The following is a 57221-nucleotide window of genomic DNA, read 5'->3' on the forward strand; positions in this document are numbered from 1 at the left end:
GGGAAGCGGGGCGTCTCCGTCTCTGCGGAGCGTGGCTACATGCGGGAGACCGGCAACCTCGTCTTCCACTCGGCCATGGTCGGCATCATCGTCGCCGTGGGCATCGGGGGCGGCTTCACCTGGTCAGGGCAGCGCGTGCTCGTCGAGGGCCAGACCTTCGTGAACGGGCTCGTCAGCTACTCCTCCTTCAACCCTGGCCGGTTCTTCACGCCGGACGTGCTCGCGCCGTTCTCCATGCGCCTCGACTCGTTCGACATCACGTACGAGGAAGAGAACCAGAACGCCATCGGGCAGGCCACCGATTACGCGGCGAACGTGACCGTCAACACGCCTGGGGGTGAGCCTCAGACGGAGACGGTCCGTGTCAACGACCCCCTCCGGTTCGCGGGCACCGACAGCTACCTCCTCGGGAACGGCTACGCCCCCGAGATCACAGTGCGCGACCCGCAGGGGAACGCCGTCTTCTCCGATTTCGTGCCGTTCCTCCCGCAGGATTCGTTCCTGACCTCGATGGGCGTCGTGAAGGTTCCGGATGGGCTCGACGAGCAGATCGGAATGCTCGGCTTCTTCTACCCGTCGGCCGTCGAACTCGAATCGGGCGCGCTCACCTCGAACCACCCCGATCTGAGAGACCCGATGCTGACGCTCAACGTCTACTCGGGCGACCTCGGCCTCGACGAGGGAGTGCCGCGGTCCGTCTACACGCTTGACACCGACACGCTCACGCCGATCGCGGCGCGCGACCTCGACTTCAAGCCGATCGAACTGCGACCAGGCGAGACCGCCGAGCTGCCCAATGGGCTCGGCACGATCGAACTCGGCGAGGTGCCCCGCTACGCGTCCTTCGACGTGCACGAAGACCCCACCCAGATCCCGGTCCTCATCTTCGCGATCCTCATCATCGGTGGGCTCTTCACGTCGCTGCTCGTGCCACGGCGACGCCTCTGGGTGAAGGCCACCACGCGCGCTGACGGCACAGTCCTCGTCGAGTACGCCGGTCTCGCCCGCGGAGACGACCCGCAGCTGGCCGCCGCCGTCAACGATCTCCTCGACGTTCACACGAGAAAAATCGTAGGCTTAGCCGAACCTGCGTCGCCGGCCCGCGACTCCGGGGTCGCCAAACGCCCAGAGCCCACCTCAGGCTCCGGATCCGGCGCCGACAGCCAAGGCGCGTCGCTCGCCTCTTCTCCCACTCAGGAAGCTCCATGATCGAAACGCTGTCCAGCTGGTCGAACCTGCTCCTCTACATCTCCATGGCGGTGTATTCGGTCGCCTTCATCGCGTTCGCTATGGACCTGGCGGGTCGCAGCGCACGGGCGGCCGAACGCTCGCAGCGCCAGTCGGCGGTCGGCGCGACCGCAGCACGCCGGGGCGCGCTTGTCGGGGCCGGTGCCGCGGCATCAGCGAGCGTCGACAACGAGGAGGCCCGCGCTCGGGAGCTCTCCGAGCCTGCGAGCTACACCGTCGAGGACCCATCGAGCTCCGTCTCGCTCGCGTCCACGCGCACCGAGTCGGGCGACGCGTGGCGCGACACCCGCGCGACGCCGTCGCTGCGCATCGCCATGTGGCTCACCATCGCCGCATTTGTCGTGCAGCTCGCCGCGACCACCCTCCGCGGCATCGCCGCCGAGCGTGTGCCGTGGTCGAACATGTTCGAGTTCTCGATGACCTCGACCCTGCTCATCGTGCTGGTCTTCCTCCTCGCCCGCTTCTGGGCTGACGTGCGCTTCCTCGGCACCTTCATCACCGGCTTCACGGTCATCACGCTCGGCATCGCAACGCTCGGCTTCTACGTCGACGTGGTGCCGCTCGCCCCCGCGCTGCAGTCGGTGTGGCTTGTCATCCACGTCTTCGTCGCGTCCCTCGCGACAGGGTGCCTTGCCATCGGAGCCGGACTGAGCGTCGCGCAGCTCCTGCAGACGCGTCGAGTTGCCCGCGTTCGCGCCGGCCTCCCGACGAAACTGAACATGCTGTCGGCGCTTCCCGACGCGGTCCGCCTCGAGAACCTCGCCTACCGCATCAACATCGTCGGCTTCATCCTGTGGACCTTCACCCTCATGGCGGGCGCCGTCTGGGCAGAGCGGGCGTGGGGTCGGTACTGGGGCTGGGACACCAAGGAAGTGTGGACCTTCATCATCTGGGTGGTCTACGCCGGCTACATCCACGCCCGCGCGACCCGCGGCTGGCGCGGCACGCCGTCCGCCTGGCTCGCCGTCGCCGGCTTCGCCACTGTCATGTTCAACTTTGGCATCGTCAACGTCTTCTTCAAGGGACTGCACGCCTACTCGGGCCTGTAGGCGGCACGCACGCACGCACGCACGCCCATGCCCTCGCCCTCAGCAGCGTGGGTGTCGGGCCGGAACGGTCGGAAGGTCCGTTCGGTTCAGAAGTCCGCGGTGAGCACTGCGTGGCAGCGCCGGATGCGGTCGCGCCACCAGTCCTGACGTTCCGCCGGTGAGGCGAGGCGCTCGAGGGCGGCTTCGTCGATGTCGACGGGGGCGAGCGGGATGCGCCCGGCGCGCGGCCGGAGGGGCTTCACGACGACGTCCTCCGCGAGGAGGGACGCAGTGCCGAGGCCGGCGTCGTGCCGAGGTTCCGGCAGAGCGGCGGCGAGCTGCGCGCCCATGGCGATGCCCACGGACGAATCGAGTGCGCTTGAGACCGTCGCGGGCAGGCCAGCGGCTCTGACGATCTCGGCCGCCCTGCGCACACCGCCGAGGGGCTGCATCTTGACGACGACCACGTCGGCCGCGCCGAGGCGGGCGACCTCCAGAGGGTCGTCGGCCTTCCGGATGGATTCGTCGGCGGCGATCTGCACCGAGACCCCGGCCCCGGCGAGTCGACCTCGCAGCTCCACGAGCTCTGCTGTGGTGGAACACGGCTGCTCCGCATACTCGAGCCCGAACTGCGACAGCTCACGCAGGGCACCGAGCGCCTCGTCCACCGACCAGCCGCCGTTCGCGTCGACCCTCAGTCGTGCATCCGCGCCGAGCCGATGGCGCACCTCCGCGACCCTGGCAACGTCGTCGGCCAGCGCCTGCCCTCGCTCGGCGACCTTGATCTTCACGGTTCGGCAGCCGTCGAAGCGTGCGAGCACACCCTCGAGCGCTGCGGCGTCGACGGCGGGCACAGTCGCGTTGACCCAGATCGCGCCCTCGGTGCGCCGGGGAAGTGTGTCGTCGAACCCGAACTCGATCGCGGCGCGCAACCAGTTCGTGGCCTCCGCGTCTCCGTACTCGAGGAACGGGGAGAACTCGCTCCAGGCCACGGTCCCGCGGATGATCGCCGCTTCGCGCGCGTCCACGCCTCGGAACCTCGTGACGAGGGGGAGCGTCACGACGTGCGTGCGGGCGAGGAGCTCGTCGATCTCGGGCAGCTGCATCCGCCCATTGTCTCGCGCCGCGACGGTCGTCTGCCGCTGCCTTCGCCGCCTGCTTCTCGTTTCTTGCCGCTCGCTTGTCGCTTCTCTCGAGATGGGTTCCTCATCTGCGGATGGGTTGCAAGCCATCCCGAGGTGAGGAATCCATCCCGAAACTGAATTGCGGTGCGCGACGAACGTCGCGCAGGGTGGGAAGGTCCTGCCCACCTGGATGTGATTCGCCCGGATCGCGCTAGGCTGAGTCATCGATCGGTCACACCGGACGTGAAACCTTATGTCTACGAATCTCTCCAGCCCCGCACCTCGCTTCAGCCCACCGCCGGCCGACGAGGACTTCGACGACGGCCTGTTGGGGGCTGCGCCCGAGGCGCGGCGTCCCGCTCGCCTTGTCTCGGCGGGCGACAGGTCAGGCTTCGACAAGCCCCAGCACCGGCATGGGACGGTCGTCCAGCGCACCTGGTACGAGATCGCGTTCAACCCGCGCCGCTGGTCCGCCGGACACTGGGCCCTTCTCGGTGTGCTCATCACGGTGCTCGCCGACGTGTTCGTGTTCTTCTACGCATCGAACCTCTTCGGCATCGACCGCAAGTTCGAGATCGAGATGTGGCTCCTCACGGCGGGCATCGCCGGGTTCCTGACGATCGCGTTGGCGCTGTGGGGCATCATCTTCAACAGCGCGAGGGGTGCGGCGATCTTCGCGCTCATCCTCGGCCTGCCGTTCGGTGCGCCCCCGGCGTGGCTCGTCGGCAACACCCTCGTCCAGCTGATGGCGAACGGCGGCACGTTGCCCGTCGCGCCGCCGCTCTGGTAGCTCGCTGCGGGTCGAACCCCAGCGTGTGATCGGCCTCGCGTCGGCTAGCGTTGAGGCATGACTGCCTTCGTCTCCGACCTCTTCGACGCCGAGCGCTGGCGCACTGTCCCTGGCTTCGAGGAGCTCACCGACCTCACCTACCACCAGGACGTCACGGGTCGCATCGCTCGCGTCGCGTTCAATCGCCCCGAAGTTCGCAACGCGTTCAGGCCGCAGACGGTCGATGAGCTCGCTCGGGCCCTCGATGACGCGCGCATGAACCCCCGCATCGGCGTGGTGCTGCTGACGGGCAACGGCCCAAGCCCGAAGGACGGCGGTTGGGCTTTCTGCTCGGGTGGCGACCAGCGCATCCGCGGCCGCGATGGCTACAAGTACGCCGACGGAGAGACGCGCGACACGATCGATTCGGCGCGCAACGGGCGCCTCCACATCCTCGAGGTGCAGCGGCTCATCCGGTTCATGCCGAAGGTCGTCATCGCGGTTGTTCCCGGTTGGGCGGCCGGTGGCGGGCATTCGCTGCACGTGGTCTGCGACCTGTCGATCGCGTCGCGTGAGCACGCGAAGTTCAAGCAGACGGATGCGGACGTCGGGTCCTTCGACGCCGGCTACGGCTCCGCGTACTTCGCGAAGCAGGTCGGGCAGAAGTTCGCTCGTGAGGTGTTCTTCCTCGCCGAGGAGTACTCGGCGGATCGGGCCATGGAGATGGGCACCGTGAACAGGGTTGTCCCGCACGCGGAGCTCGAAGCTGAGGCCGTGCGCATGGCGGAGACGATCCTGACGAAGTCGCCGACGGCGATCCGCATGCTGAAGTTCGCGTTCAACGCGGTCGACGACGGCCTTGTCGGCCAGCAGGTCTTCGCGGGCGAGGCCACGCGCCTCGCGTACGGCACGGATGAGGCCGTCGAAGGTCGCGACTCGTTCCTCGAAAAGCGCGAGCCCGACTGGTCGCCTTTCCCGTGGCAGTTCTAGGAGTTCCCGACCGGCACGCCTCGGCGGCGAGCGTCACGCAGTGAGCGCGGCAAGCCGTGAGGGTGAGGCGCTTCGTCCGCTGATTCGTGTGGATGCACGCGATCCGGCCGCGGTCACGGCTGCGCTGGTGCACGCTCTGAGCGGCGACGGGCCAGCGGTCCTGCCCACAGCGGGCGCCGTGTCCGTCGTGCGGGACAACGCCAAAGACGCCACCGCCAACTCCAAAGACGTCGCCGCCGCCGAAGACACCGACGACGCACTCACCTCCGTCCCGAACGATGTGGTGCTCGTCATCGAGACAAGCGGTTCGACGGCGGAGCCCAAGCGCGTCATGCTGAGCGCCGCCGCTCTGCGCGCGTCCGCCGCGGCGACGTACGCCAGGTTCGACGAGCTCTTCGCGAGCGAGCAGCTGGCTGAGCACACCCGCCAGTGGCTGCTGACGCTGCCGGCGTCGTACGTCGCCGGCGCGCAGGTGCTCATGCGGTCGATCCTCGCGGGCACCGACCCGGTTGTGCTGGGCGACGAGCGCTTCACCGCCGAGGGCTTCGCTCGTGCCGCCGAGGGGCTGACCGCCGAGCGGCGGTACGTCTCGCTGGTGCCGGCGCAGCTGGCGCGGCTGCTCGACGCGGCGGAAGCCGAGGGGATGGTCGGCGGCCCAGTCGCGCAGGCTGTCGCTCGTTTCGACGCCATCCTCGTCGGCGGACAGTCACTCGCACCGCCCCTGCGGTTGCGCGCAGCGGCGCTTGGCTGGAACCTCGTCACGAGCTACGGCTCGAGCGAGACGAGTGGGGGCAGCCTCTACAACGGGGAGCCGCTCGCGGGCGTGAGGGTCCGCATCCGCGATGGCGAGGTGCAGCTCGCCGGCCCGGTGCTTGCTACCGGCTACCTCGGCGACACGGCCCGCACCGCGGCGGCCTTCGTGGAGGAGGACGGCGAGCGCTGGTACCGCACAAGCGACGGCGGCCGCCTCGAACTCGACGGGACCACGGGCCGCGAGCGGCTCGTGGTGACCGGCCGCCTCGACAACGTCATCGTCTCGGGGGGCGAGAAGGTGCTGCTCGACAGGGTCGAGGGCATCGTGCGGCAGCTGCCCGGTCTCGAGAGCGCGGTTGTCGTTGCGGCCCCCTCCGACGAGTGGGGCCAGGTGCCCGCGCTTGTTGTCGAGACGCTTGCCTGGGGCGCACACCCAGGCGAATCAGGCGCGTTCCTGGTGGATGCTCACGAGCTGTCCGGCGATGATCGCTGGTCGGCCGTGCGTGGAGCGACGTCCGAGGCCGGGCGTGCCGCTCGCCCGGCGAAGCTGCTGCTCGTCGACCACCTGCCTTACCTCCCGAGTGGGAAGCCTGATCGGCGCTCGCTCGAGCGGCTCATCGAGCGCCTCTCCGGGCGTCTTTCGTAGCGGACCGAGCCCAGGCGCTGCGTCAGGCGGCCGTGACGCTGACCACGGCGTGCTTGAACTCGGGCATCGCAGAGTGGGGGTCGGTGGCGGCGATGGCTTTGCCTTCAGCTGCCCAGAAGACCGGGTCTTCCGGGTTCCCGTTGTCGATCCACCGTCCGGGGCGGTGGCCGAGCGTGGTGACCTGGGCGCTGAGCTGTGTGTTGCCGACTGTCGTTGCCATCGCGACTCCTCGGGGAGGTGAGCAGTGGTTCGACGGTAGGTGGCGCGTGTTGCCGGTGGACGCTGTCGCGGTTGCCGCGGCGTAACTCATCACGCCGTTCGAACGGGGTGGAGAGCGTCGCGTCACGAGTCGGAGACGTGGGTGCGCATCCGCGACGCGCCCCAGAGCGCTGCCAGCCGTTTGCCCCTTTCGGCGGGTGCCAAGAGGGGCAAACGACAGGCAGCGATCGGCTCAGCGCGGGGCCGAGGCGACGTGGCGCATCCCGCCACGCGGGATGCGCTCAGCGCGTCTCAGGTCAGGCTTCGGGGCTGTGCTCCTGGGACTCGCCGGCGGGAGCGGAGCGGCGGCGGCGGAGCAGCATCGTGGTGCCGAGACCTGCGCCGAGGAGGACAAGCACGCCGGCGATGATCAGCGGCGCGATGGGTTCGCCGCCAGTCGTCGCGAGGCTCCCTGGTGGGGTCTTGCCACCCGCCGCAGGGGCGGGAGTGGCGGTTGTGGTGGACGTCGCGGTCGCCGTGGCAGTCGTGGTTGCCGTCGGCTCGGCGGTGGCGGTCGTGGTGGGCGTCGGCGTGCCGGTCTCGGTTGTCGTCGGGTCAGTGGGGGTCGGCTCGGGCGTGCCGGGCTCGAGGATCGCCTGCAGCTCGGCTCCGACGGTCTCCGCGAGGTAGGCGACGCCTGCCTCGTTGGGGTGCAGCGCGCCCAGCTTGAGCGAGGTGCCCGGTGTGCTCGGGGTACCGGAACCCGGTTCGAGGGTGATGCCGTTCACGTAGGGTTCGGTCGTCGAGCACGCCGAGTTGGCCGCGGTCTCCTCGAAGGTTGACACGAAGCTCGCGCCGTTGAGTTCAGCCGCCGTCTTGATGACTGCGTCGAGGTGAGCCTCGGTCTCGTGGAGGTAGACGGTGTCGACGTCGGTGAACGGGAAGGAATTCTCGGTGTAGCCCGTCGGGGTGACCGCCGGAGTGAAGCATCCGCCAGCGGGTGTGTTCGCGGCGTCAGGCGTGACGGCGGGGTAGCCGACCACGACGACGTCGGCGTTCGGCGCCTTCTCGGCGATGAGCGCGAAGGTCGCGTCGAGCGCGGGCGCGACGATCGTGTCGATGCGGTCCTTCAGGATGTCGACTTCGAAGCCGCCAGCGTCAGCGACGTACAGCGACCGGCAGTTGGCTGCGGAGTCGTCCAGCAGGAGCGGGCCGACGGGGCTCGCCGCCACGCAAGAGGTTGCGATGTCTGCGAAGCCGAGGTCGTTCCCGCCGATCGTGAGGGTCACGACATCCGTCGATTCGGAGAGGCTGTCTGATTGCACGGGCGCGCTTGCGCCGGCCGAGGTCACCTGCTCGACGTCGCGGATGTTCGCCGTCACGGCCCCGCTGCAGGTGCGGTCGTCGAGGGTGAGGCCAAGTGATTCGGCGATGCGGTGCGGGTAGTTGGCCACCGCCTGGAAGCATCCGGCCACCGGGTCATCGCTGAACGGCACGAGCCCGAACCCGGCCGAGTACGAGTCGCCGAGGGCGACGTACTCGGGCGCGGCGGCGTCGGTTGATGGTCCGTCGCTCGGGGCGGCGAAGGCGGCGGGAGCTGCGAGCAGGGCGACACCGGCGGCCGCGAGGCAGGCAGCAGCCGCGCGTACGCGAGATCGGGAGCGAGAAGTCATGGTTCTCCTTTGAAGCGGACGTTGCTCGGATCGGGGGAATCGCTGAACTCATACTGCCTGCATCCGCACGCCAGGGGAATGGGTTGACGGCGTCACTTCCCTGCTTCGTCGGCGGATGCCGAAGGGATGCGCACTCGAGTGGCCCCTAGAATCGCTCCGTGGCGCAGAAACAGAAGCAGAGACAGCGGAAGCAGCAAGCGAACCCGACGCAGCGGCCCCGGCCGAAGGCGAGTGAGGTGCGCAAGCTGGATGCGCGCGCCTGGATCTCGGGCGCCCGCCTGCGCACGCTCCCGCTCGCGATCGCACCCGTGCTGCTTGGCACGGCGGGCGCGATCGTCGATGGGCCGCTTGGCGAGTACCACTGGGTGCGCGCGCTCGCGTGCCTCGCGGTCGCTTTGTGCCTGCAGATCGGCGTGAACTACGCCAACGACTACTCCGACGGCATCCGGGGCACCGACGCATACCGCGTGGGGCCGGCCCGTCTGACGGGCTCCGGTCTCGTCGACCCGAAGCGCGTGCGCCTCGTCGCCTTCATCTTCTTTGGGCTCGGTGCCCTCGCCGGCCTGTTCCTCGTCATCACGTCGGGCCACTGGTGGCTGCTCGCAGTTGGCGCGGCAGCGATCCTCGCCGCCTGGTTCTACACGGGTGGAAAGCGTCCGTACGGCTACGCGGGGCTCGGAGAGGTGTTCGTCTTCGTCTTCTTCGGGCTGGTCGCGACTGCCGGCACGACCTTCGTGCAGATCGGCAGCGTCTCCACGAACGTGTGGATCATGGCGGCCGCCGTCGGCCTGTTCGCCTGCGCCGTGCTCATGGTCAACAACATCCGTGACATCGAGCAGGACCGTCTCGCCGGCAAGCGCACGCTCGCCGTGCTCGTCGGGCCGGTCGTCGCGCGGTGGCTGTTCGGCGTCTTCACGCTGGCGCCGTTTGTGCTCGCCATCTTCTTCGCCATCGCGTACCGCAACGCGATCTTCACGTTCTTCGCGCTGCTCCTCGCGGCCCCTGCCGTGCTTATCGCGTCGACGGCCCGCAAGCCGAAGGAGCTCATCCTCGCGCTCATGCTGACGAGCTTCGCGACGCTCGCCTACGCCCTGCTGCTTGGGCTCGGGATCGTCTTCAGCGGCTACGTGCGCTAACGCTGCGGAGCGGAGGGCGCGGCGTCGGCGCTCGGCTCGTCCGAGGGCTTGGCGGGGGGCTCAGCTTCGGTGAGCTCTGCCTCGGAGGAGTCTGCCTCGGCGCTCGGCTCTTCGGCAGTGGTCTTCTCGCTCGAGTCCAGAGTTGCGTCCTCGCTCGAGTCCAGGGCGGCGTCTTCGTCTTTGTCGTCCGCGGTGCGCGAGTCCTTGCGCTCGCTGAGGCGCTGAAGGTCTGCGCCCATCTGCTGGCGGGTTCCGCGCAGGAAGATCACCGAGATGCAGGCGCTGATGATGGCGCCGACGGCGGCACCGGCGAGCCAGTTCCACTGCCAGGCGGGCAGCGCCAGCATGACGACGGCGAACGGCACGGCGAACGCGAGCAGTCTGATGACGGTGTAGACGAGCCAGGCGCGCTTCGAGTTCATCCCTCAAGTCTACGAGCGGGTGGATGCGCCAGGTTCGCAGTCGCTCCGCGTCCGGTTCGCGGAGAGCGCAGGCATCACCAGGTCGGGCGGAGGCAAGTCGCGTATCCTCGGGGGACCATGTCTCGCCTCCTCATTACTGCCGCAGTCATCGTCGTCGCGGTGACCATCTTCGCCGTGGTCGATTGCGCGATGACGGACACGAAGCGCACGCGCGCCCTCCCGAAACCGGTCTGGGTTGTTGTGGTGCTGCTGGTCCCCGTGGTCGGCCCGCTCCTGTGGCTCTTCTTCGGCAAGGTCCGCGGCAACGCCCCGACTGCCAAGCCTGTGCAGACCACACCGGACGACGACGAGACCTTTCTGCGCTCGATCGGAATCGAGTCAGATAGCGAGGAGCGCATCCGCAAGCTCGAGGAGGAGCTGAAGGCGCTCGACGACGTGGAGTTCCCGGCGGCAGCGCCGAAGGGCCCCGTCAGCGATGGCGGCGCAGCGACGGCCCTCGAGGATGCCGCTGACGAGCCCTTGAGCGGAGACAAGTCCGCGAAGTCGGACAAGGCCTCCAAGCCAGAGCCCCGTGGCAAGAAGCCGCGCAAGGGCGACGCGAGTGACGTCGAGCACGACGAAGAGCCCATCGAGCATAAGGACGACAGGACGCAGGGCGACGGGTCGCCTCGTGCCTGAGCGGCACGCCGACTCAGAAGCTCCCAACTCCAAGCGCCCCGCACCGGGCGCCCCGTCGCCCGCGCTGAGTCCGGTTCACCTGCCGCGCACTGCGAACCCGGCGATCGACTTCAGCCTCGACTTCCTCGGCGCCCTCGTGCGCTTCGGCGTCACGGACCTGGTGGTCTGCCCCGGGTCTCGCTCGCAGGCTCTTGCGCTCGTAGCGGCAGAGTTGGAGCGCGTCGGCGTGGTTCGGCTGCACGTGCGCGTCGACGAACGCTCCGCGGGTTTCTTCGCGCTCGGCCTCGCAGCCGAGACGGGGCGCGCCGTTCCCGTGATCACGACGTCGGGCACCGCAGTCGCGAACCTGCACCCCGCCATGCTCGAGGCCTTCCACGCGGGCGTCCCACTTGTCGCTGTCACGGCAGACCGGCCCGAGGAACTGCTCGGTATTGGCGCGAACCAGGCGACGATGCAGCCGGGCATCTTCGGCCCGAGCGTTCCGTGCGAGGCGGTGGATGCGCCGACGGGCTCACCCGCGGAGGCCTCCCTCGCGGCAGGCCTCGCGCTGCGTGCCGCATCGACTTCTGGCCCACTGCACCTGAACCTCGCGTTCCGAGACCCGTTGAGCGTTGCGGTGCCGCCGCTGGACGAGTGGGCTTCCGGGTTCGATCTGGAGGGCAGTGCCCACGCGGAACAGGCGTCGCCGCAGGCAGACGTGCTCGACATCGAGGCGGCGGCCTGGCCTCGCACGATCGTCATCGCGGGTGCCGCGGCTGGCCCGGAGGCTGAGAAGGTCGCCCACGAAGGCGGCTGGCCGCTCATCGCAGAGGCGACCAGCGGGTCCCGGTTCGGGCGAAACCTGGTGCTCGCGTACCGGCAGCTGCTCCGTGCAGACTCGCCTCGACCCGACCTCCGTGACGCGGTCGAGCGGGTCCTGGTCTTCGGACACCCGACGCTCAGCCGCGAGGTTCCGCAGCTCATCGCGCGCGAGGGCGTGCACGCGGTTGTCGTGGGCCCGACGGGCGGCGAGCCGTACAACCCTGGTCACGCGGTCGCGGCGCACGTTGATGCCGTGCGCGTGCATCCGGTTTCGGCGGCCGATGCGGATGCCCGTGTGGAGTCGCGCGCCTGGCTCCGCGAATGGGTGCTCGCGAGCCGTGAACTCGTCGAGGCGGAGGCCGAGCACGCTCCCGCGCCAGACATCGAGGCCTCCCGCTCGAGCGACAAGGTCGTTCGCAGCCGCTTCGCGAGGCAGGAGCTGGCGGTCGCCCGCACGAAGGTCGACCGGCGGATGCTCGTCGAGGCTGTGTGGAGCGCCACGTGGCCGCACGACCGGCTCGTGCTCGGCGCGTCTACGCTCATCAGGGTGCTCGACGCGCACGTCTCGGGCAAACCCATCCGTGTGCATTCGAACCGCGGCCTCGCGGGCATCGATGGCACGGTCGCGACGACGCTCGGCGTCGCCGTCGGCAGTCAGCTGGCTGGTCCCGTGTCGGCGCAGGGCGGTGTGACTCGGGCGCTCATCGGCGACCTGACGCTCCTGCACGACGCGTCATCGCTGCTGGTCGGGCAGGGTGGTGAATGGGCACCCCGCGTGCAGCTCATCGTTGGCAACGACGGCGGCGGCACGATCTTCGACGACCTCGAGGTCGCGCGCACTGCGGGCCCCGAGGCGCATTCACGTGTGCTCTACACGCCGACCGCGGTCGACCTCGAGGCGCTCGCGACCGCGTACGGCTGGGGCTACATCCGCGCCGAGACGCGTGCAGACCTCGAACGGGCCCTCGTCTCGCGCGAACACGAACGGGTGCTCATTGAGGTGCCGCTGCCCCGCGGTTGACCGCGAGTCCTGCACTGCTCGCTTACACCGGTGGCAGGTCGCCATCCATGACAACCGACTGCGTCGCCTCGTCCCACGCGTACGTCGCCACGGCTTCCCCGGTTGGTGCGGCGTTCGGCTCGCCCTCGAGCGGATACCGGTAGGTGACCGTGATCAGGATGTCGGAGGACTGGCTGATCTCGGGGAAGAAGCCGTACGCATCCGCCGTCGCCGTGCCGACGTACTCGCCGCCGTGGAAGAGCAGGATGTGGTGCGGGGTTGACGCGGTCCCACCTTCAAGCGTCACCACCGCGTAGGACAGGGGTGCGCATGAGTCCCAGGTCTCGCGGTCGGGTTCGGCGGGCACCCAGGCCAGGTCGGGGAAGGCGGGATACGCGGCGACCTGGGGGAGCGCCTCCTCGAGTGCGGCCGTCTGCGTCGAATCAGCGCACGCCGTGCCTGTCTCTGGTGCCGAGGACTGGGAAGGTTGGGCCGCGCTCGGAGCCGTCGTCTCCGTGGCGGTCACGGTGACGGTCGCCGCGGGAGGAGTGCCGGCGGCCTGCGGGGATGCGGGTGTCGAGCATCCGCTCAACCCGAGTGCCGCCAAGGCGAAGGCGGCGACGGCCGTGGATGTGCGTGCTGGTCGCGAGAATCGCATGGTGGAAGGCCCCCTCAGTCGACGTCCCCGCAGGCTAGCCAGCGAGGCTTGACGCAGCCCGAGAAGGTCAATGTCAGGACATAGACTAGTTCGGGTTGGCGACCTGACAGACGGACGAGACCTGCGGAGGAACGATGGCCCCCTCATCCACCAACCCTGAGACGCTCGCGGCGGCAGAGGGCGACATGAATTTCCACACCCGCAAATGGGTGCGGCCCGAGGACCTCAACGCGAACGGCACGCTGTTCGGCGGCAGCCTGCTGCGCTGGATCGACGAAGAGGCGGCGATCTACGCCATCATTCAGCTCGGGAACTACCGATGCGTGACGAAGTACATCTCGGAGATCAACTTCGAGGCGTCAGCCGAGCAGGGCGACCTCATCGAGATGGGCCTCGTCGCCACGCACTTCGGCCGCACCTCGATGACGATGCGAGCCGTCGTGCGCAACATGATCACTCGCCGCACGATCCTTTCGATCGAGAAGATCGTGTTCGTCAGCCTCGGCGACGACGGTGTGCCGGAACCCCACGGCTACTCGAACATCACGTACGCCAGGGACCGGATGCCCACGACGCACCCGAAGACCGGCACGATCGCCGTTCCTCGAGCTGGCGAATAGCTCGCTGCGTCGTGTCGGACGACGAGTGCGGAACGACGAGTGCGGAATGACGAGTGCGGAACGACGAAGGGCGCCCGGTCTCCCGCACGCCCTTCGTGACCCGTTGAGGTGGAGCTACTGGTTGCCAACCGCCTTGTCGGCGGCGTCGCGCGCGCCCTGAACCTGGTCGGTGAACTTGTCCCCGGTCGCCTTCTGGACCGCGTCGGCTGCGCCGTCGAGGATCTTGTCGCTGATGTCTTCCGCCTGCTCGCTCTTGAGCGCTTCGGTGACGCGCGGGTCCTTCAGGAACTCCTGCGCCTTGCCGGTGATGTCTTCGATGCCCATGGTTCTCCCTCTGTTGAGCGACGCTCCCGCTCCGTCGTGGAAGCCGTTCGCAGGGGGGAAGCCTAGCGTCAGTTGGTGGGGCTAGCCTGTTCTCATGCCTCACTTCACAACTGAAGACGCCGCAGTGCTGCGCGTTACTCCCGACTTCGATCTGAGCTCTGTAGACGCCGACTCGACACCCGGTTTCAGCGGGAAGAAGGCCGACGCGGCCGCGCTATTCACCGAGCACGACGAGGAGATCGCGGAACTCCAGGAGCGCATGTTCGCGAACTCCCGCGCGGGCCTCAAGGCGCCCGCCGTGCTGCTCCTCCTGCAGGGCATGGACACGTCGGGCAAGGGCGGAATCGTCCGTCACGTCATCGGCGGGGTCGACCCGCAGGGGGTGCAGATCGCCTCGTTCAAGGCGCCGACGGCCGAGGAGCGCGAGCAGGACTTCCTGGTGCGCATCCGCAAGCAGCTCCCGGCGGCGGGCAAAATCGGCGTCTTCGACCGCTCGCACTACGAGGACGTACTCATCCAGCGTGTCCGCTCGTTTGCGCCGGCAGAGGAGATCGAGCGCCGCTACGGGGCGATCGTCGACTTCGAGAACGAGCTGGCGGCATCCGGCACCAAGCTCATCAAAGTCATGCTGCACATCTCCAAGGAGGAGCAGGGGGCTCGTCTCGCGGAACGGCTCGACCGTCCGGACAAGTACTGGAAGTACAACCCGGGCGACATCGACGAACGGCTGCTGTGGGATCAGTACCAGGAGGCCTACCAGATCGCGTTGCAGCGCACGTCGACGGAGACATCGCCCTGGTACTGCGTGCCCGCCAACAGGAAGTGGTTCTCGCGCCTCGTCGTGAAGGGCCTGCTGTTGGATGCGCTGCGCGGCTTCGACCTGCAGTGGCCGGCCGCCGACTTCGACGTCGAAGCAGAGAAGCGGCGCCTCGCCGAGAGCGCGTAGCCGCGGGCGCGCGGTGTCAGGCTTTGCTCCTGCTTGCGGGTGATGGTCGGGGAGTTCAGTCGGCGAGCTCGGGAGGCCAGACCACGGTGAATCGCTCGAGGACGATCTCGTGCTCCGGCGTGAACTCGCGACCGGTGGCCGAGCGAGTGCGTTCCCAGTAGCGGCGGTGCTCGCGCCGCCAGCTCTCGAGGCTGCGGTCGTCTTCACCCTCGTCGTAGGCGAACGCGGCATCGACGCTGTCGAACGTGCCGATGCGCAGCTCGGTGCTGCGGATCACGATGACGGGCGCGCCGCTTCCATCGCAGGCGATCCAGTGCGAGCCGATGCGGGGGAGGGGCTCAGCCTCCTCGGCGAACTCCTCGACGAGGGCAGCGGTCGCTCGCTTTGGGCCGTGGGTGACGAGTGCGAGCAGTTCGTTGGCGAGCTCGACGCTGTCGCCGAAGAACTCGACCGTGTAGGCGGATGCCGCGGCGACTGATCCGGGGTGGGCGGCACGGTAGGCCTCCCACATCACGCTGGCCGCTGCGCGGTCGATTTCAGGGAGCTCGGAACGCCCGAGCGCTTCGTTGCTGTTGGTGGCGTCAGTCACCGCGCCATCCTCCCATTCGTCCCAGGGGGAAGGGCACCTACGCGTCGCCGCGGAGGGCCTCCACGATCGGGCGGAACTTCAGCTGCGTCTCCCGGTACTCGTCCGAGGCGTCGGAGGAGGCGACGATGCCGCCGCCAGCGAACGCCGTGACGGCACCGTTCGCATCGATCTCCGCGCCGCGGAGAGCGACAGCCCATTCCCCGTCTCCACCAGCGCCGACCCAGCCGACCGGGCCCGCGTAGCGTTGACGGTCGAACGGCTCGAGGGCCAGGATCGCGTCGAGGGCCGTCCCGGTCGGTGTGCCGCCGACGGCCGCCGTCGGGTGCAGTGCATCGACGAGGTCGAGTACCGTCACACCAGCGGGGAGGGTGCCGCGGATATCGCTCGCCAGGTGCCACAGGTTGGGCAGCTTGAGCGTGAACGGGATGCGGCTGCTCGTGAGCCCCGTGCCCGGGTCGTCGTGCGTGTCGAGGGTCTCGAGGGACGCGAGTGCGCTCTCGACCGCGTAGCGATGCTCCGCGAGGTTCTTTTCGCTGTGGCGCAGCCGCGCCTCTGCGCGCGCGTCGGCCTCGTCGTCGCCGCCGCGCGGTGCTGTGCCAGCCAGCACTCGGGCGGAGACCTGGCGCTCGAGCACGCGCACGAGGGTCTCAGGACTGGTGCCGGTGAGCCCGTCGACGGCGTAGGTCCAGCACTCCGGATACGCGGAGGCGAGTCGTGCGAGCAGCCGACGGCGGTCGGCGCCCTTCGGGAGGGTGCCGTGCTGTTCGCGTGCCAGCACGACCTTGGAGAGGTGGCCCGTGTGGATGAGGTCGAGCGCGCGGTCGATGGCGCGGCGATGCTCCTCGACGGTCATGAGGCCGTCTGTGAGAGCGGCGGTCGCATCCACCTCGCCGGTTGGCAGTACGTCGGGCAGCTGCGGCTTCGGTTCGGATCCGTCAGCGGTGATCGCCGTCACGAAGGAGACGGAGCCGCGGCGTCCGACGATAAGCTCCGGGACCTCGAGGATGCTGCGCGCGCCGGACTCGGCGGCGAAGGCGAACGCCCCGAACGCGACGAGACCAGAGCCCGTGGCGGCGACGGTGTCGTCGATCTCGGCGACAGCGATGACGTCACGCCAGGCGGCCGCGGAGTCGGGGATGCGGGTCTCACCCCTGAATTCGCCCCGCCAACAGGTGCCGGTCGCAACGATTCCGTCGCCCTGGCGAACCCACGCGAGGGGGGAGCTTGAAGACGCGAAACGGAGGAGATCGCCCGGATCCGGGACCTCGATCGTCCGTGCGCGCAAGCGGGGGGTGTTGGCAGCTGGCACGACCGCAAGCCTAAACCCGGCGAGGAAGGGTGGCCCCCCGGCGATGCGCCTGAATACGGCCAGGGCGAGCCGTGCGCCGCAACGTAGGATGATCTGGTGACAAAAGCCGACCTGAGCAAGCGACCCGAGCAAGTGTCGTCGATGTTCGACCGTGTTTCCAAGAAATACGACGAGACGAACGACATTTTGAGCATGGGCAACGCGCCGCGTTGGCGCGTGCAGACGCGCCACGCGATCGCCCCGCAGCCGGGCGAGAAGATCCTCGATGTCGCCGCGGGCACCGGCACGGTCAGCAAGGTGCTCGCCGACGCGGGAGCTAAGGTCACAGCCCTCGACTTCTCCGCGGGCATGATCGAAGAGGGGAAGCGCATCCACGGTGCGAACCCGAACATCGAGTTCGTGCAGGGAGACGCCACGAAGCTCCCCTTCGACGACAACACCTTCGACGCCTCGACTGTCAGCTTCGGACTGCGCAACGTGCAGCAGCCGAAGGTCGCGCTCCAGGAGATGCTGCGCGTCACGAAGCCGGGCGGGCGCCTCGTCATCGCGGAGTTCTCGACGCCTCCGCAGGCCCTCATCCGCACGGGATACCGCGCCTACATGCAGCTCGCGATGCCCAGCATCGTGAAGCTCGTGAGCAGCGACCCTGAGGCTTACACGTACCTGAACGAGTCGATCATCGCGTGGCCGGCTCAGCGCGAGCTCGCGTCGTGGCTGCGCGAGGCGGGCTTCGAGCGGGTCAAGTACCGCAACCTCTCCGCCGGTGTTGTTGCGCTGCATAAGGGATTCGTCCCGCTTGCCGAGGCAGGCAGCTCCTCCAGCTGAGGAGAAGCGCACCAGCAGCTACCGGCACAGTGCCGGCCTGAACCCCAACCCAGTTCGTCCGGAGGCTTCCCTTCGAGCGGAACACCTGAACCACCAGGAGACATGAGCGTGGAGCTCCCCAAGACCGAACAGCGCCGCAAGGCGCGAAGCACCGTGGTGCCTGGCGGAACCGACGACCTCTTCGACGGTCCGAAGTCCGACGTGCTGCGCGAGCGTCTCGACGCCGGATTGGCTGCGGTCGAGACTCGTCTCCGCGCCGAGGTGCAGTACGCCGACGAGATCGCCGACGTCACCGCCCGCTACCTGCTCAACGCCGGCGGCAAGCGCCTGCGTCCCATGCTCACTGTCCTCGCCTCGCAGTTCGGTGAGACGCCGGGCTCGGACGACGTGATCACGGCCGCCGCGGCCGTCGAGCTCACCCACCTCGCGTCGCTGTACCACGACGACGTCATGGACGAGGCTGAGCTGCGCCGTGGCGTCGCCGCCGCTCACCTGCAGTGGGGCAACTCCATCGCGATCCTCGCCGGCGACCTGCTCTTCGCGCGCTCGAGCCTGCTCTTCTCCGAGCTCGGACTGCGCGCCGTGCGGCTGCAGGCGACGATCTTCGAGCGACTTGTGCTCGGCCAGATGCGTGAGACGACGGGGCCTGCGGCGGATGCTGACCGCATCGACCACTACGTCGGTGTCCTCGCAGACAAGACGGGCTCCCTGATCTCCGCCGCCGCCCAGTTCGGGGCGATCATCTCGAACGCCCCGGAAGCTGTTGTTGCTGCGCTTGCCGAGTACGGTGAGCGCGTCGGCGTCGCCTTCCAGCTTGCCGACGACGTCATCGACCTGCAGCAGAATCCCGACACGACGGGCAAGCTCGCGGGCACTGACCTTCGTGCTGGCGTCGAGACCCTGCCCGTTCTGCTCCTCGAGCGCCAGGCGGCGACCGACGAGGCGAGTCGCGACCTGCTGGAGCGCATCCGCACGCGCGTCGCGGGCGTCAACGAGCAGTCGGAGGAGACCCGCGCGAGTGAGGAGGAGATCTCGGGCATCATCACCGAGCTCCGCGAACACCGCGTGACGCAGCTCACGATTGACGAGGCCCAGAACTGGGTGACGCTCGCCGTGGAGGCGCTTCGTCCGCTCAAGGCCGGCCCCGCGAAGAACGCGCTCGAGCGCTTCGCAGCGGAGGTCGTCAGCCGCGACCGCTGACCGAGCCGTCCGCAGAGACAGCTCACACCCTGATTCCTTTCCGGAGGACAGCGCCTAGCAAGCCACCACCCCCGAACCCGTCCTGGAGGACATGTGACTACGCTCCGCCTTGCCATCGTCGGTGCAGGACCAGCCGGTATCTACGCGGCGGACATCCTGCAGAAGATGGAGCGCCAGTTCGATCTCTCCATCGACCTGTTCGACAAGCTGCCCGCGCCGTACGGGCTGGTGCGCTACGGGGTCGCCCCGGACCACCCGCGCATCAAGGGCATCATCAATGCCCTGCGGGAGGTGCTCGAGTCCGGTGTCATGCGTGTCTTCGGCGGTGTCGAGTTCGGCAAGGACATCACGCTCGACGACTTGAAGCAGCACTATCACGCCGTGATCTTCTCGACGGGGGCCATCCGGGATGCGTCCCTCGACATCCCGGGCATCGAGGCGCAGGGCAGCTACGGCGCAGCCGACTTCGTGAACTGGTACGACGGGCACCCCGACGTGCCGCGCACGTGGCCGCTGGACGCGCGCGAGATCGCCGTCATCGGCAACGGCAACGTTGCATTGGACGTGGCGCGCATGCTCGCGAAGCACCCGAAGGACCTGCTGTCGACTGAGGTGCCGCAGAACGTTGTCGAGGGGCTCGAGGCGAGCCCCGTGACCGACGTGCACGTCTTCGGGCGCCGGGGGCCGGCGCAGGTGAAGTTCACTCCGCTCGAGTTGCGTGAGCTCGGTGAGGTGCCAGATGTCGACGTGATCGTCTACGAGGACGACTTCGACCGCGACCCGGCCGCCGCTGAGCTCGCGAAGACCAACAAGCAGCTCATGGTGATCGGGCGCATCATGGGGAAGTGGCGCGGCGAGCGGGAGCTCACGGCCTCGCGCCGCCTGCACTTGCACTTCTACTCGAAGCCGGATGCGGTCCTCACGGAAGAGGGGCCGGACGGTGAGCGTGTGCGAGCCATCCGCATCGAGCGCACAGAGCCGGATGCTGAGGGCGGCGTCCGCGGAACCGGGGAGTTCATCGAGTACCCCGTGCAGGCCGTCTACCGCGCGATCGGCTACTTCGGCTCGCCCCTCCCCGGCGTGCCGTTCGACGAGCATCACGGCGTCATCCCGAACCGTGAGGGGCAGGTGTGGGACGACGACAACCAGCAGGTCAACGGCATGTACGCGACTGGGTGGATTAAGCGAGGCCCGATCGGTCTTATCGGCCACACGAAGTCCGATGCGTTGGAGACGGTCACGCACCTCGTCGCAGACCAGGGGAACTGGTGGACCCCGGCCGACGCGAGCGAAGCATCCGTCGTGGAACTGCTCGAGGCTCGTGGGGTGCGGTTCACTGATCTGGCCGGGTGGCGTCGACTTGACGCCCACGAACTCGCTCTCGGTCAAGCGAATGACCGTGAGCGAATCAAGGTTGTGGATCGAGACGAGATGACGCGCATTTCGCGGGGCGAATAGGGGTTCTGGTCCCCGTTCATGAAGTGGGGAGTTCTCCCCATCGCGGAACGCTCGTTCACCTCGTACGCTCGGAGTACGCACAGAGAGCGGAAGAGATTCTGGACCTGAACCGGTCCGAGTCAAAGACTTCAGTCGGCGGCTGAGCCGCGTCGCAATGGTCGCTCTGACCGCGGCGCGATACTGGGGGAGCTCGCCGTCGGCTGAAGACCCCTTAGGTCTGGGGACCTACAGCAGGGTCACGCAGGGCAGCACCAGTCGGTGCTGCCCTGCTCTGCGTGTGTGCGCCTGGCTACTGGATGACGCTGGTCAGGCGGGCGACGTTGTCGAGTGCGCGGGTCAGGATGGGGCGCTGTCTCCACTCGTCGAGGGTGAGCTCGAAGCTGCGCTGCCGGTAGCCGTTCTCGACCTCGCGCATCCGGTTCACGAACTCTTCGCCGTGCACCATGAGCATGAGTTCGGCGTTGAGAGTGAAGGATCGCATGTCCATGTTGCTCGAGCCGATGAGGGTCACTGAGTCGTCGAAGGTGATGTGCTTGGAGTGCAGGATGTAGGGGCGGCGGTAGAGCCTGATTCTGACGCCTGCGCGGAGGAGGGCCTCGTAGTAGGAGCGTTGGGCGTGGAAGACGAAGAACTGGTCGGCGATTTCGCCGACGAAGAGTTCGACGTGGACTCCCCGTTGCACTGCCGTGGTGATGGCATACATGAGTGAGTCGTCTGGCACGAAGTAGGGGCTGACGATGACGATGCGCTCGCGGGCTGCGTACAGCAACTGGTTGAAGAGGCGCAGGTTGTTCTCGTTCTCGTAGCCTGGCCCGCTCGGCACGAGCTGGCACGGGAACACGTCGTGCTGGTCGCCGGCTTCGACGTCGGCTTCCGCTTCGTCCGGCTCCGGGGTGACGGGGTCGTTCTCGAAGACCTCGGTGAGCAGCTGTTCCGTCTCGGCGTACCAGTCGGAGATGAAGACGGCGTTGACGCCCGTGACCATGGGGCCCTCCATGCGGAGCATGAGGTCTTTCCATTTGAGGGAGTCGGTGCCGGGCTTGGGTCCGCGGTGGTAGTCGCGGGAGATGAGGTTTTGCGAGCCGAGGTAGGCGACCCGGCCGTCGACGACCAGCAGTTTGCGGTGGTTGCGCAGGTCGACGCGCTGCATGCCGCCTTCCCACGGGTACAGGGAAAGCATGCGGCGCCAGTCGGCGCCGATCTCGGTGAGGCGCGTCTTCATTTTCTTGTAGCCCCGGTAGCGCATCGACCCGATGTGGTCGAAGAGGACGCGCACGGTCACGCCGCGTTGCACGGCGCGTTCGAGGGCGTCGAAGAACGGGGCGGTGGCGTCGTCGTGGCTCATGGCGTAGAAGAGGACGTTGACGTAGCTCTCGGCTTCGTCGATCTCGTTGGCCATGCGCCGGATGGCGCGGTTGTAGGTGCCGTGCAGCTCGAGTCGGTTGCCGTCGGCGAGGGGGATCGCGGTGAGGTGCTCGCCGAGTTTTGTGACCTGCTCGAACCAGGACGGGCTCGTGATCGCGCGTTCGGCGGGGGCGATCTGGTCGGTGGCGTCGCGGATGATGCCGTCGACCTGTGCCTGCATGCGTCGTCTGCGGGTCGGCAACTGGTTGGTGCCGAACAGGAAGAACAGGATGACGCCGAGGTACGGGATCAGGATGATCGTGATGATCCACGCGAGGGCCGTCGTGGGGCGGCGGTTGCGGGGGATGACAACCACCGCCGTCAGGACGATGAGCACGTAGAAGGTCGCGACGGCCGCGAACCAGAACCCGGTGAGCCCGAGCTCCGGGTACCAGGGCATGAGCGCGCCAGCGGCGGCGCCTGGGTCGTACCCGGTCCGCGCGACCCCCGGGGGCACTAGCGGCGGTTGACGAACTGCAGGTCGACCTCGACGTCGGCGCTCTTGAGCAGCGCCATGGTGGCCTGCAGGTCGTCGCGGCTCTTGGAGGAGACGCGGAGCTCGTCGCCCTGGATCTGTGCCTTCACGGTCTTGGGGCCCTCGTCGCGGATGAGCTTCGTGAGCTTCTTCGCGCTCGGCTGGTCGATGCCCTCCTTGAGGGAGGCCTCGATGCGGTACTCCTTGCCGGAGGCGTACGGCTCGCCGACGTCGAGCGTCTTCAGTGAGAAGCCGCGCTTGATGAACTTGGTCTGCAGGACATCGAGCACCGCCTTCACGCGCTCTTCACTGGAAGCCTTGAGGAGGAGCTTTTCGCCAGACCAATCGACCGAGGCGCCAACGCCCTTGAAGTCGTAGCGCGTCTCCAGTTCCTTCTGCGCTTGGTTGACGGCGTTGTCCGCCTCCATCTTGTCGACCTTGTTAACGACGTCAAACGAGGAATCTGCCATGTCGACCATGGTAGCGAGGACCGCCGACAATCTCACGAGCGGAGCCCGGTCCCGGGTCGTTTCGACAAACCGAGTGGAAGTCGGTAGTCTCTAGCCTGCACGTTTGCGCTCTGCGCTGTGCACTGGCGAGTTACCCAAGCGGCCAAAGGGATCTGACTGTAAATCAGACTGCTCAGCATTCGGGGGTTCGAATCCCTCACTCGCCACCAACACACTGACGCGAGGCATCCACAAGGTGCCTCGCGTCAGTGCTTTATCTGTCACGGCTCTGTCTGCCGCGGTCTTCGGTGCGGTACTGCGCTCAGTTGCTCGTCGGCACCTCGGCGTGGGTCGTGGCCCAGGTGAGCGCGTAGTCGGCGACCTCTTCCCACCCGGTCTGGCTCACGATGCGGTGCGTGCGTCCCGCGAACTCGCGGTACGCGACCGTCGCGGGGCTTCCCGTCTGCGAGTACTTCTTGACGATCGCGCGCCCGATGACGGGCGGCACGACGTGGTCGATCTCGCCCGTGATGACGAGCAGGGGTGCCCGGTCGCCACGTGCGTAGTCGACGTGGCTCGCGCCGCTCTTCTCATTGAAGGCAGCCGCGACTCCCTCGAAGAAGACCCTGTTCACCGAGTTGACGGCGAACTCCTCCCACAGCTTGTCCGACTCGGCGCGGCTGAGGTCGTTGCCAAACGTGTAGTGGAAGTGCGACTTCGAGATGGGTGACGCCCCGTTCTTGTTGAACGGGTTGCGGAGGACGGGGAAGCCGGATCGCACGGTGGAGATGGGCAGCGTCGTGATGCCAGCGGGCTGGCCGGGGGTGACGCCGACGTAGGCGACGCCGAGGTCGCGGTCGGCGAGCATCTGCGTGAGGAGTCCGCCGAAGGAGTGGCCCATGATGATCGGCTTCTCCGGCAGGGCGCGGATGATGCGCTCGTAGTGGTCAGCGATCTGCGCGAGGCCGACCCCCTTGAGTGCGGCGGGGTTGCGGCGGATGTCGGCGACGCTGCGGTCGTCGATTCCGGGCCAGCCAGGCACGATGACTTCGTGTCCGCGGGCCCGGAAGTACTCAGCCCACGTGGTCCAGCTGGTGGGGGTCATCCAGAGCCCGTGGATGAGGACGATGGGGGTCTTGTGCTGGTCGTTGCTGTTCATTGCGATCTCCGTTGTGCGTCTGCGTGGTTCTGGGTTGGTGTCTTACTGTGTTGAGTAGAACGATCGTTCTGTCTTGCTGGAACCATACGGCCGGAATCGAGAACTTGTCAAGCGAAAAGAGAAAGATCGTTCTACTATTGACCGCATGGCCAAGCGAACGACGGCAGGCGGCGCATCCGCTGCCCGAGAGCGACTTCTGGCGACCGCATCCGCCCTCTTCTACGGGGAGGGGATTCACGCGGTCGGGGTCGACCGCATCGTGAGCGAGGCGGGCGTGACGCGGGCCACCTTCTACCGGCACTTCCCGAGCAAGGAAGACCTCGTCGAGGCCTACCTCGGGGTCGAGGACGCGAGTATTCGCGAAGCGCTCGAGGGTGCGGAAGCGATGGCGCAGGGCCCGACCCAGCTCATCGAGCTTGTCATCGGCGGCCTCGCCGAGGATGTCGCTCGCCACCACACGAGGGGCTGCCCGTTCATCAACGCGGCGGCCGAGTACCCCGCGAGCGAGAGTGGCGTGCGCGTCGCCGTCGCTCGGCATCGCGAGTGGTTCAGGGCCGAGCTGCAGGCCATGCTCGAGGGTGCGCAGCATCCGGAGCCGCAGGCGGCCGCTGCCCAGCTGGTCCTGCTGCGCGACGCCGCGATGGTGGGTGGCTACCTCGACGGCTGGGAGCGGGTGAGTCCCGCGTTCACCGCTGCGGCACGCGCTGCGGCGGGGTTGGATGCTCGCGCCGGGTCGGGCGGGGTATCCGGCGTCGAGGTTGGGGTTACTGAGGGGCGGTAGTGCGCCGACGCCTCGTCTTGGCGGCGGGCGCCTCGCGCGGCAGCTGCGCCTCGAGCAGCGGCATGGACTCGATGCGGCCGCGCTCGACGTGGGCGGCGGTCAGCAGCTCTGCCACGTCGGCCTGGCCTGCGACGATGGCGTCGACGATGTCACGGTGCTCGACCCACATCGCTGCGGTGTCGCGCTGCGGAGTGAGCCTGAAGAGCCATCGCACGCGGCCGCTCATCAGCTTCGTGACGCGGCGCAGCAGGGCGTGGTCGGCCAGGGCGATGATCTCTTCATGCAGGTCGGAGTTGCGTGTCGAGGGCGGCGCATCCGATGGGGTATCGGGGGTCGATGCGCCGTGTGCCGAGCGCAGGGCGGCCAGCATGGGGGCGACGTCTGCTCCGGCGCTCGCCCGCCTCGCTGCGAAGGCGGAGGCCATCGGCTCGAGCTGGCGCCTCAGGTCGAAGACCTCGATCGCGTCGGTCACGGTGAGCACGTGGACAACCGCGCCACGACGCGGCTGCGAGGTGATGAAGCCCTCCGATTCCAGGATCGGCAGGGCTTCCCGCACCGGCACGCGCGACACTTCGAGCCGCTCTGCGATCTCGCGCTCGTTGAGTTTCGACCCCATCTCGAGCTCGCCCGTGATGATCTGCTCGCGGAGGGCGTGGGCGATGCGCGCCGGGGTCGGTTCGAGGGTCATGGGCTCCATTCTGGCACGTACGCGAAACGTCATTTGGAATGCCAGAAGCGACTTAGAAACAAGATGGACCCCGGAAAATGCAGGTTTGGTATTCAAAAGTGACGTCAGGGTAAGAACTGTGTGACAAGCGTGTTACTTCGCCCCGATGCGTGAATGCGGTCGCATAGCGTCACCAACGTGCTCCCGTTTATCGCCCGCCGACTGGCCCTCGCCGTCGCCACCGTGCTTGCCGTGGTGACCATCGCTTTTGCGCTCGGCCGCGCCACCGGTGAGCCCGGTGCGCTGCTCCTGCCCGACAACGCGACGCAGGCTGAAGTCGATGCGCTCAACACCGCGCTCGGCTTCGACCGCCCCCTCATCGTGCAGTATCTCGACACCATCGCCGGACTCTTCACCGGCAACTTCGGCAGCTCCTACCGGCTGCACGAATCAGCGCTCGGGCTTGTCCTCGAGCGCGTCCCCGCGACACTCGAGCTGGCCTTCTGGGCCTTTGTCATCGGGCTAGCGCTCGCAGTCGCCGCGGCGCTGGCGATCCAGCTCACCGGCAGCCGGGTGCTGCGCGCCATCGTGGGGTGGGCTGGCGCTGTGCGCCAGTCGATCCCGGACTTCTTCTTCGCACTGCTGCTCGTGCTGGTCTTCTCCGTGCTGCTCGGCGCCCTGCCGTCGCTCGGCCGCAACAGCTACGCCAGTCTCGTGCTTCCCGTGGCCACACTCGCCACAGGTCAGTTCGTCATGTACCTCCGCCTCCTGGACTCGGCGCTCAGCGAGCAAGCCGGGCAGGACTACGTGCGCACCGCCATCGCACAAGGCCAGCGCCGCTCGACCGTGCTGTTCACTCGCATGCTGCCGAACGCGGCGCTGCCGGTGCTCGGCATGGCCGGACTCAACCTCGGCGGGCTGCTCGGCGGCACCGTCGTCGTCGAGGTGGTGTTCGCCTGGCCCGGCCTCGGCCAGCTCCTCACCACGGCCGTGAGCCAGCGCGACTTCCCGATCGTGCAAGCGGGTCTCGTCTTCGTCGCGCTTGCCTTCGTCATCGTCAACACCGCGGTGGACGTGCTGGTCCGCCGAATCGACACGAGAACGGCTGCCGCATGACCGCTCAACTCACTCCCGTCACGACGGCACCGCGTCGCCTGCCTCGTCGCCTCCGACCTCCCCGGCGGCTCCGCCCTGGCGCTGTGATCGGCGCCACCATGATCGGCGCAGTCCTGCTGCTGACGGCGATCGTGCCGATGCTGCCCGGCTTCGACCCCATGGGTCAGGACCTGCGTGCAGCGATGCTGCCGCCGTTCACCGACCCGGCGCATCCGCTCGGCACGGACGCGCTCGGCCGAGACCTCCTCGACCGCATCGCGCTCGCCTCGGCCGTGACGCTCGGCATGACGGTGCTCATCGTGGTGATGAACGCCATCATCGGCAGCACCGTCGGCATCCTCGCCGGCTACTTCGGTGGGCGCCTCGAGGCGCTCGTCACGCTGCTCAGCAACGTGACGCTGGCCATGCCGGTTGTGCTGCTGCTCATCGCGATCTGCGCCGTCCTGCGTCCGAGCGCTGGGCTCACGATCCTGGTACTCGGCTGCACCTGGTGGGTCGGCTACGCACGAGTCACGCGCAACGTCGCGGCCGCGCTTCGGCGACAGGACTTCGTGGTCTCGCCGCTCACCCAGGGCGGGGACACGATCTGGGTGCTCACTCGTCACATCGTGCCGAACATCTGGCCGCACACGCTCATCATCGCCGCCACAGACCTCGCCACGATCGTGCTCATCACCTCCTCGCTCGAGTACCTCGGGCTGGGCGTCCAGCCGCCTGTGCCGAGCTGGGGCGGCATGATCTTCGACGGCCAGCGTCACCTCGGCAGCGACCCGTGGCTGTCGCTGCTGCCCGGCCTCGTCATGCTGCTCGCGGTCGGCGGAGTGCAGTTCCTGAGCCAGCAGTTCACTGCAGAGACCCGCGGCTCGCTGCTGCGGAAGGGAGGCATGCGATGAATCCGGTACTGCGCATCGAAGACCTGCGCATCGAGACGACGGGCGAGGCGCCGCGTGCACTCGTAGATGGCGTCACGCTCCAAGTCGACCCCGGCGAGTCGCTCGGGGTGGTGGGGGAGTCCGGCTCCGGCAAGAGCCTGACGGTGCTCGCCGCGCTTGGTCTGCTTCCTGCGGGCACCCGCATCGCCGCCGGGCGCATCCTGCTCGATGGCAAGGTGCTCGTCGATGTGGAAGCCGACGTGTGGATGGGCGAGCGGGAGCTGCGAGCGCTACGTGGTCGCACCGCCGCCATGGTGTTCCAGGACCCGATGTCCTCGCTCGACCCGCTGCGCGCGGTCGGCGCGCAGGTGGCTGCCGCCGTGCGTGTGCACCAGCCCATGAGCCGCCGTGCCGCCCGGGAGCGTGCCGTTGAACTGCTGACCGCAGTCGGCGTCCGGGATGCCGCGGAGCGAGCATCCGCCCGACCGCACCAATGGTCTGGTGGGATGCGCCAGCGGGCCATGATCGCGATGGCGATCGCCCACGATCCGCTCCTCCTGATCGCCGACGAGCCCACAACGGCCCTCGATGTGACGGTGCAGGCGCAGGTCATGGACCTGCTCGCCGAGGTGCGCGAGCGCACCGGCTCGGCGCTTGTGCTCATCACCCACGACCTGGGCTTGGTCGCCGAGAACAGCGACAGGCTCGCCGTCATGCACCACGGCCGCGTCGTGGAGACCGGCGGAACACGATCAGTGCTCGACTGCCCCACCGAGGACTACACCAAGCGCCTCATGGCGGCCATCCCCGCCGAGAGCGAGCGTGCCGCGAGCGCCGTACGCCCTGGCCAACCGGATGCGCTGGTCGCCGACCGCGTTGTGGTCGAGTACCGCGCGCACGGTCGCAGGCAACCCGTGCGCGCCGTGGACGGGGTCTCGCTGCGGATCGCGGCGGGAGAGACCGTCGCCGTCGTCGGCGAATCCGGGTGCGGCAAGTCGTCGCTCGCGAAAGCTGTGCTCGGTGTGCACCCCGCCACATCCGGGACCATCGAACTCGGCGGGGTGTCGGTCCACAACGAGCTGGGGGCGCGCAGCGCGGCGGAACGCGAACGTGCGCAGATCGTCTTCCAGGACCCTTACTCGGCCCTCGACCCGCGGCTGACCGTGCACGACCTCGTCGCGGAACCCCTCCGCATCCGCCACGCCTACGACAAGGCCACCGTCGCTCGCTTGCTCGCCGATGTCGGCCTCGACGAACAGCACGCGAAGCGCCTCCCGGCTCAGCTCTCGGGAGGCCAGCGCCAGCGCGTCGGCATCGCCAGGGCGCTCGCGTTGCGCCCGGGGCTGCTTGTCCTCGACGAGCCCGTCTCGGCACTCGACGTGTCGATCCAGGCGCAGGTGCTTGAACTCCTCGACGGGCTGCAGCGCGAGCACGGGCTCGGCTACCTCTTCATCTCCCACGACCTCGGCGTCGTGCGCAGCATCGCCGACCGCGTGGTGGTGATGCAGGAAGGGCGAGTGGTCGAGGAGGCGTCGACCGCAGAGATCTTCAGCTCTCCCAAGCATCCGTTCACGCGTCAGCTGCTCGACGCCGTGCCGCGCCTCGACGGGCCGCGCCGCGGTGCGCATCCGCTGGCCGTCGCCTGACCCGACCTCCCTCTCCTTCTCGCACGCTCCGTTCCGTTCTCCCTCGCTCCTTCACCATGCCCTCGCACGCCCCCCGAACAGAGGAACCCCATGCCCAAGCACACCCTCCGGCGTCGCCTCCTCGCGACCGGCGCACTCGCCGCCACCGGCACGCTCCTGCTCACCAGCTGCGCAGGCGGCTTCGACGACACCGGCGCCGCAGGCGACGAGCCGACCAAGATCGTCGCCGCGATTCCCACTGATCCGACCTCGATGGACCCGATCCGCTCCGGCGCCCTCGTTGTGCTCTCCGTGTTCTTCCACACCTTCGACCAGCTCGTGGCGATTACCGCCGACGGCGAGCTGGCGCCGAAACTCGCCACGGAGTGGACCCCAAACGACGACCTCACGCAGTGGGACTTCACCTTGCGCGAAGGAGTCGAGGCCAGCAACGGCGAGGCGATCACCGCCGAAGACGTCGCCTTCTCGTACCAGACGATCCTCGACGACCCGACTGGCGAGAACTTCGCCTACCTCAGCTCCGTCGCGTCGGTCGAGGCCGTGGATGAGCTCACCGTGCGCTTCACCCTCAACTCTCCGTTCTCAGCCTTCCCGCGCAACACGTCCCTGATCTCGATCGTGCCCGCGGACACGTATCAGGAGGTGGGGGCCGACGCCTTCGCGCAGGACCCCATCGGTTCGGGACCATACGTCTTCGAGAGCATCCAAACCGGCGTCTCCTACGACCTGGCTCGCAACGATGACTACTGGGGCGAGGCACCCGCCATCGAGCAGATCTCGCTGCAGCCCGTTTCCTCCGATGAGTCCCGGGTCAACGGGGTGCTGTCCAGCAGCCTCGGCGTCGCGCCGATCGGACCAACGCAGGTCTCCTCGGTCGACGGACAGGGGTCCGCGCAGGTGTTCTCAGCACTGTCGAACGGCGTTGTCTTCCTCGGCGTCAACTCCACCAGCGGCGTGCTCACCGACGTGCGCATCCGCGAAGCCATCGCCCTCGCCATCGACAAGGAGGCCATCACTGGCGGACTGCTCGGAGGGCTCGCTGAACCGGCGAGCGCCATGCTCGCACCGGCCGTCGAGGGGTACAGCGACGACGTGACCGCACCCGACTACAACCAGGAGCGGGCCCGCGCGCTCCTCGCCGAAGCCGGCTACGCAGGCGAGCCGATCCCCTTCGACTACGCCACCGACGGGCGCATCCCGCTCTCCTCGGAGGTCGCGCAGACGATCCAGGCCTCGCTGGCCGACGTCGGCATCACCGTCGAACTGCGCGGGGCAGACCAGCAGGCCCATACGCTGAAGATTCGCAGCAAGGAGATGCAGGGCATCTACCTCAACACCTGGGCGCCGTCGACCGTCGACGGCGACTTGCCGCTGACCGACTTCTACGAGACTGCCGGCAACAACAACTACGCGCAGGACCCGCGCACGGCGGAACTCGCTGCCGAACAGCGTGCGGTCACCGGCGACGAACGCCTCGACGTCTTCGCCGAGCTCCTCAACTACAGCAACGAACAGGGATACTTCGTGCCGCTCTACGTGCCCATGAACAACTACGCAGCTGACCCCGACCTCGAGTGGACGCCCCGCGCCGACGGCCTGTTCGACTTCACGCAGACGAGCTTCCGTTGAGCGCCGCGCTGCTGCGTGACGTCCGCCCCTGGGGCGGGGAAGCAGCCGACGTCCGGCTGAAGGACGGAACGATCGCCGCCATCCTGCCGACCGGCGCAACGCCGGAAGCGGGCGAGACGGTGATCGAGGGTCGCGGTCGCATCCTGCTCCCCTCCTTCGCTGACGTGCACGTGCACCTCGACTCCACCAGAATCGGCCTCCCGTTCCGGCCGCACACGGGCCGCCCCGGGGTGTGGGGCATGATGCTCAACGACCGTGTCAACTGGCGCGAGGCTGAAGTACCAATGGACGAGCGCACAAGCGGCACCCTGGCGCGCATGATCGCCCACGGCACCACAAGCGCACGAAGCTACGCGCAGGTGGATGTGGATGCGGGGCTCGAACGGCTCGAGGCGGTGCTCGCGGCCAAGCAGCAGCACCGCGACCGCGCCACCGTGGAGGTGATCGCCTTCCCGCAGGCTGGTCTGCTTCGCGAGGAGGGATCGTTCGAACTGCTCGAGGAGGCCATGCGCTCCGGGGCCGACGTGGTCGGCGGCATCGATCCGTGCCAACTCGACCGCGACCCGGCGAAGCACCTCGACCTGGTCTTCGGGCTCGCCGAGCGTTTCGACGCCCCCATCGACATCCACCTGCACGAGCCCGACCAGCTCGCCCGGTTCTCGGCCGAGCTCATCGTGGAGCGCACCCGCGCGCTCGGCATGACCGGGCGGGTGACCATCTCGCACGGGTACGGGCTCGCCGAGCTGCCGCGCGAGCAGCTTCTCCCCCTGGTCGAGCAGTTTGCTGAGCTTGACATTGCCTGGGCGACGATTGCGCCAGCCAAGCCGTTGCCCACGCTGCTGCTGGCTGAGCACGGCATCCGGGTCGGCCTCGGCGAGGATGGCCAGCGCGACTACTGGTCGCCGTACGGCAACGCCGACATGCTGGACCGCACCTGGCAGCTGGCCTTCACGAACGGCTTCCGGCGTGACGAGGACATCGAACACTGCATGGCCATCGCCACCGTCGGCGGCCGCTCGGTGCTGGGGACCTCCCCAGCGCTGCAGGGGGCTCTCGACCGCCCTGGCGTCTCGGTCGGCGACCGCGCAGACCTCCAGCTCATCGCCGGCGAGACCGTGACGAGCGCCGTCATGGACCGCCTCCCTGACCGCACCGTGCTTTTCGGCGGGGTTGTCGTCGCCGACGCGCTCGAGCTCGTGGGTACCGCGTGATCGTGCTGACCGCCTCGCAGCTCGAGGAGCTGGTCGACAGATCGGCGACGGAGCTCGCGGTGGCGGAGATCTTCGCCGAGATCGCCCGCGGCGCGGCGGACCAGCCGCCGCCCACCTCCATGAAGACGGATGCGGGCACCGGCCGCTACGTGCTCATGTCGGCGCTTTCGGAGGCCACCGGTACTGCCGCGGTGAAGCTGCTCGCCGATGTTCCCGACAACTTGGCCAGGGGTCTTCCGACGCAGCGTTCGATGATCACGGTGCTCGATCGCGAGCTCGGAGCCCCGGTCGCGCTCCTGCACGGAGGCGTGCCCACTCGTGTGCGGACGGCGGCCGCCAGTGCCGTCGCGACCCGCGCGCTGGCCCGCGACGACAGCCGCGTCCTCGGCCTCGTCGGTGCTGGCGGGCTCGCGCGGGAGCACGTCGAGGCGCTTCGCGGTGTGCGCGACTGGGATCGCCTCGTCATCTGGTCGCGGACCAACGAGCGGGCCGTCGCGCTCGCGGAGTCGCTCGACTGGCCGGGTGCCATCGAGGTCGTCGACTCCTGCGAGTCGGTCTTCGAACGGGCAGACACGGTGTGCACGCTCACGCCGTCGGTCAGTCCGATCGTGCGGGGCGAGTGGTTGCGTCCCGGGCAGCACCTCAACGTGGTCGGCGCCAGGCCGCGACCCGACGAGCGCGAGGTGGATGCGCTGACCATGTCACGCGCATCCGTGTGGGTCGACGACCTGGCGACGGCACGCACGAAGTCGGGAGACCTCATGCTCGCGGTGGCCGAGGGCGCGCTTGGCCTCGACGATGTCATCGGGACGCTCGGTGAGGTGCTGGCTGGGCTGCGACCGGGCCGCACGAGCGCCGAGCAGATCACGCTGTTCGATTCCGTCGGCATCGGCGCTCAGGACCTGGCGATCGCCGACCTCCTCGTGCGTGAGGCGCGCTCGCGGGGCGTCGGGATCGAGCTCGATCTCAACAGCTGAGGATGCGGGGCGCGGCTAGGGGGTGTCTGACATGAGCTACCGGACTCCGGCCATCACGGTCGCGTGCCAGGCATCGAGGAGGCGCGCGACCGTGCGCGTCTGCTCCCACGGCATGGCACGCGACTCGAGGCGCCCGTCCCTGAGTGCGCGGGAGACCGCATCCGCTTCGGCCGCGAACGGGTGCACCTGGGCGACCTCGATCGTGGTTCGTCGTCCGTCGTGGAAATGGTCGAGGGTCGTCGGCGAGAGGTCGCGCTCGCCGAACGCGCTCTCGAGCGTGATCCAGCCCCCGTCGCCGACGATGTCGGCTCGCTTCGACAGCTGAGTGTCGATGGAGCAGTCGACGTAGGCGGTGAAGCCCTCGGCACCGAGCCACGCCGTCGAGTACACGTCGACTCCGCCTTCGACGTGTCCCGTTGCTCCGCCGACTCGTCCGTGCGCGGCTTCGAGGTTCAAGTGCTCGAGCGCGACGCCGGCTGACGCGGCCACCGCGACCGCGAAGGAGACGGGATAGCCTCCGACGTCGAAGATGGCGCCGCCCGCGAGTTCCGGGTCGAAGAGGCGGCCGTCGCGACTGCCCGCTTCGAAGCCGAACTGGGTGCGCACCTGCAGCGGCAGCGTGACCTGGCCCCACTGCAGCCGGCGATCGATGGCGCGAGCGAGAGGGCTGAAGCGATGCTTGTACGCCTCCACGACGGGCAGGCCCGCGCGCTCCGCGGCGGCGAGGACTCGCTCCGTCTCGGCGGCGCTGGGTGCGAGTGGCTTCTCGCAGAGCACCGCCTTGCCGGCCTCGAGCGCCGCCACCGCGAGGTCCGCGTGTGTTGTGTGCACGGTCGCGACGTAGACGGCGTCGACGTCGTCGCGCGCCAGGATCTCGGCGTACGTGCCGGAGATCTCCGCGCCGTAGCGGGTGGCGAACACGGCTGCGCGCTCGGGGTCCCGGCTTGCGACCGCCCGCAGCTCGCCGTGTTCCGAGCTTGGCAGCCACTTCGCGAACGACTCCGCGATCGCGCCCGGCCCGAGGATGGCCCACCTGGTCTTCTGCATGACGCGAAACTACCCGCATCGCCGATCGCTCGTGTGTCGGCCGGAGTCACGAAGTGACGCCCCTAATCGGGTCGCCCCTCGCGCTCGGTCGTTGTTCAACCGGGAGACACGCCGCCTCGGTTCCCCAACGGAGGCGGCGTGCTGCTTCGTTCCTGGTCCCAAACCGGAACGAAGGTGCTTTTTGCCCAGAAAGCAGACGGCACAATGCTCAGCAAACTGCGAGGGGAGGTCGCGAGCAAGCAACTCGACGAAAATACCCCTCTTTGGGGGTCTGGGGGCAGTTCAGCGCGGCGATCCTGCTGCTCGCGCGTTGGCCGAGGCGTGCGCCTGTGGATCGGCCTCAGGGCGCCTGATGGTTTCCCGGCTTGCTCCTGCGCAGTGCGCTTTCCCGCAAGGATTGGCCCACAGCGTTTCGACGAGGACCGGAGAAGACCGTGACCGCACCGAAGCAAGGCAAAGACCCCGTCAGCTCTTACCGCCCGCGGCTTGTCCCATGGGTGCTCGGCATTCTGATCGGCGTGGCCATCGGGATCGTCATCTCCGTGATCCTGTCGATGAGCGCTGCCTTCACGATCGCGTTCATCTTCATGGGTGTCGCCATCGGTGTCGCCTTCGCGATCGCGTTGCAGGCGGCCTTCGATGACGTAACTCGACGTCGAGGGTGATGCACCGCAGACCGTCGTGATGTGAGACGGCAGAAAGACGCCGCCCCGGCTTTCGGCCGGGGCGGCGTTCGGCTTCGGTCCAGTCCCCCGACGGAGCGAAGCTGCGCACCACTCGATGAGGGTTACTGCGCGACTTCGATTCCATCCGCTACCCAGGTCGGGGTCAACGCAGACGACAAAATGACCTGCAGAGAGGGGCCGTCATCGCGGCTGTTCTCGCATGAGAAGCCCGCTTCCTTACCTCACAACCTTCAGCAAATCTATGCCTTGCGGTGACCTCCAAAAGGAGGTAATTACTCTGCCCCCGTTTGCCGTCCGGCTCACTACACTTCAATCAGTGGTCGCAAGAGACCCGGGTCCCCCAGCCTGGTGCGCCCTGAAGCCACTTCTACCCGTTCCTTCGTTGGAGAGGCCGCTTTGGCGAGCGCATCCAGGATGCAGGTGCCCATGGCAGTGGCTGGAGATTCCCCCTCCCAGTCATTGCGCGACCGGCCGGCAGACCGCTCTGGCCGTGCAGGGTGGGCGACGCAGACCCTCCGCCTCTCGATGCGGCGCACGCTGCTGACGGGTCTCGCCGCCTGGCAGGTCGTCATGCTCGGCGCCATCGTGGTGTCTTCGCTGTCGACATCCCTCGCGTCCGGGCTCGCGCTCGCCCACGCCGTGCTCGCAGCTCTGGCGCTGGGAGCCAGGGACAATCGCATCCCCGCCTGGGTCGTCGTCGTCGCCTCCTACCTGGTGGGCGTGCTCGATTGGCGGGCCACGGGGGATCTGGATGCGACGCTGACCTTCGCCGCGTGCTGGCTCGTGAACCTGACTGCGCTAGTCTGCGCCTTCGCCATGTCCCGGAACCTGGCGATCGTGCTCGTGGCGCTGTCGGCCTTGCTGGTACCGCTCGCGATCCTCGTCACGAACCCCGACTGGGGGCATGGCTTCCCGAGCGCTGTGCTCGTCACACAACTCGCGATCCTGACGGCCACCCAGCTCGGATCCTGGGCGCTGTCCAGCTTCACCGCAACCGCCGATGAGGCGGTCTCGAGCTCACGAGACGCCTTCCGGGAAGCGGTGACCAGGCGAACTCGGCGACGTGAGGTGGCCGAGGACGCGCGGGTCCTGCACGACTCGGCCATCAACACGCTCGGCGCGATCGCAAACGGTGGTGCCGGAACCAGCGATGTGGCAGCTGTCCGTGCTCGCTGTGCTCGCGATGTCGTCGTGGTGAGGGAACTGCTCCTGGCGAACTCGGAGCGGACCACGACGGCGACATCGTTCGAGGAAATGTTCGACTCGTCCCTTGTGCAGCTGTCCCGTTCCGGTCTGGATGCGCGCCAACTCGCGCGACTCTCCAACGCGGCCACCCCTGATCAGATACGGGCGGTCGTCGGCGCGACGCGAGAACTGCTGCTCAACACGTTCAAGCACGCGGGGGTGCAGCGTGCAGAACTGGGCACTGCATTCACGGGCGGCGAACTCATCGTGCGGGTCAGCGACCGGGGGCGCGGGTTCGACGGTGCCATTCGCTCGGGCCGCGGTCTCGCGAGGTCCGTGTTCGCCCGCATGGAGCTCGTGGGGGCGAGCGCCACAGTGACTTCGGAGGAGGGCGCCGGTACGACGGGGATCATCCGGCTGCCCCTTGCGCTGTCGCCCTCGCAGGATCCGGGCTCCGAGCATCCGAGTGTCGACGTCGTCGCGGGCGGTGAGTCGCTGGTCAGGCGCGCAGCGTTCTTCTGGGCGACCGGGGTCACCGTGGTCGGCGTCGTTCTCGAGTCCGTGAACAGGGTGGGTCTGGCAAGCGCGGCCTACCCCATGCTCGCGGCCAACGTCGTCGCGATCGTCGTCGCTTGGTTTGCGTTCCGGGTTGGGCCTCGGCTCAGGACCGCGCTGGTGCTGAGCCTCGTCCCGCTCGGCGTCGCGGCGTTCACGCTCTCCGCCGCTGCAGTCTCCTTCGGTGCGGTCGACGCCGTGCTCTGGCAGGCGCTCGCGCCGAGCGCGGCCCTCGTGCTCGTGCTCGCCGTTCCGGTTGCAGACCCCCGCAGAACGGCGTGGCTCTCGTTGCTGATTTACGCCCTCGCGAGCTTCGTTCTCGCTGGCCTCGTGACACCGATGCTGGGTGGCGCCGCTCTGACGGTCCTCGTTGCCGGTCTTGTCGGGGTCGGGTTCACGCTCGCTTGGATGCACTTCAGGGCAGCCATCGGGCAGATCGGGTGGAAGGTCAACGCGGACCAGGAGGCGGTGTTCCGCGCTCGGATGCAGGAGTCGCGCATCGAAGCGGCAGATGAGGCGCGGAGATACTGGCTGCAGGCAGGCCTCGACGGTTCGATTCGCGTGTTGGACGCGCTCGCAAAGGGCGAGGCGGACCCCGACTCGCTGCAGACGCGTTCGACGTGTGCGCTCGAGGAGTCCTTCCTGAGGCAGGTCTCCCTCCTCAGCTCGGAAGCCGTGCACCTCGGTCCTTGGCTCGTGCGAGCCCTCAGTGAATGTCGGCGGAGGAACTCGGTGCTGCGTCTGAGCGCCGACGACGTGGACATCGTGGATCCAGAGGCCGCCGATCGGCTCGGCCAGCTGCTCGTGTCCAGCGCCGCGGCGATTCCAGCCGCGGGGGAGCTCACGATCACGGTGTTCGAGCAGCACGGTCGCGCGACGTGCACCGTCGTCGGCGACTCCCCGTGGATCTCCGAGGCCGGCCAGCAGTGGGCAGCACTTCAACCAGTTGGCATGGCTGCCAACTTCACGAACAACACCTACGGTTCCCAGGATGTGCTCCAGCTCTCGCTCGGAGCACGACGACTCAGCACTGCCGCGGTCGACCAGTGGGACAGCCCTACGACAGAGATGAGCCTGACATGAACAGCGGCGATAGCCTCGACCATGGAATGCCCCACGGGGAGGGGCCGCGGAAGGTTCGCGTCGCGGTCGTCGAAGACCACCTCCTTCAGCGCGCACGCACCGTCGAGCTCTTGGATTCGGCGGGCGATCTCGTAGTCGTGGCGAGCGTCGAGACGCTGCCGGAGCTGTTTCGCTGGCTGAGCGAGACCCCGCGACCAGAATGGCCGCAACTGGTGGTTCTCGACCTGATGGTGGACCGCGGGGAGAGCGCAGATCCTGCGCTCATCGAGCGGCTCACGAAGGTCATGAGCGTGCTTGTCCTCTCGGCGCTGGCCTCCCCACCCCTGGTTCGTGCCGTGCTCCGTGCCGGGGTCGCGGGTGTTGTCGGCAAGCGGGACTCCGAGTCGGCCATCCTCGGCGCCGTCCACTCGGTGCTCGACAACGAGAGCTGGCTCACGCCCGACCTGGCCAGTGTGATCGCGAGCGATCCGGAGCGGCCGAAGCTCAGCATCCAGGAAGAGCGCGCCATGGTGCTCTACGCTTCCGGGCTGACTCTCGACGCGGTCGCGGCGGCCATCGGGGTCAAACCCCACACGGCGAAGAAGTACCTGGCCAGGGTGAAAGCCAAGTACGCGGGGGTCGGCCGCCCGGTCTACACGAAGATCGATATCGCACGTGCGGCGAGGGAAGACGGCTTCTTCGAACGCGAGTGACCCTCTTTATGAGGTCATTTATCTCCTGTCGCATTTCGGCGGGTAGTCCTGTCCTACGCTTGCCATTGTCTGCACCAATCGCTGTCGATGTGACGGCGCATTTCTGGTGCGACGAGAATTGCAATGAATGCAGCGCAGGTGGGCGAATCGGAATTGTGATTCGCCGCACGCGAAATAGGTACCCAGGGGAGAACATGTCTGAATCCGGTGTCACACAATCAGCAGCGATGTCGAGTGCGTCGCCGACTCGGCGAAACCTCGTCAAGGGCGCGGCGTGGGCAGTGCCGGTACTAGCGGTCGCCGTTGCTACGCCGATGGCCGTCGCTTCGCCGAAATGCCTCTCGGCGTCAGATGTTTCCATCGTCTACTCGAATCAGCCGGTTACGACTCCAGCTGCCACGGTGACTGATGCTGCAGCACAGAACCCCGGGTACTTTGTGCATCGGTTTACGCCTGGCACGCCCTACACCGTCAGGGGAACGGCCACATTTACCTTCAATGGCTCGAGCCCGACCCTGACCTCAGGTCTGAGAGTTCGTGTCGGAGCCACATCGTCGGTTGTCTGGCTCGCCGCGGGTACTCCCACGGCGACATCGAGCGCCGGAAATGTGATTGTCTCGGCGGTGTCGGCGCCTTCAACCTCGCCGACGGCAGAGCGTACGCTCACACTTGCCTCCACTGCGGGGCCCACGGGTCTCGTCAATCCCGGCGACACGATTACAGTCATCTGGGAAGTCACGTCAAATGTCCCTGGTGCGAACTGGAACGGAACGTCAACAGGGTTCGCATTCCCCTACATCGGCCTCACTGATTGCGGGGGCACCGTCGTGCCTATCAGCCCGCAAGCCGCGATCATCCCTCGCCCGTTCGACGTGTACCAGTACCACATCTGATCCTCGTCAAGGTTTCAACGATCGCTCACTACAGCGTTGCTCCCTGTCGAGTGACTCAGGCGATCTTGACTCGGCGTTTGGGTTCTTGTGTGGATTGCGCGGGGAGTTCCGTGCGAGACGCGTTGCCCTGACCGCGAGGTATGAAACGCCTAATAGTTGTGGGAAGCCAAAGCCTCCGTGAGTATGCGAGCCGCGACGCTTGCAGCTCACGGAGGCTTTTCTTGTGACTCATCCAACGCATGTAGAAACGCGGAGGGCGTCCCGTTGTGGTCGTGAGCGGGGGTGTGGTGTCCTCGCGCGGTGTTCCATGCCGCGCCAGGCGGTCGTTATAACAATGTTCTTGTACCCCTGGTGCCGCAGACCTAGCCGTAACCACACGTCTGGTTCCCCGCCCCGTCTGGCACGCGCACAACGCGCGCCCGGCGGGGTTTCTGCGTGTCCGGAGGGTTGCGGAGCTGCCGTCGGTGGAACGCGAAAAGCGGCGCCCTCCAATTGGAGGGCGCCGCTTTGAAGAGACGTGCAACACCGGCCGCGGGCCGACTGCGGGAGCTCGCGCTCCCCGGAGCTCAGGCGGTGCAGCTCGGGTTGATGGCGGTGAACGTGAACGGGCCGATCCAGATGTTCTGGTTGGGGCGGTCAGCGGGAGCCCGCCCCGAGTTGTTGGCGACGAACGTGAGGTCGAACTCCGACGTGAACGGGTTGGTGACCGCCACGTTGCCGGCACCGCTGGTCGGGATGACCTCGGGGTTCGGTGCCCCGGTGGCTGCCCGCCACGCGTTGTTGCTGAGCCCCTGTCCGACGACCCAGGTCGAGTTGTAGGTGCCTGTGCCCGACGACACGTATACGCGCTCTGCGCCACCAAGACCGTCGATCGCCTGGACCCCGTCGATGTCCTTGATCTTGTAGGTCAAGTCATCCACAACCGAGGGGACGCCATCGAGCGCGAAGGCGAACGTGACTCGCTCCCCTCCGCCGGCGTTGTTGAGGTTCTGCGTGTCGAGGGAGAGGCGCACGCTCGGCAGTGCCTCGCCGCCGGCAGTCGCGGAGTCGAGCAGGAAGTTGTTGGCCGTGTTGATGGTCATGTTGGCCGCTCCGTTGGGGACGGCGCTGAGCGTCAAAGTGAAGTCCTTGCCGTCGCCGAACAGATCGGTCCACGTGAAGACCGCCGAGGTGGCGCTGGTCCTGGTGTACGTCGCCGTCGACGTGCTGATCGTCTCGGTGCAGGTGACCGATGCCGAGGCGAAGGGTGCCGCAGCGGCCGTCGCGAAGACGGGGATCGACCATGCGAGCCCCTGCGTGACGGTGCGCCGGGAGACTCCTGCCGGAGGTGCATCCGTGAGAGCGTCGTCGGTCGTCAGTCGATGGGATGTGGGGTTGGAGGTCATGAGGCCGCCTTGCGCGCAATGGAGGGGAATGGGGGATGGGGGATGGGGAATTCAGGATGGGGGATCCTACGAGCATTCATACAGGCGTGCGGCATCCGAACAAACGAAGAAGTTGATTTGACCTCCGAAAAGGGGTCCCAGTGTCGGATGGCCGTTGTAGGTGCAGCAAAGCTCCCACGCTCCGCCTTCGCGGGCACCGTCATGGGCCTGCCCCGTCGACCGAAGCTGGGCGTGCAGGAAGAGCGGGCATTGGTGCTCTACGCGGATCTGCGGTGAGGACGGGAGACGGCTCCGCCGCCCTGCATCCACCTACAGGGTCGCGGCGAGCGCCAGCGTCGCGAGCGGCACGATGATCGCGGCCCCAACCAGCCCGAGGGCTACGAAGCGCAGCCACGAGATCGTCACGCCGAGTGACACGAGCCGCTCGTGCCAGAGCAGCGTCGCGAGTGAGGCCCACGGCGTGACGAGCGGACCGAGGTTGACGCCGATGAGCAGTGCGACCAGCCTGGCGGGGCTGTCGGCGACGGGTTCCAGCGCTAAGTATGCGGGCAGGTTGTTGATGCCGTTTGCGCTCGCGGCGCCGATCGCCGCCAGCTGCAGGAGGCTGAGGGGGTCGTCGCCGCGGCCAGAAACAGACGCGAGCAGCTCGCTCAGCCCATGTGCGTGAGCCGCCTCGACGAGGACAAACAGCGACCCTGCGATACCGAGCGCCTGCCAGGGCACGAGCCCGAACCGCAGGGCCGCTCGTCGGCGCGCGGCGAAAGCGACGATGAGCAGGAGCGCGGCCGCCCCCGCCGGGATCGCCACCTCGATGCCGGAGACCAACAGTGGCAGCAGCAGCGCCGTGACCACCGCCGAGAAGACCAGGAGCGGGCGGTCCCGGATGCTCGTGGGAGTCGGCATCCGATATCGGCGGTCGAGCTGCCGGCGGAAGACGAACGACAGGATGGCGGCGCTCGCCACCACACCCACAAGCGCGGGCGCCCACGTGAGTGCCAGGAACTGCAGTGGCCCGCCCTCGAAGGATCTCGCCGCGAGCAGGCTCGTGAGGTTCGAGACCGGCAGGAAGAGCGATGCGGTGTTCGCGAGCCAGACGGTCGCGAGCGCAAACGGGATGGGCGACACCCCGACGTGCACGGCCAGCAGCACCACGACTGGCGTAACGAGCACAGCGGTCGTGTCGAGGGAGAGAAATGCCGTGCTGACCACGGCGAGCAGGAGCACGAGCATCCACAGCAGCCAGAGCCGCCCCCGGCCGAGCTTCGCGAGCCGGTCAGCGAGCGCCGAGAAGACGCCGGCCTCGCTCGCGAGCTCAGCGACGATCGTGATGCCCACGACAAACGCCAGTACGGGCAGGACCCGCTCGCCCAGCTCCAGCAGCTCGGGAGCCGGCAGCACACCGGCGGCCGCGACGACAACCGCTGCGACGACGAGCACGGCGGTAGCGATGATGGGGGCGATGCGGGACGCGCGGGACTCGGCCATGGCGGAGCAAGCATAGGCCCGCAACGCGCCTGCGATGTCGGTGCTCGCTCGTAGGATTCGAGTATGAGCTCGAACGGTGCTGTTCAGGTGCGTGAGGCGGCCGTCGTCGTCAGCGGACTGCGCGTCAGTCGCGGTCGCACATCGGTGTTCGACGGGCTTGAGCTTTCCGTCCCGCGAGGTCAGATCACGGGGCTCCTCGGGCCATCCGGATGCGGGAAGACGACCCTCATGCGCGCGATTGTTGGCGTCCAGAAGACTTCCGGCGGCACGGTGACCGTGCTCGGTGAGCCCGCTGGCTCCCGGCAGCTTCGCTCGCGCGTCTCCTACGCGACGCAGGCCGCATCCGTCTACGACGACCTGACCGTGGCGCAGAACCTCGGGTACTTCGCGAGTGTGCTCGGCAGGGGGCGCGCCGGGGTGGATGCGATCATCGAACGTGTCGGGCTCACCGCCCAGGCGAAACAGAGAGTCGAGTCGCTGAGCGGCGGCCAGAAGAACCGGGTCTCGCTCGCCGTCGCGATGCTGGGGGAACCCGAGGTGCTGGTGCTCGACGAGCCCACCGTCGGCCTCGACCCCGTGCTGCGGGAGGAGCTCTGGGCGCTGTTCCGCTCACTCGCCGACAGCGGTGCGACCCTCTTCGTCAGTAGCCACGTCATGGACGAAGCCATGCGCTGCGACCGCCTCCTCCTGATGAGAGACGGTCAACTCATCGCCGACACGACCCCGCCGGAACTGCTGCGCGAAACGGGGACCAGCGACGCCGACGCGGCCTTCCTCGCGCTCATCGAACGTGGCGAGAGTACGGGGCGTCACGCCGGCCCGGTTGAGGGGGACGCATCATGAGCCCCACCAGGACCTTCGCGACGGCCGGCCGCGTGCTCAGCCAGATCCGGCACGACCCACGCTCGATCGTCCTCATGGTCGTCGCACCGAGCCTGCTCGTCGGCCTATTCTCTTGGCTGTTCTCCGAACAGGACGGCGTCTTCCAGCAGCTGGGCCCCGCGATCCTGGCGCTGTTCCCGTTCATCATCATGTTCCTCATCACGAGCATCACAACCCTGCGGGAACGCCGATCCGGAACGCTCGAGCGCCTCATGACGACGCCGCTCTCGAAGGGCGACTTCATCGTCGGCTACGCACTCGCCTTCGCCGTCGCGGCCGTGCTGCAAGCAGTGGTGACCGTGGCGTTCGCCGTGATCGTGTGCGGCCTGAGCGTGGAGGGACCGCTGTGGCAGCTCGGCCTCGTCGCGGTCGCGGATGCGCTGCTCGGCACAGCTCTCGGGCTCCTCGCCAGCGCGTTCGCGCGCACCGAGTTCCAGGCCGTGCAGTTCATGCCCGTACTCGTGTTCCCGCAGGTGCTGCTCGGCGGCATCCTCATGCCCCGCGAGCAGATGCCGGACGCACTCCAGGCGATCTCCGACTGGCTACCGCTGAGCTACGCCATCGATGCCATCAACGCGGTCACGGCGGGCGACGAAGGCTGGGACCTCTGGGCGCCCATCCTCGTCATCCTCGCCTTCGCGTCTGGCGCGCTGGTGCTCGGATCGCTCACGCTCCGCCGCCGAACCGGGTAGCAGCTACTTGGCGGCGACGCTGTCGAGGTGCTCACGCAGCGCGATGATGATGTCGTCGCGAGTCGTGTTGCGGGCGTGCGCGAGCTCCTCGATGAGCCAGTCGAGCGTCATGTAGTTCGCGTGCAGCAGGTTCGAGAGCTCGATGTTGACCTTGACCTGGTTCGGGCCACCGTCAACGGGCTGCTCGGCGTCCGGGTCGATGTCGGTGTCGAGTCCCTGCCCCTGCTCGACCTTCACAACAAACGCTCCCACCTCGACGAGTCGCTCGTAGGCGAGCGCCGCGGCGTCGGGGGAGACTTCCGTGACGGAGACGGCGTCGAGCAGCACATGCGCGGCTTCTCGGCTGGTAGTTGGAGTGGACATGCAACGAGGATAAGCGCGCACGTCGAACGGACAGTCAGGGTCCATCCATACAGGGCACAATCGGGGACATGAGCAGCAAACCCACAGCGAAGGCCCGCCCCACCTCAGACGCGCCAGTTGTGGTCATCGGCGACGCCATCGTCACCGAGCTGCGGGAGACGGAAGCCCGGGGAGGGCTCACGAGTCGCAGCTACGTGAGTGGTTCCGCCCTCAACGTTGCAATGGCGCTCGCGCGCCTCGGCGTTCCGGTCGCGCTCATCTCGAGCATCGGTGACGACGCGGACGGCCGGCGCATCCGCGACCACCTGGGCAAGCGAGGCATCCACTTCGCCCCGTCCGTGTCGCTCGCGGGAACAGGACGGGCGCTCGGAGAACCGGCAGACGGCGAGCCCCTTTACACGTTCGACGACGCGGCACGCGCCCGGCGCATCCGCTTCGACGACGAGCAGGTGGCCCTGATCCGCGCGGCCCCGTTCGTCGCGATCTCAGGCTTCGCGTTCGACGACAAGAAGCAGCACCGGCGCCTGCTCGAGGCGGTCATCCGCCCGCAAGAGCGCCTGCTCCTCGACCCGAACCCGCGCCTCGGGCTCGTCGACGACCCAGTGGCGTTCCTCGACAACTTCGAGCGACACGTCTCCAGCGCCCTCTTTGCGCACCTCTCCGACAACGACGCCGACCTGCTCTTAGAAGCTCCCCTCGATGAAGCGACCAGCGACATGCTCGACCTCGGCGCGACGCACGTGATCGCCACGGAAGGGAATCGCGGCGGGCGGTGGGTCAACCGGGCCGGCATCGACGTTGCCGAGCCCATCGTGGAGTTGCCGGGCGACATCGTCGACACGATGGGAGCCGGTGACGCCGTGTTCGCGACGGCCGTCGCCTCCATCGTGCAGGGTGGAGTTCCGCATCAGGTGGCGGATGCTCGACGCATCCTGAAGCGGGCCATGACGGTTGCGGCCGCCACGGTACGCGTCACGGGCAGCTTCCTCGCCGCGGACGACGACCTGCCGCCGGCCGCCGACGCGCTCTGATGCCCCGTCTCGGGATGGGCGCGAGGAACCCATCCCGAGACCGTGGAGCGGTGCGGAACTACTTCGACGAAGGCGTCAAAGTCGACTCGGAATCCGGGGCCGAACCGGAAGCCGAGGCCGCCGCCGCGCGCTCGCGCTTCTGCTTGCGCTGCACGTAGACGCCCGCGACGATCGAGATGCCAGCGATGATGAAGCTCGTCGTGACCTCGATGAGGCGCGTCTCGCCCGCGAAGAACATGTAGATGAGCAGCGCGGACAGCGCGACGATGACAACCCAGGTCAGCCACGGGAAGCCCCACATGCGGATGGCGCCCTTGGTCTTCTCGTTCGGGTCCTTGCCGGCGGCGATGGCGTCTTCCGCGAGGATGCGCCGTGAGCGCAGCTGGGAGACGGCGATGACGATCCACACGAAGATCGCGACGGCGCCGGTCGAGTTCACGAGGAACGAGAACACGTACTCGGGGGTCGTGTAGTTGAGCACAACCGAGAGGAGTCCGACGACGGCGGATGCGAGGATCGCGACGTACGGGGTGCCGCGCTTCGAGACCTTGCGGAACGCTTTGGGGGCTTCGCCGCGGCGCGACAGCGAGAACGCCATGCGGGAGGCCGTGTAGAGCGACGCGTTGAGGGTGGAGAGCAGGGCGGAGAGCACGATGATGTCCATCGCGAGGGCTGCCCAGCCGATTCCCGCGGCGTTCAGCATCGTGACGAAGGGGCTGACGCCCGCCGTGATCTGGTCCCAGGGCAGCACGATGAGGACCACGAGGATCGAGCCGATGTAAAAGAGCAGGATGCGCCACACGACCGAGTTGACGGCCTTGCGGACTGCTTGGGCCGGCTGCTCGGATTCGCCGGCGGCGATTGTGGCGACCTCTGCCCCGAACATCGAGAAGATGACGGGAAGGAGGGCGGCGAGGACGCCCGCGACGCCGAAGGGTGCGAAGCCGCCGTCGGCAGGCGACAGGTTGCCGAACGTGGCCGTGTTGTTCGGGATGATGTGCGCGATGAGGAGCGCGCCGACGATGATGAAGATGATGATCGACACGATCTTGATCGACGCGAACCAGAACTCGAACTCGCCGAACGATTTCACGCTGATGAGGTTGGCGATGAGGAAGACGAGCGTGATGACAAGCGCCGGGATCCACTGGGGGATCTCCGGCAGCCAGCCGCTGATGATGACTGCGGCGGCCGTGGCTTCGATGCCGACGACAACAACCCAGAACCACCAGTAGAGCCAGCCGATAGAGAGGCCGGCCCACGGCCCGATGAAGCGCGTCGCGTAGGCGGAGAACGAACCCGTCTCCGGCGATATTGAGGCCATCTCGCCGAGCATCCGCATGACAAGCACGACGACGACCCCGGCGAGGGCGTAGGCGAGGATGACGGCAGGGCCGGCCGCGAGGATCGCGGTGCTCGAGGCGACGAGCAGGCCGGCGCCGATGACACCACCGAGGGCGATCATCGACAGGTGGCGCGGCTTGAGCGTGTTGGCGAGCGCCTCGCCCTGCTCGACGGCCGGACCGCGGCCTGCCTGGTGGCCGCGCTCGCTCAGGTCGCGGCCCTTCTCCGTGAAGACGGCTTCGGTGTGGGGCGCGGCTGCGCTCTCTGGAATCTGGCCGTCAGCGCTTGGGCACGTCATGGATCACGTTTCTCCTGGTGAAGGGGCCCACGGGTGCCGCGCGTTCGCTGGAGAATCAGCACATAAGGGGAGGAACGCGGCGCACACCTCGGGGTCGGTACTGAGCAAGGGTAGGGCTCTGCGTGCATCCCGTTCACCTTGTGTTCATAAGAGACGTGTTCAGAAGAGACGCGGGAGAGTACGAGCTGCCCCGCCTGCCGGGCGAGCACCCACGTCGAAGCTGAGCAGCTCAGCTGGCGGGGGTGTCGCCTGGCAGGGTCTCGGGGTCGCTCGGCTCGACGCTGCCGCGCGCGTCCCGTTCCGCCGGGGTCTCAGCTTCGGCGGAGCCGCCGGTGTCGACCGTGAACCAGCGGATCGCGACCCCGCAGATGGGCCCGATGAGCAGCGCGAACGCGACCGTGCCGATGCCGACGTCGCCGCCGAGCATCCAGCCGATCGCGAGGACAACAACCTCGAGGCTCGTGCGCACGATCCAGATGCGCCAGCCAGTGACGCGGTGCAGCCCCGTCATGAGACCGTCGCGCGGGCCCGGCCCGAAGAGCGCTCCGATGTAGAGGCCTGTCGCGAGGCCAAGGGTCAGGATGCCCCCGGCGAGCAGCAGGATGCGCCACCACAGGTCGAGGCCCTCGGGGATGATCCAGAGACCCAGGTCGGCGCACGGCCCCACGAATAGCGCGTTGAAGATCGTGCCGAAACCGGGACGCTGCCTGAGCGGGATCCAGATGAGGAGCACGACGACGCTGATGAGCACCGTGATGAGCCCGAACGGCAGGCCCGACTGCACCTGGATGCCGAGCGTCAGCACATCCCACGGGGAGACACCGAGCTCACCCCGAACGATCATGGCGATGGCGAGGCCGTAGAGGAGGATGCCGACGACGAGCTGAGTGGCGCGACGGGGCAGGCGGACGATGGAGCGCATCCGCTCATCTAAGCCGCAGACCCGCACGGGGATCGCGGTCCACTCAGGAAGAGTGGATGGGTGTGCCGCGCCCGCCGCGGGTCTAACTGAGGAAGCGCGTCTAGCTGACTGGCCGCGTCTAGCTGACTGACCGAACCGTCGAGCGGATCTCCTCGGCGGATGCGAGGAACTTCTCGAGCTCGCTCGGCGACATCGGGGTGTCGAGGATGCGTTCGACACCCTTGGCGCTCACGATGACGGGCGTCGAGATGGCGACGTCGTCGATGCCCCACTGCCCCTGCAGGAGAGTCGAGACGGGCATGATGGCATGCTCGTCGTTGATAATCGCCTCGGCGATGCGCGCCCCGGAGAGGCCGATCGCGTAGTTCGTCGCGCCCTTGCCCTCGATGACCTTGTACGCGGCAGTGCGCACGTCGTGGGTGATGCTCTCGAGCGTCTCCTCGGTGAAGGGGCGCTCACCGTCGCGCTCCCAGTCGAGGATCGGGATGGGGCCGATCGTGGCCTGCGACCAGAGCGCGAACTCGCTGTCGCCGTGCTCGCCGACGATGGTGGCGTGCACGCTCGTGGGGGCGAGGCCGCCCGCGAGCTTCGCGATGATCCAGCGGAGACGGGATGTGTCGAGCACCGTGCCGGAGGAGATGACGCGGCCGGGCGGGAGGCCGGAGATGCGCTGGGCGACAACCGTGAGCACGTCGCACGGGTTCGTGACGAGCACGAACACCGCGTCTGGGGCGAGCTCCACGAGTTTCGGCATGAGCGACTCGAGGATGCCGACGTTCACGCCGACGAGATCGAGCCGCGTCTGCCCGGGCTTCTGCTTCGCGCCCGCCGTGATGATGACGACATCGGCTCCCGCGACGGTGGTGATGTCGCTCGAGCCCGTCATGACGCTCGAACCCGTGAACTGGGTGCCGTGGGCGAGGTCGAGCACCTCGGCTTCCACCTTCTTCGTGTCGATGTCGTAGAGGGTGATCTCGCGCGCGACACCGCGGATGAGACACGCGTATGCGAGAGAGGTGCCGACGCTCCCGGCCCCCACGATCGCGACTTTCGACTGCTTCTGCAGGGGCATGGTGCTTCCTTTCGGGAAGATCAGCAACTCTCTGATCGTATGGGCGCTCGCCCGGGCACTGCGGCGTGTCGCGGCGCGGCTCGGGTTGGCCCGGAGGTGCGCTGGTTACGCTCGTTCGCATGCGCATCCCGTCGGAACCAAGTGAAGAATCACGGCACGACGGCGCGACTCCTCCTCCGATCGGAATCAACGGCACGAGCGGCCGCGGCGACACTGATCGCCGTGCACGCGGTCTCGAGGAGGTCGACGCCAGGCGGGTGCAGCGCGCCGATTTTGTGAAGCAGGTGCTCGCGAAGCGCGATGGCGGCTGGGATGCGAGCGACGAGACTCGCGCCGAGACTCGCGCCGACGCTCCGGGTGCGGACGCAGCGGACTCGATTGATCCTGCCTCCTCTGCCGACTCTGGCCCAACTACCGACTCTGGCCCAACTACCGACTCTGGCCCAACTACCGACTCTGGCCCAACTACCGACTCTGGCCCAACTACCGGCTCTGCGCCCTCGACCGACTCTGCGCCCTCGACCGACTCTGCCCCATTAACGGTTGCGGACACCGAAGAGCGCCTCGACTCCGAGCCCCGCGAGTCAGGGCGAGCGGATGTGCCAGCTGGCCCTTCCGCGAACGAGACCGTGGCCGTCGACGACTCGATCGTCGACGCTCTGCGCGCCGAAGGTCGCACTGCCGGCGGCTCGCGCGGCGACGCGCCACGCCCCGACCCTGCCCCACGCGTCGACCAGACGGTGGCTGTCGACGACTCGATCGTCGCCGCACTCCGTGCCGAGGGGCGCACTGCTTCCGCTGACCGCGACGCGAAAGCCAACGCTCCGAGCGCTGACGAGACCGCGCGTGTCGACCAGACGGTCGCCGTCGACGACTCGATCGTCGCGGCGCTCCGCGCCGAAGGACGCACAGCAACCGGCGATCGCGATGCGAGCGACGCGAGTGCCCCAAACGCCGAGAGCTCCGCCGCTTCCGCCTCCAAGCCGCCAGTGGACGACGCACCGCCGACCGCCGCGATCCCGGTTGTGACGCAGCTTCGCGACGTCCCGGTCTCGGAGGCCCTGCCAGCTGCGCTTGCGCTGCTGCGCGGCTGGCGCGAGCAGGTCGCCGCGGCGGACGCGCAGCGTGCCTCCGCGGTCGAGGCGGCCTCGAGCCAGCGCGCCAAGCGTCGCGCCGACACCACCTCGGAGCTTGATCGTGTGCTCGCCGGACCGGACGGCGAGGTGTTCCTCCGCTCCCTGATCGACGAGGTCATTCGGCCGGACGACGCGATCGCGGCGGGAAACGGCCTCGGCGACCTCGCTCCGAAACTTCCCGCGAGCCTCTCGCCCGGCACGAAACGCGCGTTCCAACTGGGCGCTTTCGCGGGGCCAGGCGTGCCGTGGCTCGCGGTGCCGCTCATGCGCCGAGCCACGTCGGCGTTCTTCGGCGACGACACCGTCCGCAACGTGCCCTCCGAGATCTCCGCCGCGACCGAGCGCGCGGCGACTCGCGGAGCCGCGTCGCGCATCCGCCTGCTCGGTGACGCGGTGCTCGGGGAGCGGGGCTCGAACGCGAGCCTCGAGACCTACACGCAGCTGCTCGCCGCCGGCCAGGTGCGCGAGCTCGAGCTTCGGGTCGTCGACATCGAGGCGCAGCCGGCCCTCTGGGACTTCGACGGCACCCTCGAGCGTGTCGTCTTCAAGCTCTCGGCGCTCGGCCGCGCCGCGCTTACCGCGCCGACGCCGCCGCTGATCATGCTGCGCGCGCAGTCGTCGGCTGACCTCGAGCTCACGGTGCAGGCGTTCATGCGCGCCTTCGAGCAGGAGGAGCTGCGCGGCCTGCACGTCGGCATCTCCCTCCCCGCCCAGTTCCCCGAGACGCCGGGTCTGCTTCGCCGCATCGGCGGATGGGCGCACATGCGCCGCGAGGACCTCGGCTCCGACATCACGGTCGCCATCACACGCGACGCGAACCACGAGCTCGAGCGGGCCGACGCCGTGATCAACGGCTGGCGCCTCGCCACGTACGCGTCGGAGGCTGATGTCGACGCCAACTTCGCACGCCTCCTCGACGAGGCCCTCGCGATCGACCACGTCGCCGCGTTCAGGGTCGAGGTCGAAGCGGATGCGCGCCGAGACGTCGCGCTCGCGGCCGCCATCGCGAAGGCGCGAGGCCTGCCGAAGCCCGTGCGGGTCGTCGTGCCGCGCTCGGCAGACGATGCGGCGCTGGAGCGCATCCGCTCGGCTGGCGTCGAGCTTGTGGAGCGCACACCCGTCGTAACGGGCACCACGCAGCGCCACGCGGCCAGTTATCTCCAGCACCGAGTCGACGTGCGAGCCAGGCAGCTCGGCGCGGAGCCAGCCGACGCGGCGCAGGCGGACCAGCCTTCGATCGCTCCAGGGATCGGTGCCGACGCCGTGCATCCCGACGACGAGCGCCTCCTCAGCGCGACGGCGCGCATGCGGCAGATCGACTCGGGCCCGAACCGCGAGCAAGACCGGGTGCTCGCGGACGACGCGGCCACCGTCACCGCCAGCATCCAGCTCGAGCTCTTCCCCGATGGTCTCTTCGAAGACGAGGAGCCTGCGGCCGAGCGGCCGGCACGCGTGAAGAAGCTGAAGCCGGCCTCGAAGCCCGTCATCGAAGACGACGAAGAGGTCACCGAGAACCCCGCAGACACGGGCCCAAGCCCCCGCCTCACCGAGGTGGTGCTCGGCCTCAAGCGCGGCAGGCTGCTGCGCAACACGTTCCGCAACGCGCCAGGAACCGACCCGTCGCTCGCCAGCAACCGCGAGTGGCTGCTCTCCATCCAGCGTCGAGTGCCGCGCAGCGAGCTCGGCATCGACGAGGTCGAGCGGCACCTGCTGCACGAGCCGGAAGACGTGGATGCCCTGCTCTCGCGAGCAGAGCGTGCGGCTGAGCCGTGGGCCCAGAAGCCAGGCTGGGAGCGGGCGGCCGTGCTCGAGAAGGTGGCGAAGGCGCTCGAAGCGAACCGGGCGCGCCTCATCGAGGTCGCCGTCTCCGAGACGGGGACCCCGCTGCCCGACGTCGACGCCGACGTGAGCCGCTGCGTCGACCTCGCCAACTACTACGCGCACCTCGCACGCCAGCTCGACCGCATGCAGGGCGCAGACTTCGAACCCGTCGCCGTGACCGTCGTCACCCCGTCGTGGGTTCCGGCCGTCGCAGGCAGCGCCGGGCACACGGCGCAGGCGCTCGCGGCCGGAAGCGCGGTTGTGCTGAAGCCATCGCCGCGCACGCGCCGCACGGCGGCCGTCTTCGCCGAGGTGCTCTGGGATGCGGACATCCCCCGCGACCTCGTGCAGCTCGCGATCTGCGACGAGAGCCTCCTCTCAGATGAGCAGCTCGGACAGATGCTCATCACCGACGACCGCGTTCAACGCGTGCTGCTCAGCGGCAACTGGGAGACGGCGCGCTCGTTCCTGCGCTGGCGCCCCGACCTGCCACTCATCGCCGCGACAAGCGGCAAGAACTCCATGATCATCACGCCGAGCGCCGACCTCGACCGGGCGGCCCTCGACGTCGCCCGCAGCGCGTTCCTCAGCGCGGGACAGCGACCCGGCCACGCGGGCACAGTCATCCTCGTCGGCTCCGTGGCGCGTTCGAAACGCTTCCACGAGCAGCTCGCCGACGCCGTCGCCTCTCTTCGCATCGGTTATCCGAGCGACCCAGGCGCTGTTGTCGGGCCGCTCGTCTCCCCACCCGACTCGCAGCTGCGCTTCGCGCTGTCCTCGCTCGGCGAGGGCGAGTCGTGGCTCGTCGAGCCACGCCAGCTCGATGACACGGGCCGCCTCTGGTCCCCCGGAATCCGCGTCGGAGTGAAACCCGGCAGCTATCAGCACGTCACCGAATTCTTCGGCCCGGTGCTGAGCGTCATGCACACGCACACGCTCGACGAGGCCATCCGCCTGCAGAACTCGACCCAGTACGGGCTGACGGCGGGCATCCACTCGCTCGACCGCACCGAGATCGCCGAATGGCTGCGGCGAGTCGAGGCGGGCAACCTCTACGTGAACCGAGACATCCTCGGCAACACGCCCCAGCGGCAGCCGTTCGGTGGCTGGCTCCGCTCGATGGTCGGCACCGCCACGAAGTTCGGCGGGCCCAACTCGCTGCTATCGCTCGGCACGTGGCGCTCCAACCACGGCGAGCAGTCCCAGACCCTGCACCTGCGCGGCATCGACGAGCAGGCCACGGCGCTCATCGAGTCGGCGGCACCCTTCATGGACTACGAGACCTTCGACCGCCTCCGCCGCGCATCCCTCAGCGACCAGATCGCGTTCAACGAGGAGTTCGGCGAGGTCTCTGACGTCTCGAACCTGAAGTTCGAACGCAACCTCATGCGGTACATCCCGGCTCGCGCCACGATCCGCGCGGCCGAGGACGCGACGCTCGCCGACCTCATCCGCGTCATCGTCGCGGCACGCATCGTGCGCTCGAAGCCGCTCATCACGTCCGGCATCGAGGTGCCGGAAGCGGTGCTCGCCGAACTCCAAGCGCAGAACCTCACGGTGCAGCGCGAGACAGACGCGGAGTTCGCGGAGCGCGCGCGCAGCGGTGGCATCGAGACGCTGCGGGTGCGCCTCGTCGGCGGCAAGCGGCGCGAGTTCTGCGACGCGCTGCAGGGCGACCCCGACATCTCCATCTGGTCGGACGAAGTGACGCCCGCCGGTCGCATCGAGGCGCTCCCCTTCCTCCGCGAGCAGGCGATCTCCATCACCGCGCACCGGAACGGACACCCGGACCCGCGCATGCAGCAGCTGTTCCCGTACGAGCAGACCTTCGACCCGGACGCGCCCATCACGCAGGGCCCCATCAAGTCCCGCGGATAGCGCGGCTGCCCCGGGGCTTGGGTTGGCCTTCGAGGGCCTGGGTCGTGCTCCGGCCTCGGGGCGCGCGGCCTCCGGCCTCCGGCCCCGGCCTCCGGCCTCCGGCCTCCGGCCCCGGGGCGCGCGGACCGAGCCCCGCTGCCCGCGTTGCTCCCGCTGTCTGCGGCCGCACTGTCCAACCTGAGTGCAGAATCGGTGCCAATCGCCAGTTGGAAGGTTTCAGGCGCGCGTATTGCACTGATGTTGGACAGTGACTCCGGCGTCTGAGGCGCCCGGGCATGGGCGGCCGGTCTCCGCTGAGTACCCACGGCGCGCGCTCCCGGCAGAAGAGTGAGGCAGATGCAGACCGGCCGGTCTCCGCTGAGTACCCACGGCGCGCGCTCCCGGCAGAAGAGTGAGGCAGATGCAGACTCCTGCGATGCGGAACGTGCGTCTGCCCCACTCTTCGCGGCGGAGGAACGGATCGGCAGCAGCAGCGGCAGGGGCGCGGCGGGGCGCGGGCCAGAGCGGCGGGGCGCGGGCGCGGACGCGGGCACCCGCACGGACGCGAGCGCGAGCTGGCGCGGGCACCGGATGCGGGCCTCGTGGCGGCGCAGGCGCGTCGCCTACGATCGGGCGCATGTCTGCCGTTGTCGCCGGAACCCCCAAGTCCCCTCAGCCCCCTCAGTCCCCCAAGTCCCCCATGTCCCCTGAGCCCGTGAAGTTCGCGCTCGCCGTCGATGCCCTCGCTCGCGAGCTGCCTGGCCGAGTCGTGACGGAACCGGAGTCGCTCGAGCCGCTGCGCGTCGACCGCTCCGGCGTGGTCGCGGCCGGCGTTCCGCTCGCGCTGGTCGAGGCCGAGTCTGTCGAGGATGTGCAGGCGGCGTGCCGAATCGCGAGCGAGTTCGGCGTGCCGGTTGTCACGCGCGGGGCAGGCACGGGGCTTGCGGGCGGCGGGGCCGCAGGCCATGGCGAGATCGTGCTGTCGACGCTGCGCATGAACCAGATCCTCGAGGTCTCGCCGGCCAACCAGCTCGCGGTCGTGCAGCCTGGCATCCTCAATGGCGCCCTCAACGAAGAGCTCGAGCGGCACGGTTTCTGGTGGGCGCCGGATCCGGCTTCGAAGCACATCTCGACTGTGGGCGGGAACATTGCGACCAACGCCGGTGGCCTGCTGTGCGCTAAATACGGGGTGACGCGGGAGGCTGTGCTCGGCCTCAAGGTCGTGCTCATCGACGGTTCGGTCATCGACGTCGGCCACCGCACGGTGAAGGGTGTCACGGGCCTCGACCTGTGTGCGCTCATGGTCGGTTCGGAGGGCACGCTCGGCGTGATCGTTGAGTGCACGCTCAAGCTGCGCCCGCTTGTGGCGGGGGTCGTGCCGACGATCGGCGCGTACTTCACCGATGTGGGGAGCGCGGCGCGTGCCTCCGCGGCCGTCACGGCGTCGGGCATTCAGCCAGCCATCATGGAGCTGATGGATGCGGGCGTTCTGCGCGCAGTATCCGCGTACACGGGGGTTGACCTCGCCTCGCACGGCGACTCTTATTTGCTCATCCAGACGGATGGCGCGAACGCGGTCGCCGAAGCCGAGGGCATCGTCGAGGTGCTGCGCGCCAACGGCGGCACGGTCGAGATGACGACCGACCCGCAGTCGGCGCTGACGCTCGTGGATGTGCGGCGCCAGGCGTACGCGGCCAAGGAGGCGCTCGGCAACGTGCTGGTCGAGGACGTGTCCGTACCCCGTGACAAGCTGCCGGACATGTTCGCGAAGATCGACGAGGTCGCGGCGCGCACCGGCACCACGATCGTCACGGTCGCGCACGCTGGCGACGGCAACCTGCATCCGACGTTCATCTACGACCGAGCGGAGTCCGTCGTGCCGCAGGCGGTGTGGGATGCGGCCGACGAGCTGTTCACGTACGCCATCTCGATCGGCGGCACCCTCACGGGGGAGCACGGCGTCGGCCTCCTCAAGCGGCAATGGCTTGGCGAGGAGCTCGGCGAGCGCCAGTTCGAGCTGCAGCGCGGTATCAAGCGGCTCTTCGACCCGCAGGGGCTCCTCAACCCTGGCAAGGTCTTCGCCGAGTAGGTCGCACCTGCCCGCCGTCTTTCGTTCGTAGCCCTCGCCCGCGCGCTCACCGTGCGTCGGGTTCCGCCCGGCCAACTTCCGGGATGGCTGGCCGCTGCGCCGCCTCTTGGGGCGATCTGGGCTGGATTGATCACGCAAGACGGTCGCGCGCCACCCCCGCAGAATCTCTCGATTGACGGGAAATTTTGCGGGACCTCGGGCGTGCCGTCCAGGCGGGAAGTCCGCGAAACAAGAGCGTCACATTCCGTCCACTAGTCTCGGGACATGGGTGACCTTTTCGATGGCTACAGCCAGGCTCTGACCAGGCAATCCCAAGCGGCGCTGTCGCCGCCATTCGACGAGATGTTCATGGGGGAGGCGCCCGAGGGCGAGCTGGATCCGCGGCGCACGTACCGAGATCTCTACGACGTCCTCTCGGGGATGACGCAGGAGCAGATCCGGCATCGCTCCGACTCGCTTGCCGACTCGTACCTCGCGCAGGGCGTCACGTTCGACTTCGCCGGCGAGGAGCGTCCGTTCCCGCTTGACGTGGTTCCGCGTGTCATCGAGCGCGCCGAGTGGCAGAAGACGGAAGCCGGCATCAAGCAGCGCGTGCGTGCGCTTGAGGCCTTCCTCGACGACGTGTACGGCGACCAGCGGGCCATCGCCGACGGCGTGATCCCTGCGAGCCTCATCGCTTCCTCGGTGCACTACCACCGGGTCGCGAAGGGTATCCGCACGGCGAACGGGGTGCGCATCCACGTCTCGGGCATCGACCTGATCCGTGATGAGCACGGCGAGATGCGCGTGCTGGAAGACAACGTGCGCGTGCCGTCGGGCGTCTCGTACGTCATCTCGAACCGCCGCGCTATGGCGCAGACGCTCCCCGAGCTCTTCTCGCGCATGCGCGTCCGCCCCGTGGGCGACTACCCGAACCGCCTGCTGGGCGCGCTTCGGGCATCCGCGCCGGACGGCATCGAGGATCCGACGGTGGTTGTCCTCACGCCTGGCGTCTACAACTCGGCGTACTTCGAGCACACGCTGCTCGCCCGCCTCATGGGCGTCGAGCTCGTCGAGGGGCGCGACCTGTTCTGCTCCGGCGGCAGGGTGTGGATGCGCACGACGGCGGGCCCTCAGCGCGTGGACGTCATCTATCGCCGCGTCGACGACGACTACCTCGACCCGCTGCAGTTCCGTCGCGACTCGATGCTCGGCTCGCCCGGCCTCATGATGGCTGCGCGCCTCGGCAACGTGACGATCGCGAACGCGGTCGGCAACGGCGTCGCGGACGACAAGCTCGTCTACACGTATATGCCTGACCTCATCCGCTATTACCTGTCGGAAGAGGCGATTCTGCCGAACGTCGACACGTGGCGGTTGGAGGAGCCGGACGCGCTCGAGGAGGTGCTCGACCGCCTCGACGAGCTTGTCGTGAAACCGGTTGACGGCTCGGGCGGCAAGGGCCTCATGATCGGTCCGAGCGCCAACAAGCAGGAGCTCGACGAGATGCGGGTGCGGCTGCTCGCCGACCCGCGCGGTTGGATCGCCCAGCCGGTTGTGCAGCTCTCGACGATCCCGACGCTCGTGGAAGACGGGATGCGTCCGCGGCACGCTGACCTGCGTCCGTTCGCCATCAACGACGGCCACGACGTGTGGGTGCTGCCCGGCGGCCTCACCCGCGTGGCGCTCCCGGAGGGGCAGCTGGTTGTGAACTCGAGCCAGGGTGGCGGTTCCAAGGACACCTGGGTGGTCGGCGCCGAGCGCAGCTTCTCGAAGCCCGTGCCGCACGGCGTCGAGGAACTCCTCGATGACCAAGCCGATGCGTCTGAGACCCCGCACCCCGTGACGGGCGTGCTGCGGGTCATCCCGCACCGCCAGGACCACATGCCGCAGGATGCCCCGAAGCGCGGCGACCAGCAGCAGGTGCAGCAGCAGACGCAGGG

The 57221-nt window shown here is 68.2% G+C and carries 48 protein-coding genes and 1 tRNA gene (2 of these 49 cut by a window edge); 30 read left to right on the forward strand and 19 right to left on the reverse strand.

The features are described 5' to 3' along the window. On the forward strand, positions 1 to 1209 hold the 3' portion of the coding sequence (locus C5B85_RS15000; protein ID WP_104286821.1) for a cytochrome c biogenesis protein ResB. The gene continues 603 nt to the left of window position 1, outside the view; 1209 of the gene's 1812 nt are visible here — the last part of the coding sequence; the start codon falls outside the window, past its left edge; the stop codon is at positions 1207 to 1209. Then, positions 1206 to 2297: a c-type cytochrome biogenesis protein CcsB gene (gene ccsB / locus C5B85_RS15005; protein WP_104286822.1), complete on the forward strand. Its 1092-nt coding sequence runs from the start codon at positions 1206 to 1208 to the stop codon at positions 2295 to 2297. Before C5B85_RS15000 ends, ccsB begins: the two co-directional genes overlap by 4 nt. Before the next feature lie 86 nt (positions 2298 to 2383). Here ccsB and C5B85_RS15010 read toward each other — a convergent pair whose 3' ends face one another. Continuing rightward, on the reverse strand, positions 2384 to 3382 hold the full coding sequence (locus tag C5B85_RS15010) for an o-succinylbenzoate synthase (protein ID WP_104286823.1): 999 nt from the start codon (positions 3380 to 3382) through the stop codon (positions 2384 to 2386). Between the two features lie 271 nt (positions 3383 to 3653). On the opposite strand from C5B85_RS15010, the gene C5B85_RS15015 reads away from it, so the two are divergent. From C5B85_RS15015 to C5B85_RS15025, 3 genes are read left to right on the forward strand one after another with little or no spacing between them, the layout of a single operon-like run. After that, a complete protein-coding gene (locus C5B85_RS15015; protein WP_104286824.1) occupies positions 3654 to 4190 on the forward strand; it encodes a hypothetical protein in 537 nt (178 codons plus the stop codon). Between the two features lie 57 nt (positions 4191 to 4247). Continuing rightward, positions 4248 to 5159, forward strand: coding sequence for a 1,4-dihydroxy-2-naphthoyl-CoA synthase (locus tag C5B85_RS15020; protein WP_104286825.1), 912 nt, complete (start codon positions 4248 to 4250; stop codon positions 5157 to 5159). Between the two features lie 40 nt (positions 5160 to 5199). Continuing rightward, positions 5200 to 6558: an AMP-binding protein gene (locus C5B85_RS15025; protein WP_258070827.1), complete on the forward strand. Its 1359-nt coding sequence runs from the start codon at positions 5200 to 5202 to the stop codon at positions 6556 to 6558. Positions 6559 to 6580: 22 nt separating this feature from the next. On the opposite strand, the gene C5B85_RS15030 is transcribed toward C5B85_RS15025, so the two are convergent. Both C5B85_RS15030 and C5B85_RS15035 read right to left on the reverse strand, forming a co-directional pair. Further along, positions 6581 to 6778 carry a hypothetical protein gene (locus C5B85_RS15030; protein ID WP_104286827.1) on the reverse strand — a complete coding sequence of 66 codons (198 nt, stop codon included), beginning with the start codon at positions 6776 to 6778 and terminating at the stop codon, positions 6581 to 6583. 295 nt (positions 6779 to 7073) lie between these two features. After that, positions 7074 to 8429, reverse strand: coding sequence for an SGNH/GDSL hydrolase family protein (locus tag C5B85_RS15035; RefSeq protein ID WP_104286828.1), 1356 nt, complete (start codon positions 8427 to 8429; stop codon positions 7074 to 7076). Between the two features lie 158 nt (positions 8430 to 8587). On the opposite strand from C5B85_RS15035, the gene C5B85_RS15040 reads away from it, so the two are divergent. After that, positions 8588 to 9565: a 1,4-dihydroxy-2-naphthoate polyprenyltransferase gene (locus tag C5B85_RS15040; protein ID WP_374953103.1), complete on the forward strand. Its 978-nt coding sequence runs from the start codon at positions 8588 to 8590 to the stop codon at positions 9563 to 9565. Here C5B85_RS15040 and C5B85_RS15045 read toward each other — a convergent pair. Next, positions 9562 to 9987 carry a DUF4229 domain-containing protein gene (locus C5B85_RS15045; protein WP_104286829.1) on the reverse strand — a complete coding sequence of 142 codons (426 nt, stop codon included), beginning with the start codon at positions 9985 to 9987 and terminating at the stop codon, positions 9562 to 9564. The genes C5B85_RS15040 and C5B85_RS15045 overlap by 4 nt on opposite strands. A 117-nt stretch (positions 9988 to 10104) precedes the next feature. Between C5B85_RS15045 and C5B85_RS15050 the strand changes: the two genes are divergently transcribed. Beyond that, positions 10105 to 10665 carry a PLDc N-terminal domain-containing protein gene (locus tag C5B85_RS15050; protein WP_104286830.1) on the forward strand — a complete coding sequence of 187 codons (561 nt, stop codon included), beginning with the start codon at positions 10105 to 10107 and terminating at the stop codon, positions 10663 to 10665. Continuing rightward, positions 10658 to 12487, forward strand: a complete 1830-nt coding sequence (gene menD / locus C5B85_RS15055; protein ID WP_258070828.1) for a 2-succinyl-5-enolpyruvyl-6-hydroxy-3-cyclohexene-1-carboxylic-acid synthase — start codon at positions 10658 to 10660, stop codon at positions 12485 to 12487. The genes C5B85_RS15050 and menD overlap by 8 nt, the downstream gene beginning before the upstream one ends. A gap of 22 nt (positions 12488 to 12509) precedes the next feature. On the opposite strand, the gene C5B85_RS15060 is transcribed toward menD, so the two are convergent. Beyond that, the gene (locus C5B85_RS15060; protein WP_181064459.1) at positions 12510 to 13124 is read right to left on the reverse strand and encodes an LppP/LprE family lipoprotein; all 615 of its coding nucleotides are present in this window, start codon (positions 13122 to 13124) and stop codon (positions 12510 to 12512) included. A gap of 134 nt (positions 13125 to 13258) precedes the next feature. Between C5B85_RS15060 and C5B85_RS15065 the strand changes: the two genes are divergently transcribed. Further along, positions 13259 to 13744 (forward strand): acyl-CoA thioesterase, encoded by a 486-nt coding sequence (locus C5B85_RS15065; RefSeq protein WP_104286831.1) that lies wholly within the window; start codon positions 13259 to 13261, stop codon positions 13742 to 13744. A 114-nt stretch (positions 13745 to 13858) separates the two neighbouring features. Here C5B85_RS15065 and C5B85_RS15070 read toward each other — a convergent pair whose 3' ends face one another. Next, positions 13859 to 14068 (reverse strand): antitoxin, encoded by a 210-nt coding sequence (locus C5B85_RS15070; protein WP_104286832.1) that lies wholly within the window; start codon positions 14066 to 14068, stop codon positions 13859 to 13861. 94 nt (positions 14069 to 14162) lie between these two features. Here C5B85_RS15070 and C5B85_RS15075 point away from each other — a divergent pair, with 94 nt between their 5' ends. After that, positions 14163 to 15014 (forward strand): PPK2 family polyphosphate kinase, encoded by an 852-nt coding sequence (locus C5B85_RS15075; RefSeq protein ID WP_104286833.1) that lies wholly within the window; start codon positions 14163 to 14165, stop codon positions 15012 to 15014. A gap of 55 nt (positions 15015 to 15069) precedes the next feature. Here C5B85_RS15075 and C5B85_RS15080 read toward each other — a convergent pair whose 3' ends face one another. Then, the gene (locus C5B85_RS15080) at positions 15070 to 15525 is read right to left on the reverse strand and encodes an ASCH domain-containing protein (RefSeq protein ID WP_104286885.1); all 456 of its coding nucleotides are present in this window, start codon (positions 15523 to 15525) and stop codon (positions 15070 to 15072) included. 115 nt (positions 15526 to 15640) lie between these two features. Further along, a complete protein-coding gene (locus C5B85_RS15085) occupies positions 15641 to 16912 on the reverse strand; it encodes an isochorismate synthase MenF (RefSeq protein WP_181064460.1) in 1272 nt (423 codons plus the stop codon). Between the two features lie 96 nt (positions 16913 to 17008). Between C5B85_RS15085 and C5B85_RS15090 the strand changes: the two genes are divergently transcribed. The 3 genes from C5B85_RS15090 (at position 17009) to C5B85_RS15100 (ending at position 20395) form a co-directional block, all read left to right on the forward strand. After that, positions 17009 to 17737, forward strand: a complete 729-nt coding sequence (locus C5B85_RS15090) for a class I SAM-dependent methyltransferase (RefSeq protein ID WP_104286834.1) — start codon at positions 17009 to 17011, stop codon at positions 17735 to 17737. 102 nt (positions 17738 to 17839) lie between these two features. Continuing rightward, positions 17840 to 18937, forward strand: a complete 1098-nt coding sequence (locus C5B85_RS15095) for a polyprenyl synthetase family protein (RefSeq protein WP_104286835.1) — start codon at positions 17840 to 17842, stop codon at positions 18935 to 18937. 93 nt (positions 18938 to 19030) lie between these two features. Then, complete coding sequence (locus C5B85_RS15100) at positions 19031 to 20395, forward strand: FAD-dependent oxidoreductase (RefSeq protein ID WP_104286836.1); 1365 nt, start codon at positions 19031 to 19033, stop codon at positions 20393 to 20395. A 289-nt stretch (positions 20396 to 20684) separates the two neighbouring features. Here C5B85_RS15100 and cls read toward each other — a convergent pair whose 3' ends face one another. Both cls and C5B85_RS15110 read right to left on the reverse strand, forming a co-directional pair. Then, entirely contained in the window at positions 20685 to 22199 is a 1515-nt protein-coding gene (gene cls / locus C5B85_RS15105; RefSeq protein ID WP_104286887.1) for a cardiolipin synthase, read from the reverse strand. A 56-nt stretch (positions 22200 to 22255) separates the two neighbouring features. Continuing rightward, positions 22256 to 22744, reverse strand: coding sequence for a YajQ family cyclic di-GMP-binding protein (locus C5B85_RS15110; protein ID WP_068478537.1), 489 nt, complete (start codon positions 22742 to 22744; stop codon positions 22256 to 22258). Between the two features lie 124 nt (positions 22745 to 22868). Between C5B85_RS15110 and C5B85_RS15115 the strand changes: the two genes are divergently transcribed. Continuing rightward, a tRNA-Tyr gene (locus C5B85_RS15115) sits at positions 22869 to 22953 on the forward strand. Between the two features lie 92 nt (positions 22954 to 23045). Here C5B85_RS15115 and C5B85_RS15120 read toward each other — a convergent pair. Next, positions 23046 to 23882 (reverse strand): alpha/beta hydrolase, encoded by an 837-nt coding sequence (locus C5B85_RS15120; RefSeq protein ID WP_104286837.1) that lies wholly within the window; start codon positions 23880 to 23882, stop codon positions 23046 to 23048. A gap of 145 nt (positions 23883 to 24027) precedes the next feature. On the opposite strand from C5B85_RS15120, the gene C5B85_RS15125 reads away from it, so the two are divergent. Then, positions 24028 to 24663: a TetR/AcrR family transcriptional regulator gene (locus tag C5B85_RS15125; protein ID WP_104286838.1), complete on the forward strand. Its 636-nt coding sequence runs from the start codon at positions 24028 to 24030 to the stop codon at positions 24661 to 24663. Here the strand turns inward: C5B85_RS15125 and C5B85_RS15130 are convergent. After that, positions 24647 to 25351 carry a GntR family transcriptional regulator gene (locus tag C5B85_RS15130; RefSeq protein WP_181064461.1) on the reverse strand — a complete coding sequence of 235 codons (705 nt, stop codon included), beginning with the start codon at positions 25349 to 25351 and terminating at the stop codon, positions 24647 to 24649. The two genes, C5B85_RS15125 and C5B85_RS15130, sit on opposite strands and share 17 nt — an antisense overlap. Positions 25352 to 25528: 177 nt before the next feature. Between C5B85_RS15130 and C5B85_RS15135 the strand changes: the two genes are divergently transcribed. The 6 genes from C5B85_RS15135 to C5B85_RS15160 all read left to right on the forward strand — a co-directional run bounded on the left by C5B85_RS15135 (position 25529) and on the right by C5B85_RS15160 (position 32781). Further along, complete coding sequence (locus C5B85_RS15135) at positions 25529 to 26446, forward strand: ABC transporter permease (protein WP_181064462.1); 918 nt, start codon at positions 25529 to 25531, stop codon at positions 26444 to 26446. Further along, a complete protein-coding gene (locus C5B85_RS15140) occupies positions 26443 to 27339 on the forward strand; it encodes an ABC transporter permease (protein WP_104286841.1) in 897 nt (298 codons plus the stop codon). The genes C5B85_RS15135 and C5B85_RS15140 overlap by 4 nt, the downstream gene beginning before the upstream one ends. Continuing rightward, entirely contained in the window at positions 27336 to 28964 is a 1629-nt protein-coding gene (locus C5B85_RS15145) for an ABC transporter ATP-binding protein (RefSeq protein WP_104286842.1), read from the forward strand. The genes C5B85_RS15140 and C5B85_RS15145 overlap by 4 nt, the downstream gene beginning before the upstream one ends. Before the next feature lie 90 nt (positions 28965 to 29054). Next, on the forward strand, positions 29055 to 30593 hold the full coding sequence (locus C5B85_RS15150) for an ABC transporter substrate-binding protein (RefSeq protein WP_104286843.1): 1539 nt from the start codon (positions 29055 to 29057) through the stop codon (positions 30591 to 30593). After that, positions 30590 to 31804: an amidohydrolase family protein gene (locus C5B85_RS15155; protein WP_258070829.1), complete on the forward strand. Its 1215-nt coding sequence runs from the start codon at positions 30590 to 30592 to the stop codon at positions 31802 to 31804. The genes C5B85_RS15150 and C5B85_RS15155 overlap by 4 nt, the downstream gene beginning before the upstream one ends. Beyond that, a complete protein-coding gene (locus C5B85_RS15160) occupies positions 31801 to 32781 on the forward strand; it encodes an ornithine cyclodeaminase family protein (RefSeq protein ID WP_104286844.1) in 981 nt (326 codons plus the stop codon). Before C5B85_RS15155 ends, C5B85_RS15160 begins: the two co-directional genes overlap by 4 nt. Before the next feature lie 36 nt (positions 32782 to 32817). Here the strand turns inward: C5B85_RS15160 and C5B85_RS15165 are convergent, their stop codons facing one another. Continuing rightward, positions 32818 to 33828 (reverse strand): Gfo/Idh/MocA family protein, encoded by a 1011-nt coding sequence (locus C5B85_RS15165; protein ID WP_104286845.1) that lies wholly within the window; start codon positions 33826 to 33828, stop codon positions 32818 to 32820. 434 nt (positions 33829 to 34262) lie between these two features. Between C5B85_RS15165 and C5B85_RS15170 the strand changes: the two genes are divergently transcribed. The 3 genes from C5B85_RS15170 (at position 34263) to C5B85_RS15175 (ending at position 38029) form a co-directional block, all read left to right on the forward strand. Then, a complete protein-coding gene (locus C5B85_RS15170) occupies positions 34263 to 34493 on the forward strand; it encodes a hypothetical protein (RefSeq protein ID WP_104286846.1) in 231 nt (76 codons plus the stop codon). A gap of 447 nt (positions 34494 to 34940) precedes the next feature. After that, positions 34941 to 37337 carry a hypothetical protein gene (locus C5B85_RS19270; RefSeq protein WP_181064463.1) on the forward strand — a complete coding sequence of 799 codons (2397 nt, stop codon included), beginning with the start codon at positions 34941 to 34943 and terminating at the stop codon, positions 37335 to 37337. Continuing rightward, positions 37334 to 38029 carry a response regulator gene (locus C5B85_RS15175; protein WP_181064464.1) on the forward strand — a complete coding sequence of 232 codons (696 nt, stop codon included), beginning with the start codon at positions 37334 to 37336 and terminating at the stop codon, positions 38027 to 38029. Before C5B85_RS19270 ends, C5B85_RS15175 begins: the two co-directional genes overlap by 4 nt. A gap of 1459 nt (positions 38030 to 39488) precedes the next feature. Here the strand turns inward: C5B85_RS15175 and C5B85_RS15185 are convergent. After that, on the reverse strand, positions 39489 to 40307 hold the full coding sequence (locus C5B85_RS15185; protein WP_104286849.1) for a hypothetical protein: 819 nt from the start codon (positions 40305 to 40307) through the stop codon (positions 39489 to 39491). A gap of 309 nt (positions 40308 to 40616) precedes the next feature. After that, complete coding sequence (locus tag C5B85_RS15190) at positions 40617 to 41792, reverse strand: SLC13 family permease (protein WP_104286850.1); 1176 nt, start codon at positions 41790 to 41792, stop codon at positions 40617 to 40619. A 63-nt stretch (positions 41793 to 41855) separates the two neighbouring features. Here C5B85_RS15190 and C5B85_RS15195 point away from each other — a divergent pair, with 63 nt between their 5' ends. Together C5B85_RS15195 and C5B85_RS15200 are read left to right on the forward strand one after the other, a co-directional pair. Beyond that, on the forward strand, positions 41856 to 42635 hold the full coding sequence (locus C5B85_RS15195) for an ABC transporter ATP-binding protein (protein WP_104286851.1): 780 nt from the start codon (positions 41856 to 41858) through the stop codon (positions 42633 to 42635). Further along, positions 42632 to 43366 (forward strand): ABC transporter permease, encoded by a 735-nt coding sequence (locus C5B85_RS15200; protein WP_104286852.1) that lies wholly within the window; start codon positions 42632 to 42634, stop codon positions 43364 to 43366. The genes C5B85_RS15195 and C5B85_RS15200 overlap by 4 nt, the downstream gene beginning before the upstream one ends. A 3-nt stretch (positions 43367 to 43369) precedes the next feature. Here C5B85_RS15200 and C5B85_RS15205 read toward each other — a convergent pair whose 3' ends face one another. Further along, complete coding sequence (locus C5B85_RS15205) at positions 43370 to 43729, reverse strand: hypothetical protein (protein WP_146077976.1); 360 nt, start codon at positions 43727 to 43729, stop codon at positions 43370 to 43372. A gap of 68 nt (positions 43730 to 43797) precedes the next feature. Between C5B85_RS15205 and C5B85_RS15210 the strand changes: the two genes are divergently transcribed. After that, positions 43798 to 44760 carry a carbohydrate kinase family protein gene (locus tag C5B85_RS15210; RefSeq protein WP_104286854.1) on the forward strand — a complete coding sequence of 321 codons (963 nt, stop codon included), beginning with the start codon at positions 43798 to 43800 and terminating at the stop codon, positions 44758 to 44760. Between the two features lie 58 nt (positions 44761 to 44818). On the opposite strand, the gene C5B85_RS15215 is transcribed toward C5B85_RS15210, so the two are convergent. From C5B85_RS15215 to C5B85_RS15225, 3 genes are all read right to left on the reverse strand, one after another. Then, positions 44819 to 46402 carry an amino acid permease gene (locus tag C5B85_RS15215; RefSeq protein ID WP_104286855.1) on the reverse strand — a complete coding sequence of 528 codons (1584 nt, stop codon included), beginning with the start codon at positions 46400 to 46402 and terminating at the stop codon, positions 44819 to 44821. A gap of 229 nt (positions 46403 to 46631) precedes the next feature. Beyond that, positions 46632 to 47324 carry a YitT family protein gene (locus tag C5B85_RS15220; RefSeq protein WP_219819423.1) on the reverse strand — a complete coding sequence of 231 codons (693 nt, stop codon included), beginning with the start codon at positions 47322 to 47324 and terminating at the stop codon, positions 46632 to 46634. A gap of 118 nt (positions 47325 to 47442) precedes the next feature. Further along, positions 47443 to 48396, reverse strand: a complete 954-nt coding sequence (locus tag C5B85_RS15225; protein WP_104286856.1) for an L-lactate dehydrogenase — start codon at positions 48394 to 48396, stop codon at positions 47443 to 47445. 119 nt (positions 48397 to 48515) lie between these two features. Between C5B85_RS15225 and C5B85_RS15230 the strand changes: the two genes are divergently transcribed. The 3 genes from C5B85_RS15230 to C5B85_RS15240 all read left to right on the forward strand — a co-directional run. Next, entirely contained in the window at positions 48516 to 53231 is a 4716-nt protein-coding gene (locus C5B85_RS15230) for a proline dehydrogenase family protein (protein WP_104286857.1), read from the forward strand. A 679-nt stretch (positions 53232 to 53910) separates the two neighbouring features. Beyond that, positions 53911 to 55299, forward strand: coding sequence for an FAD-binding oxidoreductase (locus C5B85_RS15235; RefSeq protein ID WP_258070833.1), 1389 nt, complete (start codon positions 53911 to 53913; stop codon positions 55297 to 55299). A gap of 264 nt (positions 55300 to 55563) precedes the next feature. After that, positions 55564 to 57221, forward strand: the 5' portion of a protein-coding gene (locus tag C5B85_RS15240; RefSeq protein ID WP_104286859.1) for a circularly permuted type 2 ATP-grasp protein. The gene runs 133 nt beyond the window's last position; 1658 of the gene's 1791 nt are visible here — the first part of the coding sequence; the start codon lies at positions 55564 to 55566; its stop codon lies beyond the right edge, outside the window.

This window comes from Pseudoclavibacter sp. AY1F1, from assembly GCF_002931075.1.
Lineage (GTDB): Bacteria > Actinomycetota > Actinomycetes > Actinomycetales > Microbacteriaceae > Pseudoclavibacter.

Excerpts from the sequence above, each read along its gene's own strand:
- ccsB (WP_104286822.1), top strand. The coding sequence starts at position 1,206 with ATGATCGAAACGCTGTCCAGCTGGTCGAACCTGCTCCTCTACATCTCC.
- cls (WP_104286887.1), bottom strand. The coding sequence starts at position 22,199 with ATGCCCTGGTACCCGGAGCTCGGGCTCACCGGGTTCTGGTTCGCGGCC.
- C5B85_RS15165 (WP_104286845.1), bottom strand. The coding sequence starts at position 33,828 with ATGCAGAAGACCAGGTGGGCCATCCTCGGGCCGGGCGCGATCGCGGAG.
- C5B85_RS15035 (WP_104286828.1), bottom strand. The coding sequence starts at position 8,429 with ATGACTTCTCGCTCCCGATCTCGCGTACGCGCGGCTGCTGCCTGCCTC.
- C5B85_RS15070 (WP_104286832.1), bottom strand. The coding sequence starts at position 14,068 with ATGGGCATCGAAGACATCACCGGCAAGGCGCAGGAGTTCCTGAAGGAC.
- C5B85_RS15220 (WP_219819423.1), bottom strand. The coding sequence starts at position 47,324 with ATGCGCTCCATCGTCCGCCTGCCCCGTCGCGCCACTCAGCTCGTCGTC.
- C5B85_RS15190 (WP_104286850.1), bottom strand. The coding sequence starts at position 41,792 with ATGGCCGAGTCCCGCGCGTCCCGCATCGCCCCCATCATCGCTACCGCC.
- C5B85_RS15050 (WP_104286830.1), top strand. The coding sequence starts at position 10,105 with ATGTCTCGCCTCCTCATTACTGCCGCAGTCATCGTCGTCGCGGTGACC.
- C5B85_RS15150 (WP_104286843.1), top strand. The coding sequence starts at position 29,055 with ATGCCCAAGCACACCCTCCGGCGTCGCCTCCTCGCGACCGGCGCACTC.
- C5B85_RS15145 (WP_104286842.1), top strand. The coding sequence starts at position 27,336 with ATGAATCCGGTACTGCGCATCGAAGACCTGCGCATCGAGACGACGGGC.
- C5B85_RS15060 (WP_181064459.1), bottom strand. The coding sequence starts at position 13,124 with ATGCGATTCTCGCGACCAGCACGCACATCCACGGCCGTCGCCGCCTTC.
- C5B85_RS15235 (WP_258070833.1), top strand. The coding sequence starts at position 53,911 with ATGTCCCCTGAGCCCGTGAAGTTCGCGCTCGCCGTCGATGCCCTCGCT.
- C5B85_RS15120 (WP_104286837.1), bottom strand. The coding sequence starts at position 23,882 with ATGAACAGCAACGACCAGCACAAGACCCCCATCGTCCTCATCCACGGG.
- C5B85_RS15020 (WP_104286825.1), top strand. The coding sequence starts at position 4,248 with ATGACTGCCTTCGTCTCCGACCTCTTCGACGCCGAGCGCTGGCGCACT.
- C5B85_RS15010 (WP_104286823.1), bottom strand. The coding sequence starts at position 3,382 with ATGCAGCTGCCCGAGATCGACGAGCTCCTCGCCCGCACGCACGTCGTG.
- C5B85_RS15215 (WP_104286855.1), bottom strand. The coding sequence starts at position 46,402 with ATGACGTGCCCAAGCGCTGACGGCCAGATTCCAGAGAGCGCAGCCGCG.
- C5B85_RS15080 (WP_104286885.1), bottom strand. The coding sequence starts at position 15,525 with ATGTGGGAGGCCTACCGTGCCGCCCACCCCGGATCAGTCGCCGCGGCA.
- C5B85_RS15125 (WP_104286838.1), top strand. The coding sequence starts at position 24,028 with ATGGCCAAGCGAACGACGGCAGGCGGCGCATCCGCTGCCCGAGAGCGA.
- C5B85_RS15225 (WP_104286856.1), bottom strand. The coding sequence starts at position 48,396 with ATGCCCCTGCAGAAGCAGTCGAAAGTCGCGATCGTGGGGGCCGGGAGC.
- C5B85_RS15075 (WP_104286833.1), top strand. The coding sequence starts at position 14,163 with ATGCCTCACTTCACAACTGAAGACGCCGCAGTGCTGCGCGTTACTCCC.
- C5B85_RS15065 (WP_104286831.1), top strand. The coding sequence starts at position 13,259 with ATGGCCCCCTCATCCACCAACCCTGAGACGCTCGCGGCGGCAGAGGGC.
- C5B85_RS15175 (WP_181064464.1), top strand. The coding sequence starts at position 37,334 with ATGAACAGCGGCGATAGCCTCGACCATGGAATGCCCCACGGGGAGGGG.
- C5B85_RS15140 (WP_104286841.1), top strand. The coding sequence starts at position 26,443 with ATGACCGCTCAACTCACTCCCGTCACGACGGCACCGCGTCGCCTGCCT.
- C5B85_RS15130 (WP_181064461.1), bottom strand. The coding sequence starts at position 25,351 with ATGACCCTCGAACCGACCCCGGCGCGCATCGCCCACGCCCTCCGCGAG.
- C5B85_RS15205 (WP_146077976.1), bottom strand. The coding sequence starts at position 43,729 with ATGTCCACTCCAACTACCAGCCGAGAAGCCGCGCATGTGCTGCTCGAC.
- C5B85_RS15015 (WP_104286824.1), top strand. The coding sequence starts at position 3,654 with ATGTCTACGAATCTCTCCAGCCCCGCACCTCGCTTCAGCCCACCGCCG.
- C5B85_RS15045 (WP_104286829.1), bottom strand. The coding sequence starts at position 9,987 with ATGAACTCGAAGCGCGCCTGGCTCGTCTACACCGTCATCAGACTGCTC.
- C5B85_RS15210 (WP_104286854.1), top strand. The coding sequence starts at position 43,798 with ATGAGCAGCAAACCCACAGCGAAGGCCCGCCCCACCTCAGACGCGCCA.
- C5B85_RS15200 (WP_104286852.1), top strand. The coding sequence starts at position 42,632 with ATGAGCCCCACCAGGACCTTCGCGACGGCCGGCCGCGTGCTCAGCCAG.
- C5B85_RS15195 (WP_104286851.1), top strand. The coding sequence starts at position 41,856 with ATGAGCTCGAACGGTGCTGTTCAGGTGCGTGAGGCGGCCGTCGTCGTC.
- C5B85_RS15185 (WP_104286849.1), bottom strand. The coding sequence starts at position 40,307 with ATGACCTCCAACCCCACATCCCATCGACTGACGACCGACGACGCTCTC.
- C5B85_RS15230 (WP_104286857.1), top strand. The coding sequence starts at position 48,516 with ATGCGCATCCCGTCGGAACCAAGTGAAGAATCACGGCACGACGGCGCG.
- C5B85_RS19270 (WP_181064463.1), top strand. The coding sequence starts at position 34,941 with ATGGCAGTGGCTGGAGATTCCCCCTCCCAGTCATTGCGCGACCGGCCG.
- C5B85_RS15110 (WP_068478537.1), bottom strand. The coding sequence starts at position 22,744 with ATGGCAGATTCCTCGTTTGACGTCGTTAACAAGGTCGACAAGATGGAG.
- C5B85_RS15030 (WP_104286827.1), bottom strand. The coding sequence starts at position 6,778 with ATGGCAACGACAGTCGGCAACACACAGCTCAGCGCCCAGGTCACCACG.
- C5B85_RS15095 (WP_104286835.1), top strand. The coding sequence starts at position 17,840 with ATGAGCGTGGAGCTCCCCAAGACCGAACAGCGCCGCAAGGCGCGAAGC.